The 57,671-nt window shown below is 65.1% G+C and carries 48 protein-coding genes and 1 tRNA gene (2 of these 49 only partly in view); 19 read left to right on the top strand and 30 right to left on the bottom strand.

Annotated elements, in window-relative coordinates:
- The 5 genes from ACFPPB_RS02400 to ACFPPB_RS02380 all read left to right on the top strand — a co-directional run.
- On the top strand, nt 1-317 hold the 3' portion of the coding sequence (locus tag ACFPPB_RS02400) for an Arm DNA-binding domain-containing protein (protein ID WP_377324044.1). The gene continues 235 nt to the left of window position 1, outside the view; the window shows 317 of its 552 coding nt (coding positions 236-552); its start codon lies off the left edge, out of view; the stop codon is at nt 315-317.
- Nucleotides 259-885 carry a dihydrofolate reductase family protein gene (locus ACFPPB_RS02395; RefSeq protein ID WP_377324042.1) on the top strand — a complete coding sequence of 209 codons (627 nt, stop codon included), beginning with the start codon at nt 259-261 and terminating at the stop codon, nt 883-885. The genes ACFPPB_RS02400 and ACFPPB_RS02395 overlap by 59 nt, the downstream gene beginning before the upstream one ends.
- A gap of 184 nt (nt 886-1,069) precedes the next feature.
- Nucleotides 1,070-2,701 (top strand): multicopper oxidase family protein, encoded by a 1,632-nt coding sequence (locus tag ACFPPB_RS02390; protein ID WP_377324040.1) that lies wholly within the window; start codon nt 1,070-1,072, stop codon nt 2,699-2,701.
- A 212-nt stretch (nt 2,702-2,913) separates the two neighbouring features.
- Nucleotides 2,914-4,953 (top strand): alkaline phosphatase family protein, encoded by a 2,040-nt coding sequence (locus tag ACFPPB_RS02385; RefSeq protein WP_377324038.1) that lies wholly within the window; start codon nt 2,914-2,916, stop codon nt 4,951-4,953.
- A gap of 89 nt (nt 4,954-5,042) precedes the next feature.
- Nucleotides 5,043-5,513 (top strand): DUF3617 domain-containing protein, encoded by a 471-nt coding sequence (locus ACFPPB_RS02380; RefSeq protein WP_377324036.1) that lies wholly within the window; start codon nt 5,043-5,045, stop codon nt 5,511-5,513.
- 50 nt (nt 5,514-5,563) lie between these two features.
- Here the strand turns inward: ACFPPB_RS02380 and ACFPPB_RS02375 are convergent, their stop codons facing one another.
- A complete protein-coding gene (locus ACFPPB_RS02375; protein WP_377324034.1) occupies nt 5,564-5,767 on the bottom strand; it encodes a hypothetical protein in 204 nt (67 codons plus the stop codon).
- 203 nt (nt 5,768-5,970) lie between these two features.
- Here ACFPPB_RS02375 and ACFPPB_RS02370 point away from each other — a divergent pair, with 203 nt between their 5' ends.
- Nucleotides 5,971-7,977 carry a S9 family peptidase gene (locus ACFPPB_RS02370; RefSeq protein ID WP_377324032.1) on the top strand — a complete coding sequence of 669 codons (2,007 nt, stop codon included), beginning with the start codon at nt 5,971-5,973 and terminating at the stop codon, nt 7,975-7,977.
- A 29-nt stretch (nt 7,978-8,006) separates the two neighbouring features.
- Here ACFPPB_RS02370 and ppk1 read toward each other — a convergent pair whose 3' ends face one another.
- Entirely contained in the window at nt 8,007-10,172 is a 2,166-nt protein-coding gene (gene ppk1, locus ACFPPB_RS02365) for a polyphosphate kinase 1 (RefSeq protein ID WP_377324030.1), read from the bottom strand.
- Nucleotides 10,173-10,519: 347 nt separating this feature from the next.
- Here ppk1 and ACFPPB_RS02360 point away from each other — a divergent pair, with 347 nt between their 5' ends.
- On the top strand, nt 10,520-11,776 hold the full coding sequence (locus tag ACFPPB_RS02360; RefSeq protein ID WP_377324029.1) for an MFS transporter: 1,257 nt from the start codon (nt 10,520-10,522) through the stop codon (nt 11,774-11,776).
- A 408-nt stretch (nt 11,777-12,184) separates the two neighbouring features.
- Here the strand turns inward: ACFPPB_RS02360 and murB are convergent, their stop codons facing one another.
- From murB to amaB, 6 genes are all read right to left on the bottom strand, one after another.
- On the bottom strand, nt 12,185-13,213 hold the full coding sequence (murB, locus tag ACFPPB_RS02355; RefSeq protein ID WP_377324480.1) for a UDP-N-acetylmuramate dehydrogenase: 1,029 nt from the start codon (nt 13,211-13,213) through the stop codon (nt 12,185-12,187).
- Nucleotides 13,214-13,223: 10 nt separating this feature from the next.
- Nucleotides 13,224-14,261, bottom strand: coding sequence for a quinone-dependent dihydroorotate dehydrogenase (locus ACFPPB_RS02350; RefSeq protein WP_377324027.1), 1,038 nt, complete (start codon nt 14,259-14,261; stop codon nt 13,224-13,226).
- A gap of 3 nt (nt 14,262-14,264) precedes the next feature.
- Nucleotides 14,265-15,032, bottom strand: coding sequence for a class I SAM-dependent methyltransferase (locus ACFPPB_RS02345; protein ID WP_377324025.1), 768 nt, complete (start codon nt 15,030-15,032; stop codon nt 14,265-14,267).
- 23 nt (nt 15,033-15,055) lie between these two features.
- Nucleotides 15,056-15,832: an SDR family NAD(P)-dependent oxidoreductase gene (locus ACFPPB_RS02340; protein WP_377324023.1), complete on the bottom strand. Its 777-nt coding sequence runs from the start codon at nt 15,830-15,832 to the stop codon at nt 15,056-15,058.
- A 7-nt stretch (nt 15,833-15,839) separates the two neighbouring features.
- Nucleotides 15,840-16,142 (bottom strand): DUF4190 domain-containing protein, encoded by a 303-nt coding sequence (locus tag ACFPPB_RS02335; protein ID WP_377324021.1) that lies wholly within the window; start codon nt 16,140-16,142, stop codon nt 15,840-15,842.
- A gap of 105 nt (nt 16,143-16,247) precedes the next feature.
- Nucleotides 16,248-17,783 (bottom strand): L-piperidine-6-carboxylate dehydrogenase, encoded by a 1,536-nt coding sequence (gene amaB, locus ACFPPB_RS02330; RefSeq protein ID WP_377324019.1) that lies wholly within the window; start codon nt 17,781-17,783, stop codon nt 16,248-16,250.
- Between the two features lie 145 nt (nt 17,784-17,928).
- Between amaB and ACFPPB_RS02325 the strand changes: the two genes are divergently transcribed.
- Nucleotides 17,929-18,005 (top strand) — tRNA-Arg (locus tag ACFPPB_RS02325).
- A 293-nt stretch (nt 18,006-18,298) separates the two neighbouring features.
- Here the strand turns inward: ACFPPB_RS02325 and ACFPPB_RS02320 are convergent.
- Together ACFPPB_RS02320 and ACFPPB_RS02315 are read right to left on the bottom strand one after the other, a co-directional pair.
- Nucleotides 18,299-19,858 carry a protein adenylyltransferase SelO gene (locus tag ACFPPB_RS02320; RefSeq protein ID WP_377324478.1) on the bottom strand — a complete coding sequence of 520 codons (1,560 nt, stop codon included), beginning with the start codon at nt 19,856-19,858 and terminating at the stop codon, nt 18,299-18,301.
- A gap of 82 nt (nt 19,859-19,940) precedes the next feature.
- The gene (locus tag ACFPPB_RS02315; protein ID WP_377324017.1) at nt 19,941-20,795 is read right to left on the bottom strand and encodes a lysozyme family protein; all 855 of its coding nucleotides are present in this window, start codon (nt 20,793-20,795) and stop codon (nt 19,941-19,943) included.
- Nucleotides 20,796-21,552: 757 nt separating this feature from the next.
- Here ACFPPB_RS02315 and ACFPPB_RS02310 point away from each other — a divergent pair.
- Nucleotides 21,553-22,146 carry a DUF1415 domain-containing protein gene (locus ACFPPB_RS02310; RefSeq protein WP_377324015.1) on the top strand — a complete coding sequence of 198 codons (594 nt, stop codon included), beginning with the start codon at nt 21,553-21,555 and terminating at the stop codon, nt 22,144-22,146.
- 59 nt (nt 22,147-22,205) lie between these two features.
- Nucleotides 22,206-22,538 (top strand): YkgJ family cysteine cluster protein, encoded by a 333-nt coding sequence (locus ACFPPB_RS02305; protein WP_377324013.1) that lies wholly within the window; start codon nt 22,206-22,208, stop codon nt 22,536-22,538.
- Between the two features lie 156 nt (nt 22,539-22,694).
- On the opposite strand, the gene ACFPPB_RS02300 is transcribed toward ACFPPB_RS02305, so the two are convergent.
- The 6 genes from ACFPPB_RS02300 to ACFPPB_RS02275 all read right to left on the bottom strand — a co-directional run bounded on the left by ACFPPB_RS02300 (nt 22,695) and on the right by ACFPPB_RS02275 (nt 31,309).
- A complete protein-coding gene (locus tag ACFPPB_RS02300) occupies nt 22,695-23,396 on the bottom strand; it encodes a pseudouridine synthase (protein WP_377324011.1) in 702 nt (233 codons plus the stop codon).
- A 13-nt stretch (nt 23,397-23,409) separates the two neighbouring features.
- Complete coding sequence (locus ACFPPB_RS02295) at nt 23,410-24,480, bottom strand: class I SAM-dependent methyltransferase (RefSeq protein ID WP_377324009.1); 1,071 nt, start codon at nt 24,478-24,480, stop codon at nt 23,410-23,412.
- A 256-nt stretch (nt 24,481-24,736) separates the two neighbouring features.
- Nucleotides 24,737-25,534: an AcvB/VirJ family lysyl-phosphatidylglycerol hydrolase gene (locus ACFPPB_RS02290; RefSeq protein ID WP_377324007.1), complete on the bottom strand. Its 798-nt coding sequence runs from the start codon at nt 25,532-25,534 to the stop codon at nt 24,737-24,739.
- Between the two features lie 17 nt (nt 25,535-25,551).
- The gene (gene mprF, locus ACFPPB_RS02285; RefSeq protein WP_377324005.1) at nt 25,552-28,158 is read right to left on the bottom strand and encodes a bifunctional lysylphosphatidylglycerol flippase/synthetase MprF; all 2,607 of its coding nucleotides are present in this window, start codon (nt 28,156-28,158) and stop codon (nt 25,552-25,554) included.
- A gap of 141 nt (nt 28,159-28,299) precedes the next feature.
- Nucleotides 28,300-30,309, bottom strand: coding sequence for an OPT family oligopeptide transporter (locus ACFPPB_RS02280; protein WP_377324476.1), 2,010 nt, complete (start codon nt 30,307-30,309; stop codon nt 28,300-28,302).
- 112 nt (nt 30,310-30,421) lie between these two features.
- Nucleotides 30,422-31,309: a pseudouridine synthase gene (locus ACFPPB_RS02275; protein WP_377324003.1), complete on the bottom strand. Its 888-nt coding sequence runs from the start codon at nt 31,307-31,309 to the stop codon at nt 30,422-30,424.
- Between the two features lie 421 nt (nt 31,310-31,730).
- On the opposite strand from ACFPPB_RS02275, the gene ACFPPB_RS02270 reads away from it, so the two are divergent.
- The 3 genes from ACFPPB_RS02270 to ACFPPB_RS02260 all read left to right on the top strand — a co-directional run bounded on the left by ACFPPB_RS02270 (nt 31,731) and on the right by ACFPPB_RS02260 (nt 33,409).
- Nucleotides 31,731-32,288, top strand: coding sequence for a YaeQ family protein (locus tag ACFPPB_RS02270; RefSeq protein ID WP_377324001.1), 558 nt, complete (start codon nt 31,731-31,733; stop codon nt 32,286-32,288).
- Between the two features lie 12 nt (nt 32,289-32,300).
- On the top strand, nt 32,301-32,900 hold the full coding sequence (locus tag ACFPPB_RS02265; RefSeq protein ID WP_377323999.1) for a cation efflux transmembrane domain-containing protein: 600 nt from the start codon (nt 32,301-32,303) through the stop codon (nt 32,898-32,900).
- Between the two features lie 74 nt (nt 32,901-32,974).
- Nucleotides 32,975-33,409: an FKBP-type peptidyl-prolyl cis-trans isomerase gene (locus tag ACFPPB_RS02260; protein WP_377323997.1), complete on the top strand. Its 435-nt coding sequence runs from the start codon at nt 32,975-32,977 to the stop codon at nt 33,407-33,409.
- 126 nt (nt 33,410-33,535) lie between these two features.
- Here ACFPPB_RS02260 and ACFPPB_RS02255 read toward each other — a convergent pair whose 3' ends face one another.
- Nucleotides 33,536-34,393, bottom strand: coding sequence for a PA4780 family RIO1-like protein kinase (locus tag ACFPPB_RS02255; RefSeq protein ID WP_377323995.1), 858 nt, complete (start codon nt 34,391-34,393; stop codon nt 33,536-33,538).
- An 83-nt stretch (nt 34,394-34,476) separates the two neighbouring features.
- Nucleotides 34,477-35,475 (bottom strand): LLM class flavin-dependent oxidoreductase, encoded by a 999-nt coding sequence (locus tag ACFPPB_RS02250; RefSeq protein ID WP_377323993.1) that lies wholly within the window; start codon nt 35,473-35,475, stop codon nt 34,477-34,479.
- 523 nt (nt 35,476-35,998) lie between these two features.
- Here ACFPPB_RS02250 and ACFPPB_RS02245 point away from each other — a divergent pair.
- Nucleotides 35,999-36,721 (top strand): rRNA pseudouridine synthase, encoded by a 723-nt coding sequence (locus ACFPPB_RS02245; RefSeq protein ID WP_377323991.1) that lies wholly within the window; start codon nt 35,999-36,001, stop codon nt 36,719-36,721.
- Nucleotides 36,722-37,282: 561 nt separating this feature from the next.
- Nucleotides 37,283-38,227 carry an HDOD domain-containing protein gene (locus ACFPPB_RS02240; RefSeq protein ID WP_377323989.1) on the top strand — a complete coding sequence of 315 codons (945 nt, stop codon included), beginning with the start codon at nt 37,283-37,285 and terminating at the stop codon, nt 38,225-38,227.
- 5 nt (nt 38,228-38,232) lie between these two features.
- On the opposite strand, the gene ACFPPB_RS02235 is transcribed toward ACFPPB_RS02240, so the two are convergent.
- From ACFPPB_RS02235 to ACFPPB_RS02215, 5 genes are all read right to left on the bottom strand, one after another.
- Nucleotides 38,233-38,742: a DUF1993 domain-containing protein gene (locus ACFPPB_RS02235; RefSeq protein ID WP_377323987.1), complete on the bottom strand. Its 510-nt coding sequence runs from the start codon at nt 38,740-38,742 to the stop codon at nt 38,233-38,235.
- 94 nt (nt 38,743-38,836) lie between these two features.
- A complete protein-coding gene (locus ACFPPB_RS02230) occupies nt 38,837-39,307 on the bottom strand; it encodes a GNAT family N-acetyltransferase (RefSeq protein ID WP_377323985.1) in 471 nt (156 codons plus the stop codon).
- A gap of 5 nt (nt 39,308-39,312) precedes the next feature.
- Nucleotides 39,313-40,083 (bottom strand): dimethylarginine dimethylaminohydrolase family protein, encoded by a 771-nt coding sequence (locus ACFPPB_RS02225; RefSeq protein WP_377323983.1) that lies wholly within the window; start codon nt 40,081-40,083, stop codon nt 39,313-39,315.
- Nucleotides 40,084-40,107: 24 nt separating this feature from the next.
- A complete protein-coding gene (locus ACFPPB_RS02220) occupies nt 40,108-40,239 on the bottom strand; it encodes an oxidoreductase-like domain-containing protein (protein ID WP_377323981.1) in 132 nt (43 codons plus the stop codon).
- A 180-nt stretch (nt 40,240-40,419) separates the two neighbouring features.
- Nucleotides 40,420-41,196, bottom strand: coding sequence for a class I SAM-dependent methyltransferase (locus ACFPPB_RS02215; protein WP_377323979.1), 777 nt, complete (start codon nt 41,194-41,196; stop codon nt 40,420-40,422).
- Between the two features lie 203 nt (nt 41,197-41,399).
- Between ACFPPB_RS02215 and ACFPPB_RS02210 the strand changes: the two genes are divergently transcribed.
- The 4 genes from ACFPPB_RS02210 (at nt 41,400) to ACFPPB_RS02195 (ending at nt 49,925) form a co-directional block, all read left to right on the top strand.
- Nucleotides 41,400-42,821, top strand: a complete 1,422-nt coding sequence (locus ACFPPB_RS02210; protein ID WP_377323977.1) for a hypothetical protein — start codon at nt 41,400-41,402, stop codon at nt 42,819-42,821.
- A 187-nt stretch (nt 42,822-43,008) separates the two neighbouring features.
- Complete coding sequence (locus tag ACFPPB_RS02205; RefSeq protein WP_377323976.1) at nt 43,009-45,309, top strand: transferrin receptor-like dimerization domain-containing protein; 2,301 nt, start codon at nt 43,009-43,011, stop codon at nt 45,307-45,309.
- A gap of 233 nt (nt 45,310-45,542) precedes the next feature.
- The gene (locus ACFPPB_RS02200) at nt 45,543-46,874 is read left to right on the top strand and encodes a hypothetical protein (protein ID WP_377323974.1); all 1,332 of its coding nucleotides are present in this window, start codon (nt 45,543-45,545) and stop codon (nt 46,872-46,874) included.
- A gap of 276 nt (nt 46,875-47,150) precedes the next feature.
- The gene (locus ACFPPB_RS02195; protein ID WP_377323972.1) at nt 47,151-49,925 is read left to right on the top strand and encodes a M14 family zinc carboxypeptidase; all 2,775 of its coding nucleotides are present in this window, start codon (nt 47,151-47,153) and stop codon (nt 49,923-49,925) included.
- Nucleotides 49,926-50,090: 165 nt separating this feature from the next.
- Here ACFPPB_RS02195 and ACFPPB_RS02190 read toward each other — a convergent pair whose 3' ends face one another.
- The 7 genes from ACFPPB_RS02190 to ACFPPB_RS02160 form a co-directional block, all read right to left on the bottom strand.
- Nucleotides 50,091-51,833, bottom strand: coding sequence for a GGDEF domain-containing protein (locus ACFPPB_RS02190; RefSeq protein WP_377323970.1), 1,743 nt, complete (start codon nt 51,831-51,833; stop codon nt 50,091-50,093).
- A gap of 70 nt (nt 51,834-51,903) precedes the next feature.
- The gene (locus tag ACFPPB_RS02185) at nt 51,904-52,206 is read right to left on the bottom strand and encodes a hypothetical protein (protein WP_377323968.1); all 303 of its coding nucleotides are present in this window, start codon (nt 52,204-52,206) and stop codon (nt 51,904-51,906) included.
- Nucleotides 52,207-52,562: 356 nt separating this feature from the next.
- Entirely contained in the window at nt 52,563-54,263 is a 1,701-nt protein-coding gene (locus tag ACFPPB_RS02180; protein ID WP_417715087.1) for a M28 family metallopeptidase, read from the bottom strand.
- A 96-nt stretch (nt 54,264-54,359) separates the two neighbouring features.
- On the bottom strand, nt 54,360-56,156 hold the full coding sequence (locus ACFPPB_RS02175) for a tetratricopeptide repeat-containing diguanylate cyclase (protein WP_377323964.1): 1,797 nt from the start codon (nt 56,154-56,156) through the stop codon (nt 54,360-54,362).
- A 44-nt stretch (nt 56,157-56,200) separates the two neighbouring features.
- Nucleotides 56,201-56,515: a hypothetical protein gene (locus ACFPPB_RS02170; protein ID WP_377323962.1), complete on the bottom strand. Its 315-nt coding sequence runs from the start codon at nt 56,513-56,515 to the stop codon at nt 56,201-56,203.
- 218 nt (nt 56,516-56,733) lie between these two features.
- Nucleotides 56,734-57,555 carry an SAM-dependent methyltransferase gene (locus tag ACFPPB_RS02165; protein ID WP_377323960.1) on the bottom strand — a complete coding sequence of 274 codons (822 nt, stop codon included), beginning with the start codon at nt 57,553-57,555 and terminating at the stop codon, nt 56,734-56,736.
- Nucleotides 57,556-57,621: 66 nt separating this feature from the next.
- A protein-coding gene (locus ACFPPB_RS02160; RefSeq protein ID WP_377323959.1) for a slipin family protein crosses the window boundary here: on the bottom strand, nt 57,622-57,671 show its end. The gene runs 727 nt beyond the window's last position; only the last 50 of its 777 coding nucleotides appear in the window; the start codon falls outside the window, past its right edge — the gene reads right to left on this strand; its stop codon occupies nt 57,622-57,624.

The following is a 57,671-nucleotide window of genomic DNA, read 5'->3' as shown; positions in this document are numbered from 1 at the left end:
CCCGCAAGGCTCCCCGGACTCCTCCGGACATCTCTGGTCGCGACGTCAGAAGCCGTTGTGGATATCCGGATCTCGACCCCGCGTCGGATCCACCGCCGGTTCTTCGAGCCCGTACCTCGGATCGTGTCGAAACGTGCTCCCCCCGTTCGTCGTCACACCATGAAGAGGCCAAAACGAACCTCGGCATCCTGGTTGTACGAACCATCGCAAGACCAACGAGGAGTTCTGGCTACCTCAACGGCAACAAACAGAAAGCTCGTGTTGAAGATGTCCGTCTCCCTGGACGGCTTTGTCGCCGGACCGAACGGCGAGATTGACTGGATATTTCGGACATCGGGAGACGACGACTCCACGGAGTGGATTCTCGATACGCTTCGCGAAGCCGGCGTGCACATCATGGGGAGCCGCAGCTATGACGACATGGCAGCGTTCTGGCCCTTTTCGGACATGCCGCTCGCACCGCCGATGAACGACATCCCCAAGGTCATCTTTTCGAGGAAAGGGATCAAGGAAACGCAGGCTGATACGACGCCGGCGCTTGCCGAAGCAAAGGCGCGCCATGCGCAGCGGCATGGCATCACGCCGACGGCGGCGGTCCTGCAGTCCTGGGCCGAACCCATGGTGGCACGCGGCGATCTCGCGAAAGAAGTTCTCCGGCTGAAGGAACAGCCGGGCAATTTCATCCTTGCGCATGGCGGTGCCCGGTTCGCCCGAAGCCTCGTTGCCTCCGGCCTCATCGACGAATATCGACTGGGCATTCATCCGGTTGTATTGGGCCAGGGCCAGCCGCTGTTCTCCGGACTGCACGGCCCCGTTGATCTGCGCCTGATCAGCGTGACCCCTTTCCGCTCGGGCGCCGTGGGAGCCGTCTACCAGCCGGCATGAACGGTCACGCCACCATCGAATAAAAAACCTTCGGTTCGGCCCAGGGCTTTTTTTCCAGCTGCCACATTTCCGTCACGGGCACCGCCTACGGTTGCCGGATGAGATGCGCAGTTCGTTCCGGCTGGCGACATGCCGCCCGTTGCGGTATCCACACGGTGGATCGCGCCGGCACGGGTGCTGGCCGGTGACGCTCTCGCGCCGTCGCTTTCTGTGCGGAGCCGGCCGCCTGCTCGGTGGCTATGCACTGGCCGATGTGCTGCGCGCTGCGTCGGCAGGCACGATGCCGATGCGCATGGCGATGCCGACGCTGGCGTCGCCGAAGGTGCCGCTGGTGAATCCGGCCACGCTGGCGCGTTTCGTCGATCCGCTGCCGGTGCCGCCCATCGCGCGTCCGGCGGGCCAGCGCACGCATCCGGCTTATCCCGGTCGCCGCCTGCCGTATTACCGGATGGAGATGCGTGCGTTCAGCACGCGCGTGCATCGCGATCTGCCGCCCACGCCGATGTGGGGTTACGACGGCCGTTCGCCCGGCCCCACCTTCGAGACCGTGCGTGGCGAGCCGCTGCTGATCGAATGGATCAACGCGCTGCCGACGACACACTTCCTCCCGATCGATCACAACATCCACGGTGCGGAGCACACGAAACCCGCCGTGCGCACGGTGACGCATGTGCACGGCGGGCGCGTGCCGGCCGGCAGCGATGGCTGGCCGGAGGACTGGTTCGTGCCGGGCCGGTCGGCGCTGCTTCATTATCCGGGCGTGCAGGACGCGGCAAGCCTGTGGTACCACGACCATGCGATGGGCATCACCCGGCTCAACATCTACGCCGGATTGTTCGGCGCGTTCAATGTGCGCGATGCACACGAGCAGGCGCTTGGCCTGCCCTCCGGAGACTGCGATCTGCCGCTGATCCTGTGCGACCGCCTGATCGGGCAGGACGGCCGGCTGTACTACCCGGTCTCGGACGATCCATCCGCGCCGTGGGTCCCGGAATGCCGCGGCAACGGCGTGCTGTGCAACGGCAAGCTCTATCCGTACTTCGACGTGGAACCGCGACGTTACCGCCTGCGCCTGATCAATGTGGCAAACACCCGCTTCTTCGATCTGTCGCTGTCGCAGGGACAGGTGTTCCAGCAGATCGGCAGCGACCAGGGGTTGCTGGCCGCACCGCTGCGGCGCCTGCGCATCGAGCTCTATCCGGCCGAGCGCGGGGACGTGGTGGTGGATTTCGCCGGTATGGCCGGGCATACCGTACACCTGAATCAGCAGTCCGAGGCCATCCTGGAATTTCGCGTGCGCGACCGCGGGCGGCGCGACCCGTCGGTCCTGCCGGCGACGCTGCGGTCGGTGCCGCGCATCGACCCTGCAACGGCGGCGCGCCATCGCGTGCTGACCGTGGGCGAACGGGACGACGCTAGCGGCAACCCGATGATGATGTTGCTGGATGGCCGGATGTGGTCCGATCCGGTGACCGAAAGCCCGAAGCGGAACACGATCGAAACCTGGAGCTTCGTCAACGTCACCGGCGACGCGCATCCGATCCATCTGCACCTGGTGCGCTTCCAGATCATCGACCGGCGTCCGTTCGACTTGTTCGCATGGAACGCCGGCCGCGTCGTCAAGTACACCGGGCCGGCGCAATTGCCTCCGCCGCACGAGGCCGGCTGGAAAGATACCGTGCGCGCCGACCCCGGCATGGTCACGCGCATCGCCATGCGCTTCGAGGGCGAACCCGGCCGCTACGTGTGGCATTGCCACTACCTCGAGCACGAGGACAACGAAATGATGCGGCCCTACCAGCTGCTGCCGGCATGAATCGCGGCCGGATCGCCGCGCCTGGGTCGGCGACCGTGCGCGGTAGCCGCACTGTCATGTTGAGCCGGCTCGCTGTCGCGGCAGCGCCAACGTAGCGTCATATGCGCGGACCAAACTGCGCCCGGCCTGCGGAGCTCACCACGCACGCAAACCAGCAATCAGGGGGATTACTCGAAGGCAGCCTTTGCCGGTCGCCAGCAGGAGATCCTGTCATGCATACAGTGTTTGGCCGCAAGCGGTTGAAGCCGCTACTCATCGGTGTATTCGCCGCCGGCCTTGCCGGCGCCGTCAGCGCACAATCCACGCCACCGGACAAGGACGCGACGTTTCGTCAACATGTGCCGGCATCCGGCACACTTCATCAACCCGGGTTGCCCGGTGGCATCGTCACCTTGCATCGCCCCCGCCGCGGCGGCGATCGCAGCGACCTCACGCGGACGCCGATCAAGCACGTCATCCTGCTGATCGGCGAAAACCGTACCTTCGACCACGTCTACGCCACCTACCAGCCGCCTCGCGGCCAGAGCGTGCGCAACCTGCTGTCCGAAGGCATCGTCAACGCGGATGGCACGCCGGGACCGAACGTCGCCGCCGCTCTCCAGTGGCAGGCATCGAACCCCGGCACATACTCGCTCGCACCGACGCATACCGCACCCTATGCGCTGCTGCCGGCGATGAACACCGGCGGTGCCCCGACCCAGGCACCGTTCGCGTCGGCGGCGCAGGCGCAGTCCATCGAGCCGGCGCTGCCGCAGGAAGACTACGTCGAGCTTGCCGAAGGCGGCACCGGCCTGCCGAATCACGTCATCGACACGCGCTTTCCGACCCAGTTGCCGAACGCTCCGGTCGACATGCATGCGTCGATCAGCGCCAACGACTACACGAACAGCCCGGTCCACCGCTTTTTCCAGATGTGGCAGCAGCTCGACTGCAATGTGCAGACCGCCGCGCTGCACAACCCGAGCGGCTGCCGCAACGATCTGTTCCCCTGGGTCGAGACCACCGTCGGTGCCGGCAGCAACGGTAGGGCACAACCGGCCGGCTTCACCGACCAGAGCACCGGCGAAGGCTCCACCGCCATGCAGTTCCTCAACATCGCGCAAGGCGATGCGCCGTATTTCGCCGAGCTGGCGCGCAACTACACGCTGAGCGACAACTTCCATCAGGCGGCGATGGGCGGCACCGGCGCCAACCACATCATGCTCGGCTTCGGCAGCCTGATTTACTACGCCGATCCGCAAGGCCGTCCGGCCGTGCCGCCGGCGAACCAGATCGAGAATCCCGACGCGCAGCCCGGCACCAACAACTGGTACGTGCAGGACGGTTACGGCGGCGGTTCCTACGTCAACTGCGCCGACGACGCGCAGCCGGGCGTGGGACCGGTCAAGTCCTATCTGCGCTCGCTGCCTTACCGTACCTTCCGCGGCACCGACTGCAGCCCGGGCGCGTACTACCTGGTGAACAACTACAACCCGGGCTACCTCGGCGACGGCACGCCTGCGCCGCTGGGCAGCAAGCAGTTCACCATACCGCCCACCACGCAGGACAACCTCGCGCTGCTGCTGGAGCGTCATCGCGTCAGCTGGAAGTACTACGGCGAAGGCTGGGGCGACGGCAAGGAAAACGGCGAGGCCGGCACGTTCTGCAACATCTGTGATCCGTTCCTGTACTCCACCCAGGTAATGACCAACCCCGAGCTGCGCGACAACAACCAGGACATCAACGACCTCTACACCGATATCCAGAACGATACGCTGCCAGCCGTGTCGATCGCCAAGCCCGACGGCATTCTGGACGGCCATCCGGCCTCCTCCAAGCTGGAACTCTTCGCCGGCTACGTGAAGAAGATCGTCGACATGGCCAAGGCGAATCCGAAGGTGTGGAACGACACCGTGATCATGGTGACGTTCGACGAAGGCGGCGGCTACTACGACTCGGGCTATGTGCAGCCGATCGACTTCTTCGGCGACGGCACACGCGTCCCGCTGCTGGTGATCTCGCGCTACTCCGAGGGCGGACGCGTGGTGCACACGTACTACGACCATGTGTCCTTCGACAAATTCGTCGAGGCGAACTGGGGCCTGCACGAAGCGATCTCGCCGCGCAGCCGCGACAACCTGCCCAACCCGATCGCGCGGCGCAGCGACCCCTATGTACCGGTCAATGCCCCGGCGATCGGCAACCTGATGGACATGTTCGACTTCGACGATGTCCACTCCTCCGATGCGACCGTCGCCGCCATCAAGGACTGAGCATCGACTGAGCATCCTGCGAATCGCGCCCTGCCTGAGCGACAGGCAGGGCGTTCGCCCGCTCCCACGCTACGGAAACTGTTCCTGCCATGGCCGATTCCATTCCATCCGTATGGCACCGCCGCCCTGCCCTCGCCGGCCGCGGTCTCGTCCTCGTGCTGCTGGTCGCCGGCGGCCTCTGCAGTTGGCCCTGCCGCGCGGACCCGGGCGATTTCGCGGCGATGCCCGGGCTGTGGAAAATCGTGATCACGCCGGTCGATCATGGCGGCCGCGGCAAGCCGGCGATCGAATGGCGCTGCGTGGACGAAGGGGCCGATCCCTGGGCCGCCTTCGCGGTCATTCCTCTGCCCGCGCTCGCCTCATGTCAACGCAGCAACCAGCATCGAAGCAGCACGGGGCTGACCTGGGCGGTGAACTGCGGCGGAAACTCGCAAGGGCGCGGCCGCGTGGGCTTCGATTCGGCGGAGCACTACAGCGCCGGGATCGTGCTGCGGGACCGTGGCGAAATCGTGCGCGTCGAAGGCCGGCGCCGTGCCGCGTGCACAAGCCCCAGCGACTGAGAGCGGGAAGGTGGTCGGGCCGAGGCTGCAGGTGGGAGCGCGTTCAGCCCTCACAGCTTGACGAAATAGGGAACCGCCATCAGCGCGATGCCGATGGCCATCAGCGGTAACGTGCCCGAGACAAAATACGGAAACACCATCAGCGCCAGTCCGCATGCCAGCGGAACGACCGCCTGCTGTTTCCTGCCGTACAGGAAGAAACCGAAGCCGATCGACCCGAACAGGACGCCCCAGAGTAGTGTCGATGCGTTCAAGGCGACCTCCGCGGCAATGATCCGGATCGCCGAATCCTACCCCACGGGACGCCGCGTGATACGGACATGTGCCGCCCTGCACTTTTGCGGGAGCCGCGGAACGTGCCAGTCTCCCCCCAATTTCCTGTGGCGCGACGGCGCGCGTGGCGGCCCGTCACGCCAGTCGTGGTCACACCGGTCGCCTGTTGAGATTGGGAGCGTTCATGAAGTCCACTTGGTATTTTGCGTACGCGGCATGCTGCGCGTTCGCGCTGCCGGCACATGCCGCCTCGACGGCATCGGCATTTCAGTTGAGCGACCTGCGGAAGATCGTGAACCTGGGCGAGCCCAGGATTTCGCCGGACGGCAAGCACATCGCAGTGATCGTGTCGACACCGGACTGGAAGTCCGACAAGAGCCAGCAGGAGCTCGACCTGGTGGATGTCGCCAGCGGTGCGCGACGCGCGCTGACCTGGAAGCGCGAGGAAATTTCGTCGCCGCGCTGGTCGCCGGACGGCATGCGGCTCGCGTTCATTGCCAAGGATGCCGAGACGAAACATGGGCAGTTGTACGTGATGCCGATGGACGGCGGCGACGCGTTGCGCGTCACCGCGATCAAGCGCGGCGTGGATGCCTACAGCTGGAGCCCGGATGGCAAGCAGATCGCGTTCGTCAGCGAGGATGAGCCAGCCAATGCGAAAGCCATCAAGGAACACGACGACGCCTTCCAGGTCACCGACAACCACTTCCTCACCCGTGCCGCCCTCACCCCATGGCACCTGTGGCTGGTGCCCAGCGCCGGCGGCGCGGCGAAACGGCTCACCCACGGCGACTACAGCCTGCAGACCGACCAGCAGGATAACGCGCCGATACCGGTCTGGAGCCGCGACGGCCGCAGCATCGCGTTCACGCGTTTTCCCGGCGCGTACTGGGGACCGTCGTTCCACTCGGTGATTGCCACGATGGACGCCGGCGGCGGCGAACCACGCACGCTGGTACCGGCGGAAGGCGCGATGAATGCCGCCTATGCGCCGGACGGTGACGGCTTCGCCTTCATGCGCCCGCGCGGCGGCGACCAGAACAACGGCAACGCGGTCTACGTGACGGCGAACGGCAAAAGCCGCGACGTCACCGGGACGCTGGCACGCAACGTCGACAGCTACGTCTGGCTGCCGCACCGCAAGTCGCTTCTGCTGGCGGGTGGCGAAGGCACCCGTTCGGTGCTGTGGGAACAGCCGCTGTCCGGGGCGGCGAAGAAGCTCGATCTCGGCGAAGTGGAAGCCGGCACCGACGTGAGCGTGTCGAAAACCGGCGCCCTGGCCTTCGTCGGCAGCACGCCGACGCATCCGGGCGAGCTGTACGCGATGGACTCGCCGGATGCGAAGCCACGCCGGCTCACCGACCTCAACACGTTCGTCGACAGTCTCGCGCTGGGCCGCACCGAATCGATCGAGTGGCCAGGGCCTGACGGGTTCCGCGAAGACGGCGTGCTCACTTATCCGGTCGGCTATCGGCGCGGGCAAACCTATCCGCTGGTACTGGTGATCCACGGCGGCCCGGAAGAATCGTCCACGGTGAAATTCGCGCCCCTGCCGCAGCTGCTGGCCGCCGCGGGCTTCGTGGTGTTCCAGCCGAATTACCGGGGCAGCAACAATCTCGGCGACGCCTACCAGCACGCGATACTGCGCGATACCGGCGCCGGTCCCGGCAAGGACGTGATGGCCGGAGTCGACGCGGTGGAGAAACTCGGCATCGTCGACACGCAGCGCATCGGCGTCAGCGGCTGGTCGTACGGCGGCTACATGACCACCTGGCTCACCGGCCATTATCCGGTGTGGAAGGCCGCGGTGTCCGGTGCGGCGCTGACCGACTGGGTGATGGATTACACCGTGTCGTACTACCAGACCGGCGACACCTACTTCTTCGGCGGCTCGCCGTGGGTGGCGAAATACCGGGACATCTGGCGCCAGCAGTCACCGATCACCTATGCGCACAACGTCACCGCACCGACCCTGATCATGGGCGACGTGGGCGACCCCAACGTGCCGCTGCTGAACAGTTACGAGTGGTACCACGCGCTGCGCGACAACGGCGTGCCGGTGGAGTTCTATGCCTACCCGGTGGACACGCATTTCCCCAAGGACATCGTGCGCACCACCGACGTATACCGCCGTTGGGTGGGCTGGATGAGCCAGCATCTGCAGCGCGCGCCCGGAGCAAACCCAGGCTAGGCTCGTAGCCTGTCGGCCACTCTCTCCAGCTAGTGGCTGCCGCCGGCCGCCGGCCCGCACAGTTTTTCCATCAGCTGGGCCTGCACATCGCGGGCCGGTTCAGTGCCGGCCGTCGGCGGCCGCAGGTATTGGCCATCCGAATGCAGCAGCAGCGCGCTGGTGTTGTCGGTGAGGTAGAGCTCCAGCGCGTTGCGCACGCGTTGCTGCAGTTTTTTGCCTTCGATCGGAAACGCCGTCTCGACACGGCGATCCAGGTTGCGCTCCATCAGGTCGGCGCTGGACAGGTACAGCCGCGGCTCGCCGTCGTCGGCAAACCAGTACGCGCGGCTGTGTTCGAGGAAACGGCCGATGATCGAGCGCACCCGGATATTCTCCGATACGCCTTGCACGCCGGGGCGCAGGCAGCATATGCCGCGCACGATCAGGTCGATCTGCACACCGGCGATGCTGGCCTTGTACAGCGCACGGATGATCTTCGGTTCGGTCAGCGCATTGACCTTGAAGATGATGCGCGCCGGCTTGCCGGCGGCGGCGTGCGCGGTTTCCCGCGCAATCAGTTCGAGCAAGGTCTTCTTCAGCGTGAACGGCGCATGCAGCAGCTTTTTCATGTGCAGCAACTTGCCCATGCCGGTGAGCTGGCTGAACAGCTTGTGCACGTCCTCGCACAACGCCGCGTCGGAGGTGAGCAGGCTGTAGTCGGTGTACAGCCGCGCGTTGCCGGTGTGATAGTTGCCGGTGCCCATGTGGGCGTAGCGCACCAGTTCGTTGCCTTCGCGGCGCTGGATCAGCATCAGCTTGGCGTGCGTCTTGATGCCGACCACGCCGTAGATCACCATCGCGCCGGCCTGCTGCAGGCGCGAAGCGAGCGTGAGGTTGGACTCCTCGTCGAAGCGCGCGCGCAGCTCGACCACCGCGGTCACTTCCTTGCCCGCGCGCGCCGCGTCGACCAGCGCATCGACGATTTCCGAATTCGCGTTGGTACGGTACAGCGTCTGCTTGATCGCCAGCACCTGCGGATCGCTGGCCGCCTGGCGCAGCAGGTCGACCACCGGCGAGAACGATTCGAACGGATGCAACAGCAGTACGTCCTGCTTGCCGATGACCTGGAACAGATCCTCGGCGTGCTTGAGCGCCTTCGGCAGCGCCGGAATGAATGGCGGATATTGCAATTGCGGATAGCCCGCCTCGCTGGCGATGCGGAACAGCCGCGCCAGATTCACCGGCCCGTTCACCTCGTACAGTTCCGACTCGGCCAGGCCGAACTGCTTGAGCAGATAGTCGGCCAGGTCCTTCGGACAGTTGTCGGCAACCTCCAGCCGCACCGCGTCGCCGAATCGCCGCGAGTACAGCTCGCCGCGCAGCGCCATGGCCAGATCCTCGACGTCCTCCGGATCCAGCGTGAGGTCGGCGTTGCGGGTCAGCCGGAACTGGTAGCAGCCAAGCACCTGCATGCCGGGAAACAGTTCCTCCGCGTGCGCATGGATCATCGAAGACAGCAGCACGTAATTGTCGCCGTCCTCGCAGATCTCCAGCGGCAGGCGGATCAGTCGCGGCAGCACGCGTGGCGCCGGCACGATCGCCAGGCCGGAGTCGCGTCCGAACGCGTCGACACCGTCCAGCCGCACGATGAAGTTGAGGCTCTTGTTGACCAGCAACGGGAATGGATGGGTCGGATCGAGCCCGATCGGGGTGATCAGCGGCGCCACCTCGTCGCGGAAATAACGGCGCACCCACAGCTTCTGCTTGTGCGTCCACTGCGTGCGGCGGACGATGCGGATGCCGTGCGCCACCAGCTCCGGCAGGATCCGCTCGTTGAGGATCGCGTACTGCCGCTCGATCTGCTTGTGCGCGATCTCGCTGATCTCGGCCATCGCGCGCTTCGGCGGAATGCCGTCCGGGCCGATCAGCTCGTGATCCAGCGCGATCTGGCCCTTCAGTCCGGCCACCCGGATCTCGAAGAACTCGTCCATGTTGCGCGAAAAAATCAGCAGGAACTTCAGCCGCTCCAGCAGCGGCGTGCGTTCGTCCAGCGCCTGGTCCAGCACCCGGATGTTGAACTGCAGCTGCGACAGCTCGCGGTGGATATACAGCCGGTTGTCGGTGAGATCCACCGATGCCGCCGCTGGCGAGGCATCGTTGGCGGCCGGCACCGAAGTATCGGTCGGCGGATTTTCGCGAATCAGGTGGCTCTTCATCGATGCACCGGGTCCGGTAAAGATGGGCTCAGGATTCTGGCATGTTACCGCGTCGCCGGTGATGACTCGGTCAGCAGCGCGACGACCGTGCAGCAGCCAGTCTGCGAGACTTTCCTGACCGGTGGATGACACCACCACGCACACCTGTGTAGGAGCCCGCTCGCGGGCGATGCCTTTGCTTTGATGGTTGGTCGGAGAAATCAAAGCAACAGCATCGCCCGCGAGCGGGCTCCTACACGGATCTGCAGCAGGACGGCTGGCACATGCGGGCTGCCGGCGATTGGCTTATCGTTGCCATCCCCGGCGGCGCGTGGCGCCGTGCCTCATTCCCCAGCCCGAACCTCCCCATGCAGACCCGCGTCGAAAGCGCCCCGCTGTCCCCTGCTGCCATTCCCGTGTCGACCGATACACCGGCCAGTTCGCCATCCAGCGAAGGCACCGCCTTCGGCGTGCTTGGCGGCATCAGCTTCGCGCACATGCTCAACGACATGATCCAGTCGCTGATCCTGGCGATCTATCCGATCCTGAAAAGCGATTTCCGCCTGAGCTTCGCCCAGGTCGGCCTGATCACGCTGACCTACCAGCTCACCGCTTCGATGCTGCAGCCGCTGGTCGGCATGGCCACCGACCGCCAGCCGATGCCGTACTCGCTGCCGGTGGGCATGGGCTTCACCTTGTGCGGCCTGTTGTTGCTCGCGGTGGCGCCGAACTTCCCGATCCTGCTGCTGGCTGCCGCGCTGGTCGGCACCGGCTCGTCGGTGTTCCATCCGGAATCCTCGCGGGTGGCGCGGATGGCTTCCGGCGGACGGCATGGCCTGGCGCAGTCGCTGTTCCAGGTGGGCGGCAATACCGGTTCGTCGCTGGGACCGCTGCTGGCGGCGTGGATCATCGTGCCGCACGGGCGCGCCAGCGTGGCGTGGTTCTCGCTGGCGGCCCTGCTGGCGATCGTGGTGCTGCTGCAGATCGGGCGCTGGTACGGGCAGCATCACGTCGCGCGCAGCAAGTCGGCGGCGCGGCATCTGACTGTCGTGGCGCTGTCGCGCAACCAGATCGTCGGCGCGCTGACCACCCTCGGCCTGCTGATCTTCTCCAAGTATTTCTACCTGGCCAGCCTCAGCAGCTATTACACCTTCTACCTGATTCACAAGTTCGGCGTGTCGGTGCAGAGCGCGCAGGTGCATTTGTTCGTATTCCTGTTCGCCGTGGCCGCCGGTTCGCTGATCGGCGGCCCGATCGGCGATCGGATCGGGCGCAAGTGGGTGATCTGGGCGTCGATCCTCGGCGTCGCGCCGTTCACCCTGCTGCTGCCGCACGCAAACCTGATGTGGACCGGCGTACTCACCGTGATCATCGGCCTGATCCTGGCCTCGGCGTTCTCGGCGATCCTGGTCTACGCGCACGAGCTGATCCCCGGCCGAGTGGGCATGATCTCGGGACTGTTCTTCGGCTTCGCCTTCGGCATGGGCGGCATCGGCGCCGCCGTGCTGGGCAGTCTGGCCGATGCGCACGGCATCGAATACGTCTATCGGCTGTGCGCGTATCTGCCGTTGATGGGGTTGATCACGGTGTTTCTGCCGAATATCGAGAAGCGCGCTCACGCTTGATGTTTTTGTGGGAGCGACTTCAGTCGCGATGGCTTTTGCCGCTTCTTTGTCGGACCAAGTCGCCCACCCGGCGCTTCCCGTAGGAGCCCGCGAGCGGGCGATGCCCTTGCTTGTTGTTTCCGCATTCGAAGCGAAGAGCTTCCACCCTCCTGTGGAGGGCGAATTACTTCTCTTTTGCTTGTCCACACAAGAGAAAAGTGACTCGCGCGCCAGAGGCGCGCGAAAGCTCTTCGCTTCGAATCACCTGCCGAAGAACAAGAGCAAGGGCATCGCCCGCGAGCGGGCTCCTACAAGACCTCACAGCGTGGAGTGGCTTGCTCTCCGTAGGAGGACGAAGGCTCTTTGCTTCACCAACCACTGAGAGCAAGGGCATCGCCCGCGAGCGGGCTCCTACGACGACGAGGTAGTTCAGAATGGATCGATCACCACGGGCTCCGGCTCCAGCGCGATGCCGAACTTCTCGTGTACACCCAGCATCACTCGCTGCGCCAGCGCCCATAGTTGCGGTCCTGTCGCCTTGCCGTGATTGACCAGCACCAGCGCATGCCGGTTGGAAATACCCGCGTCGCCTTCGCGGACACCTTTGAAACCGGCGGCCTCGATCATCCAGGCGGCGGAGACCTTGCAGCGCCCGTCGGGCTGCGGCCAGGCAGGAAGCCCGGGATGTTCGCGCTGCAGCGCATCGGCCAGCGCGGCATCGACGATCGGGTTCTTGAAGAAGCTGCCGGCGTTGCCGATCACCGCCGGATCGGGCAGCTTGCTGGTGCGCAGGTGCACCACCGCCTCGGCGACGTGGAACGGCGCGGGCTTGTCCACGCCCATTCGCGCCAGCTGCTCGTTGATGCCCGCGTAATCGGTGCGCAGCGGACGGCTGCGCGGCAGCACGAAGCGCACAGCGGTGACGATGTAACGGCCGGGCTCGTGCTTGAACAGCGAGTCGCGGTAGGCAAATGCACAGACCGCGTGATCCAATGTCACCACGCGGCGCTCGCGGGTGTCCCACGCTTCCACACTCTCGACGAACTCGGCCACCTCGCAACCATAGGCGCCGATATTCTGGATCGGCGCCGCGCCCACGGTGCCGGGTATCAGGATCAGGTTTTCCAGGCCGGCGTAACCGTGGCCCAGTGTCCAGCGCACGAAGTCGTCCCAGCGCTCGCCCGCGGCTACCGCGATGCGTGCGCTGTCGCCGTCGCTCTCCACCTGTACGCCGCGGGTTTCCATCGCCAGCACGGTGCCGTCGAAATCGCCGGTGAACAGCACGTTGCTGCCTTCGCCCAGCACCAGCAGACGTCCGTTGCGCACGGCCGGGAAGTCGAGCAGCTCGGGCAGCTTGCCGGCGTCGCGGATCTCCGCCAGCAGCGCCGCCCGCGCATCCACGCGCAGCGTGTTGCGATTGGTCAGCGAGGCGTTCTCGATCAGCGTGTAACCGCCCATGTCCGTACGTTCAGACAGCATGGGCGGCCTCGCGCTGGCGGCGGATCTCGTTGACGCATTCGCCGACCAGATGCGGCCCGCGATAAATAAGACCGGTATAGACCTGCACCAGCGAAGCGCCGGCGTCGATCTTTTCGGCGGCGTCGCTGCCTTCGAGGATGCCGCCCACGCCGATCAGCGGGATGCGTCCCTGCAGACGCCGATGCATGCCGGCGAGCACCGCGGTGGAACGCTCGAACAGCGGTTTGCCCGACACCCCTCCGGTTTCGCCGCCATGCGGATCGCCCGCCACCGCCGCGTGATCGATTGTGGTGTTGGTGCAGATCACGCCGTCGATGCCGGTGCGCAGCAGCACTTCCGCGATCGCATCGAGCTCGGTTTCGCTCAGATCCGGCGCGATCTTCAGCAGCATCGGCTTGCGTCGGCCATGCTGCGAGCCGAGCCGCTCCTGCGCCGCACGCAGCAGCGAGATGAACTTGTACAGCGTGGCTTCCTGCTGCAAGTCGCGCAGCCCCTGGGTGTTCGGCGAGGAGATGTTCACCGTGACGTAGCTGGCGTATTCGTAGACCTTGTGCAGGCAGGTCAGGTAGTCGTTGACCGCCTTCTCGTTCGGCGTGTCCTTGTTCTTGCCGATGTTGATCCCGAGCACGCTGTGGTAGCTGGACTGCCGCACGTTGCGCACCAGCGCATCGACGCCGCCGTTGTTGAAGCCGAGCCGGTTGATGATCGCCTCGTGCTGCGGCAGCCGGAACATGCGCGGCTTGTCGTTGCCGGGCTGCGCCAGCGGCGTCACCGTGCCGACTTCGATGAAGCCGAAGCCGAGCGCATTCAACGCATCGAGATGTTCGGCATTCTTGTCCAGCCCGGCGGCCAGGCCCACCGGATTCGGAAAGGTGATGCCGAACACGGTGACTGGCAGATCCGTCGGCGGCCTGGCGATCCAGTGCGCGAAGTTGCTGCGCTGGGCCACGCCCAATCCGTACAAGGTGGCGCGATGCGCGGTTTCGGGATCGAGCTTGAACAGCAGCGGGCGCAGGTAGTCGTACATGGATCAGGCCATATGTCCGGCGAAGATGCGGGTATCGTAATCGAAGCTTACCGTGCCGCGTTCGGCGCAGCTGTCGAATAGCTCGCCCAGCGCGTGCAACATCGGTTCGTGCTGCGGGTGCCCGGCCTGCGGTGCATACGACGACGACATCAGTCGCCCCCGCAGCGCCTCGAAGTCCAGCCGCTGGGCGTGCTCGAAACGGGCGCTGCCGCGGAAGCCGGCACCGAACCACTCGCGCATCCGTGCGTCATCGGTGTAGCGCTCGGCCACGCTGGCATAGTCGGTGCCGAACTTTTGCAGCAGCGCCTCGTAACCCTCCAGAAAACGCGTGCCGGTGAGCCGGCGCGAATTCCACCAGATTGCCGCCAGTCCGCGCGGACGCAGGATACGCGCGAACTCGCGTCGGGTGGTTTCTTGGTCGAACCAGTGGAACGCCTGCGCCACGGTGATCAAATCCACGCTGGCATCGGGCAAGCCGGTGGCGTCGGCGCTGCCATCGATCGCATCGAAATTTTCGTACCCCTGCAGCCAGCGTTCGGCGGCGGCGCGCATCGGCGCATTCGGCTCCACCGCGGTCACGCGATAGCCCGCATCGAGAAACATCTTCGACGAGATGCCGGTGCCGGCACCGACATCCGCCACCCGCCAACCCGCGTCGACGCCCTGCTCGCGCTGCAGCCATTCGATCAGTGCCGGCGGATAGTCCGGCCGGTAGCGCACGTAGTCGTCGACGCGGTCGCTGAAGCGCGCGGTGGAGTGCAGGTCGCTCATGTCATCGATCCCGTCTTGTCCCGTCAACCGTTGAGCATCTGGCCGCCATCCACGACCAGCGTTTGTCCCGTGACCCAGCCCGCGAACGGCGAAGCGAGGAACAGCGCGGCATGGGCGATTTCCTCGGGCCTGCCGAAACGGCCGAACGGAATCTTCGCCAGCGTGGCGCGATAAAGCTCCGGCTGTTCGAGTTTGCGGCGCTCCCACAAGCCATCGGCGAACGCGATCGAACCCGGCGCGATCGCGTTGACGCGGATGCGATGCTCGGCCAGGGCCAGCGCCTGCGAGGAGGTGTACTGGCTCAGTGCCGCCTTCACCGCCGCATACGGCGCGCCGCTGGCGCGCGGACGGAATGCGGCAATCGAGCTGGTATGCAGGATGCACGGCTGCGGCGAGCTCTTGAGATACGGCAACGCAGCCCTCGACGCGCGCACGGCCGCCATCAGGTCGACGTTGAAGCCGGCCAGCCAACCCTCGTCGGTGTCGTCGAAACCGTAGCCGCTGGCGTTGTTGACCAGCACGTCGATACCGCCCAGCGCGGCGGCGGCGTTCGTCACATAGGCATCGATCGCCGCCGCGTCGGCCAGGTCGCAGCTTTGTGCGTGTGCGGTGACGCCTTGCACGGCGACCGCCTGGCGGGTTTCTTCCAGCGCCGCGGCGTCGCGCGCGCAGATCGACACTGCGGCGCCGGCCTGGGCGAAGGCCAGCGCCATGCTGCGGCCGATGCCGCGGCTGCCGCCGGCGACGACGACGCGATAACCGTTGAAGTCGAAAGGAGCAGGAGGTCGTTCGGCGCTCATTCGTGGGTCAATGCCAGTTCGACAGCGCAAAACCGAAGATCAGCGCGGCGATGACCACGAAGACCGCCAGCACGCACAGCGCCAGCTGCAGATAGCCGAGCACCAGCCCGGCGACCGCCAGGCCGTCGCCCTCGACAGGGCGGTCGGCAGCCGCACGACGGATCTCGCCGCGGGCCAGATGGCCGCAGACGATCGCCACGATCGCGCCGATGAACGGCAGCACGCACCAGGCAAGGATGCCGAAGATCAGGCTCACGATGGCCAGCGAATTGGTGCCGGACGCCGGTCGATAAGGCGGTTGATAGCTCATCGGATCGCTCACTCGTGTCGGGAGGAAACTTGTCGAAGCGGTTCAGCGCCGTCGTGTCTCGCCGCAGGTCACGGACGGCGAACCGCCCGCGACCCGCTCACATGGTTACAGGTCGAACTTGATTCCCTGGGCCAGCGGCAGCGAACTCGAATAGTTGATCGTGTTGGTCTGGCGGCGCATGTAGACCTTCCACGCATCCGAACCCGACTCGCGGCCACCGCCGGTTTCCTTCTCGCCGCCGAACGCGCCGCCGATCTCCGCACCGGACGTGCCGATGTTGACGTTGGCGATGCCGCAGTCCGAACCGGCCGCCGACAGGAACTGCTCGGCACCGCGCAGGTTGTTGGTGAAGATCGAGGAGGACAGGCCCTGCGGCACGTCGTTCTGCATGTCGATCGCCTCGTCCAGCGTCCTGAACGGCATCACGTAGAGGATCGGCGCGAACGTCTCGGTCTGCACGACTTCGTGCGAATTGGCGATGCCGGTGACGATCGTCGGCAGCACGAAGTTGCCCTTGCGATCGGTCAGCGCCGCGCCGCCGGTGGCGATCGTGCCGCCCGCGGCCTTGGCCTTTTCGACCGCCGTGAGATAACCCTGTACCGCTTCGCGGCTATTGAGCGGGCCCATCAGCGTGGTGGAAAGGTTGGGATCGCCGATCTTGCCCTCGACCTGCTTGTACGCCTTGACCAGGGTCTCCAGCACGTTGTCGTAGATCGACTCGTGCACGAACAGGCGGCGCGTGGTGGTGCAGCGCTGCCCGGCAGTGCCGACGGCTCCGAACACGATGCCCGGGATCGCCAGCTTCAGGTCCGCGCTTTCATCGAGGATGATGGCGTTGTTGCCGCCCAGCTCCAGCAGCGAACGGCCCATGCGCTGCGCCACGCGCTCGCCGACCATGCGGCCGACCTTGGTCGAGCCGGTGAAGCTGATCAGCGGGATGCGCTTGTCGTCGACGAAACCCTGCGACAGCTCGGTGCCGGCATCGTTGAACAGGAAGAACAGGTCCGGGAAACCGCCGGCCTTCAGCGCCTCGTTGCAGATGCGGATGGTGGCGACCGCCGATAGCGGCGTCTTCGGCGACGGCTTCCAGATGCAGATGTCGCCGGCGATGGTGGCCAGCATCGCGTTCCACGCCCATACCGCGACCGGGAAGTTGAACGCGCTGATGATGCCGACCAGGCCCAGCGGGTGGTACTGGTCGTACATGCGATGGCCGGGGCGCTCCGAGTGCATGGTGGCGCCGTACATCATTCGGCTCTGGCCCACCGCGAAATCGGCGATGTCGATCATCTCCTGCACTTCGCCGTCGCCCTCGGGCTTGATCTTGCCCATCTCCAGCGCCACCAGCGAGCCCAGCGCATCCTTGTGCCTGCGCAGCGCTTCTCCGCACAGGCGCACCGCTTCGCCACGCTGCGGCGCCGGCGTGGCGCGCCAGACCTTGAACGCGGCCTGCGCGCGCTTGACGATCACTTCGTAATCGGCGGCACTGGACGCATGCACGGTGCCGAGCACCTCACCGGTAGCCGGATTCACCGGCTGCAGCGCGCCGGCGTCGGCGGTCCTGGACCATTCGCCCTGGCCGAGGTAGCTGCCGGACTGCTCGCCGTCGAGGCCAAGCGCGGTGAGGATTGCGTGGGACATGGATGTCTCCTGAACTTGCGTGGCGCCTGCCGGCACCGTGAAATGAAGGCTTATCAAACGGCCATTCTAGCAGGCCACCCGCCCATGCCTCAGCAAAGCCGGCCGGATCGCACCAGCGCGGGATCCATGCGAAAATCCCGCCGCTGCCCTCGTAGCTCAGTTGGATAGAGCGGTCCCCTCCTAAGGGACAGGTCGGACGTTCGAATCGTCTCGAGGGCACCAATTATTTGAACCCAGCGGCCGGCCATGCCGGCCTTTGGCATTTAAGGATGCTCTGAATAAGCCCGGACGCAAAGTCTGGGAGCCTTTTATCCCGACGACTTGCGGTAGCAGGCGTTGCGCATCGGCTGCTGCTCAACTTTGTGGGAGCGACTTCAGTCGCGACGGTGTGGCAGCGCGCCGCGCCGCCCGGTTGTATACCGAACAGTTGCGACGCTGCGGGCCGCGGCCGCGGCCATCGCGACTGAAGTCGCTCCCACAGGCGAGCGGAAGCTTGTCCAGATGTTGCTCCAGGCTCAGGAACTGCACGACAGCATCGAGCAGCCGGCCTTGTGCCGCGCCCAGTCCGGGCGCTTCTGCGCGAATGCCTCGCGGCCGGGCTGGTCGTCGTACGGGTGGCGCATCACGTCGAGCAGTTCGGCGATGCCGCTGGCGTCGCCCTGCTCGGCGCGGTCGATCGCCTGCTGGGCCAGATAGTTGCGCAGCACATAGCGTGGATTCGCCGCGCGCATGCGTTCGCGGCGTTGCTGTGGCGACAGCGGGTCCTGCGCAAGTCTGGCGACGTAGCGGGCCAGCCAGTCGTCGAGCGCCGGCTCCGCCTCGCGCCGTTTCGCCTCGTCGTAGAACGCCTCGTGCATCGGCTTCAGCGTCGGCGCCTGCGGGTCGATATCGGCCAGCGCGCGAAACCACAGCGTCATGTCGACCTCGGCCTGCTGCATCAGCGCCTGCAGCGCCTGCATCAGCGCCACGTCTTCGTCGCGGCATTCGGCCAGACCCAGCTTGGCGGCGATGTTGCCGCGATCGGCGGCGGCATAGGTCGCCGCATAGCGATCCAGTCCCTCCTGCAGCGGCTCGATGCCGTCGAACAGCGGGGCCAGCGCGCCGGCGAGACGGCTGAGGTTCCACCACGCCACGTCCGGCTGCTGGCCGTAGCGATAACGGCGGCGCTGCGCGTCGGTGGTGTTCGGCGTCCATTCCGCATCGAAATTGTCGACCCAGCCGTACGGACCGTAATCGATGGTGAGGCCCAGGATCGACATGTTGTCGGTGTTCATCACCCCATGCACGAAGCCCACGCGCATCCAGTGCGCGATCATCGTGGCGGTTCGTTCGCATACCTTCGCGAACCATGCCGCATGCAGCGCTTCGCCCCGGCCCTGCAGTTCCGGGAAGTCGCGGCGGATGGTGAAGTCGACCAGCTGCCGCAGCAGCGCGGTGTCGCCGCGCGACGCAGGCAATTCGATTGTGCCGAAGCGGATGAACGAAGGCGCCACGCGGCAGACGATCGCGCCTGGCTCCGGTTTCGCGTGGCCGTCGTAGAACATGTCGCGCACCACCGCCTCGCCGGTGTCGACCAGGCTCAAAGCACGCGTGGTCGGCACGCCCAGGTGATGCATCGCTTCGCTGCACAGGAACTCGCGCACGGACGAGCGCAGCACCGCGCGGCCGTCGGCACCGCGCGAATACGGTGTCAGTCCCGCCCCCTTCAGCTGCAGCTCCCAGCGTTCGCCGGCCGCGTTGACCACCTCGCCCAGGGCGATCGCGCGGCCGTCGCCCAACTGCCCCGCCCATTGGCCGAACTGGTGTCCGCCGTAGTTCGCCGCATACGGTTGCATGCCGTCGAGCAGCGCGTTGCCGCCGAACAGCTGCGCGAACTCCGGCGTGGCGACTTCCGCTTCGCTGAACCCGAGTGTCGCGGCCATCTCCGCCGAATGCGCCAGCAGGCACGGGGCCGCCACCGGCGTGGGCTCGATGAAGGAATACAGCGCACCTTCGACCTGGCGCAGGCGCGCGCCCTGCTCCGTGTCGCCGGGCAGCTCATGCACGAACGCGTTGTCGAACTGCAAGGTGAACATGAGGTCGCGCAAGCCGGAATGATGCAGCCTATATCCGGGCGCCGCGGTGCCGATGCAAGGCCACCGCAGTAGGCATTGCCGGCTAGCGCGCCACCGCCTGCGTGTGTCCCGGCGGACGATGGAGCGCCTTCAGCCGCTGGTAAACGGTCAGCACCGCGGTGCCGTAATCCCTGGCCAGGGCCGGCGTGTGGCTGTGGTAGTAGCCCACGCCGAGCACCCGATCGCGGGTCTCGTGCATGCCGTCGCGCAGGATTTTCGCGGCCACGGTGATGTTGGTGCGCGGATTCAGCAAGGCCAGCGGATCGCGTACGGCGTCGCGGTGCATCGGGTAGTAGACCTGCATGATGCCGACGTCCTGCACGGCCGAGCCAAACTGGCTCGCCGCCGCCATCGCCAGCTGCACGTCGTGCCGGTCGCCGCGCACCAGATGATCGTTGACGCGGAACAGCCATGGCGTGGGCGCGACCTTGCCATCCGGATACAGCGCCTTCGATTCCACCAGGGCCACGCTGTACAGCAGCAGCGGATCGACCCCCGAAGCCTTGCCGATCTCAGACCACAGGCTGCGGCGGGAGGTGATGTCCAGGTCGGGCTCCTCGACCGGCATCATCAGATCCATCGTGCTGGCGTCGGACAACAGGCTGTGACCCGTTTCGGCCGGCATGGGACGGACACTCGACGAGTCCGCCGACCCGCTTGCCGGGATCGGCGCGGTGATGGCCGACACGGGTGCCGGCTCGACCGGCAAGGACGACGGGAAAGCGGCTGGCACAGGTGTTGCCGGCGCGATCGCCAGCGTCCCGAGAGGTGCTGTCCGAGTATCGGGATGCGGCACGCCGATGTGCAGCCACATGAGCGCGATGCCCGCAACCGCGCCGATGGCGAAGCCTGCCGCGAGCCTGTACCGGTAGGCGCCGGCCCATGCCGACCACGACATCGTTCGTGTCCGCGCCCAAGGCACGATCCTGACGCCGCGGACCCGGCGCAAACCGGCCAAGGCCGTCACGCCCCATCCATCCAGCGGCCACATGGGAGGCAATAGCCACTCCCGCGCCGATAGCGACGGCATGCCGGGTGTCGAACGGCCATGCACGGCCCGCGAACGCTTCCACTGGGCAGGTGCCGGCATGGGAACGGCCTGCTCGATGCGTGCCGCCACGTCACCGGCTTTCCACCGTGCCGGCGCCATCAGATGCACGCGGTCCGATGCTTGAGGGGCGCCTCGCCCAGCGATGGAATCCGGGACCGAAGGCTTGCCCGTGCCCGTTCCGCGGCATGCGTCGACAGCCGGACGATGCCGGGTACGACGCGCGACCGACAGCCGCTCCTGTCCACGCACCGGCAAATCGCACAAGCCGCCAGACGTGGCCGCGCGATGCGCATGGGCGCGACCGTGCCTGGCCGGAACGGGCTCGCGCTCGATCGACGGGTGAAAAGTCGCCGGGAAACCGCCGACCCTCCGGTGCTCGCGGCTCTCGTCGTGCAAGGCATCGGTGGCCGTTGGGATCAAACCATCCACGGGTGCATCCTGATCAGAAGCGGGCAGATGACACGGCCGCGTCGGGGGTCGCCATTAAAACAGCTTTTTGCAACGCAGGTTCCTGCGCGCGGCTGGCAGTCAGCCCGCTGGCCTGGTCGGGCCTCTTGTGCGGCAACCGTTATAGTCGGCGCCGCCCCCGCCTCGCGAGAAACGCATGCACGACACGCCGCCGCCCACCAGCCTCAACACCGATGCGCTGCCCGGGGACGCACCGTACATCGCCGCCACCACGCGCTGGCTGGAACGCGCGGTGATCGGCCTCAACCTGTGCCCGTTCGCCCGCGCGCCGCATGTGCAGGGCAAGCTGCGCTTTCGGGTAAGCCATGCGCGCGACACCGACGCGTTGCTCGACGACTTGTGCGGCGAACTGCAGTCGCTGAACGCGCTGACGCCGGAGGAATGCGAAACCGGCCTGCTGATCCATCCGTTCGTGCTCACCGACTTCCTCGACTACAACGACTTCCTCGACGTGGCCGATGCGGCCGTGCAGACGCTGGGGCTGGAAGGCGAGTGGCAGGTAGCCAGCTTCCATCCCGACTACCGGTTTGCCGACTGCGCGCCGGACGCGATCGAGAACTTCAGCAACCGCTCGCCCTATCCCACGCTTCATCTGCTGCGCGAATCGAGCATCGAACGCGCGATGGACGCGATGAGCGATACCGACAGCATCTACCGGCGCAATATCGAGACGCTGCAGCGGTTGGGCACGACTGGCTGGCAGGCATTGTGGCGCGACACGGAGGATTGATCGCCCCGCTCGCAACATGCGATTCACATTCGCGCCGGATGAAGCTGTCATGCTGACGGGTGAACAATCTCCCCGATCCCTACGCGGAAAGCGTCGACCCCGGCGTGCAATGCACGACCTGCGAAGCCGTGTGCTGTCGTCTCACCGTGGTGCTGATGCCCGAAGATCACGTGCCGGCCTGGCTGATCGCCCGCGACGAACACGGCATGGAAACCCTGGCCAAGGGTGAGGACGGCTGGTGCGCCGCGGTCAATCCGAACACCTCCGGCTGCACCATCTACGAGGATCGCCCCAGCATCTGCCGCAAGTACGCGATGGGCAGCCCCAGCTGCCGCGACGAACGGCACAAGTGGTTCGGCGCAGCGATTCCTACCGCAGTGCACATGTTGTAACCCCGCTTTTGCGCGAGCGCACCCTGTGCGTGATGCTTTTGTGTGGGAGCGACTTCAGTCGCGATGCTCTCGGCTCAAGATGGGAAAAGCATCGCGACTGAAGTCGCTCCCACAAAATCGCGCACAGGGTGCGCTCCTACAGATGGCGTCGTTGTTTCACGACGCGAAAATTTGCGCGACCTCGTCGGCGGCAAGCGCACGCCATTCGCCCGGCGGCAACTCACCCAGGGTGAGCCCGCCGACCGAAATGCGCTGCAGCGTCTCGACATGATTGCCCGCGGCAGCGAACATGCGGCGCACCTGATGGTAGCGGCCCTCGGTGACGGTGAGCCGAGCATGCCGCGGCCCCCATACGTCGAGCACCGCCGGCGCCAGCGGCTCCTTCTCCGTTTCCAGCATCAGCGTGCCGCTGGCGAACAGCGCGCCTTCGTCGCCGCGCAGATCCTGCGCCAAGGTGGCCTCGTAGACCTTGGTCACCTGCGCCTTCGGCGAGATGATCCGATGAAGCAGCGCGCCGTCGTCGGTGAACAGCAGCAGACCGCTGGTATCGCGATCGAGCCGGCCCACGCTGGACAGCACCGGCGAGCGCACGTTGTAGCGCGGCGGCAACAGGTCGTAGACGACCCGGCCCGGATCCTTGCGTGAACAGGTGACGCCCAGCGGCTTGTTCATCATCAGCACCAGGCCCGGCGGCGGATCGAGCGGTTCGTCGTCGACGCGGATGGTTTCGTACGCCACCACGTCGTCGGCATACAGCACCTCGCCATCCGCGTCGGTGATGCGGCCGGAGCGGAACAACTGCGTCACGTCCTTGCGGCTGCCGTAGCCCAGGTTCGCGATTAATTTGACCAGCTTCATGGCTTGACCCGTTTCACCCACGCACTCCCGTCGCTTCGATCACCTTGAAACCCTCTTGCGTCGCCAGCGTGCGCACGTCGCGAAAATGCGCCGCCAGTATCGCCTCATACGGCAGATGCCGGTTCGCCACGATCAACAGGCGGCCATCCGGCAGCAGCGCCTCGGCCGCGCTGGTGATGAACGCGCGGCCCAGCTCCGGCAGATCGGCCCGGCCTTGATGAAAAGGCGGATTGCTGACGATGGCGTCGTAGTGCTGTGGCAGGCCGCGCGTGACGTCGTTCCAGTGCACCGCCACCGCCAGTTCGCGGCCGCAGTCGCGTTGCGCCCGGGCCAGATTGAGCCGCGCCGGCTCCAGCGCGCGCGCTTCCGCTTCGTACAGGTCGATCGCGCCCACGCCAGGGCAACGGGCGACGACCTGGCTGGCGAGATAGCCATAACCGGCACCGAGATCCGCCACGCGGCCATGCAGGTCGTGCGGCAACTGCGCGGCCAGCAGCGCCGAGGCGCGATCGATGCGATCCCAAGCGAACAGGCCGGGACGGCTGAAGTAGCCGTCGACGATGGCGCGCGGCGCATCCAGCGCCAGCCATTCGGCCAACAGGATTTGATCGATGCCGGCCGCATCCGGCGTGCTCCAGAACACCCGGCACTTGTGCTTGGACTGATGCTGCACGGTGCCGGCCACTCTCGCCAGATCCGCCTCGCCCGACTTCGCGCCCTCGGCGTTCGACATGCTGGCCAGCACGGTGCCGCCCGGCGCCGTGTGCAGCAACGCGCGGGCGAACAGCGCACGCGCCTCGTCGCGCTGGCGCGGCGGCAGCACCAGCACCAGCGGGAATACTTCACCGTCGGCCGGCTCTCCCACGCGCAGTCCGTTGCGAGCCAGCTCATCGGCAAACGGCATGAAGCCTTGCTCGCACAACCAGCCGGGCTGCGCCATCTCGCGCAGCCGCACACCGGCGCGCGCGCGCAGGAACAGCGCCCGGCCATCCGCCGGCAAGCGCAGCTCGGCCGATTCGAACGGCACAAACAAGGCCGCCAGCGCCGCATCCGGCGCGGCGGCGAAAAATCCGGCAGCAGTCACGTCATCTCTTCAGCGGTGAAACGGTGGCGGCATTGTAGGGCAATGCGAATAATCCCGATTTGTAGGAGCGCACCCTGTGCGCGAAAGCACGGTGCGATGCGGTGACGGGGTTCGCGCACAGGGTGCGCTCCTACAAGTGCCAGGGATGCTCGTTTGCTTCTGGGAGCGATGTGTAGGAGCGGCTTCAGCCGCGATGCTTTTCTGCATATCGCAAGAGCAGGAGCATCGCGGCTGAAGCCGCTCCCACAGACCGCTCCTACAAGCCGCTCCTACCTGCGGCGCTGGAATTCGGCGCGCTTGCCGGCAATTCCTCCAGCATCTGCCTGACCAGCGGCGGATAGCCGCCGTCGAAATGGTGACTGCCCTTCTTGGCGTGAACCGTCACCCAGGCCGGCAGGTTCGGCTCGTCGCAGAGGCTGTCGTCGCTGTCGTCCAGTCCGTAGTAGCAGACCACCGGCGGCCGGTTCTGCAAGGCCTGCAGCGGCGGCATGGTGTCGTAGTGCCGGATCGGGTTGACGTGCTGCAGCAGTCTCTTGACGTGCTCCTTGAACCAGCCCTGCTTGATCATGTAGCCCTCGAGTTCGATCTCGAAGGTGGCATCCCGGCTTGGCGACAGCAGCACCAGCTGGGCGATGCGCGCGCGGTTTTCCGGACTGAGCTTGTCGATGATCGTCGGCAATACATCGGCACCGAAGGAAAAGCCCACCAGCCAGACACGCCGCCTGCCCCACACGCCGACGTATTTCGTCATCAGCGCATCGAGCTGCCGCGCCGACTCCTCCGGCGTGCGTTCGCGCCAGTAGTACTTGAAGGTGTTGACGCCCAGCACCGGAATGCCGCGGTCGATGAAGGCGATGCCCAGCCGCCGGTCCAGGTCGGCCCAGCCGCCATCGCCGGAGTAGATGATCGCCATGACATCGCCCTTGCCGGCCGGTGGCGCCACGCTGATGCTGCTGACCGGCAGCACCAGGGTGGCCTGCTCCAGGCTGACCCGCGCCCACGGGCTCCAGATCAGTGCGATACCCATCAGGCCTGCGCCCACCGCTGCCAGCATGACCCAGCTCCTGCGTTTCATCGGCGTACCACGCCGGAAAGTCCGCCGGAGATCAGGCTGGCGACGTTGGCCAGGATCATCGGCAACGCGATGCCGCCAGGCACCGCCATGTAGCGCGGCTCCCATTCCGGATCGAATTTGTCTTTGTAGCGCTGCAGCCCGCGGAAGTTGTAGAAGCGCTCGCCGCGGCCGAACACCAGCGCGCCGAAGCGGTTCCACAGCGGCGCCTGGCGCCGGTTCTGCAAGCCGGCCAGCGGCGCCATGCCGAGGTTGAACCAGCGGTAACCCTCGGCCTGCGCCCACAGCATCAGTTCCACGAACAGGTAATCCATGATCCCGGTCGGGCCGTCGGGCAGGAATCGCATCAGATCCACCGACGCCTCCTCATGGGTGTCGGTGAGAAACAGGTTGGCGAACGCCACCAGGCGGTCGTTCTGCCATACCAGCGCCATCGGCGTGCGCACCAGATAGTGCGGATCGAATGCGCCAAGCGAGAAGCTTTTTTCGCGCACGTTCTTGTCGCGCAACCATGCGTCGGAGATCTCTTTCAGGCGCGGCAGCAACGGCGCCACCGCCTCGGCCGGCACGATCTCCAGCCACAAGCCATCGCGAGTCAGCTTGTTCACCGTATTGCGCAGCACCTTCTTCGATTTGCCGTCCAGATTGAACGTGTCCAGCCGCACGCGCGCCTCCTCGCCGATCTTCAGCAGGTTCATGCCCACTTCCAGATACAGATCCAGATCGGCCGGACTCACCTGATAGAACACCGGCCAGCCGCCGGCGCGCTCGCACTGCTCGAGAAACGCCCAGACCAGTTCGTGCCGCGCGTCCTCGTTGCTGCCCACCGGATCGCCCATGGTCACCCAGCTGCGGCCCTCGACGCCATACATCACGAACGCCTCGTGGGCGGCATCGAACAGCAGGCTCTTGTCGCCCATCAAGGCCAGATGCGCCTGCGCGGAGGGAAACTGCTTGATCAGTGGCAGCGCGCGGCTCAGATCCGCTTCACTGGGCGGTTCGCGATGCAGCCGCACCGGCCGGATCAGGCTGGCCAGCGCGAACAGCATGCCGGCTGCCGCCGCGGCCACCAGCGCGCGCAGGGCACGCGGCGCACCGCCCTGGTAGAAGCTGAATTCCCACCACAGGTCGGCGCCGTAATCGACGTGCTTGTAGCTGAACAGCACCAGCCAGGTGGCGCAACCGAGTATCGCCAGGATCGCCACGATCCAGCCGATCGAGAAGGTCGTGCTGAACAGCGAGGCGCGCCGGTAGAACAGCCGGCGCGCCGGCGCCAGCGCCATCGCCAGCAAGGCAAGCAGGGTCGCTTCCTCGTAGTCGATGCCTTTCAGCAGCGAGAACACCGCACCGGCCAGCAGCAGCACCAGGGTCAGCCAATAAGCCGCGTCCAGCCGGCGCTGCAGGCCGCGGGCAAGGATCAGCAACAACATGCCGATCACGCTGGCCAGCAGGTGCGAGACTTCCAGCACCGACAGCGGCAGCACGTCGCGCAGGATGGCCATGCGCACAGGCAGCGCACGGGTCGCGCCGGAAAACAGCAGCACCGCGCCCGAAACCAGGGTCAAGCCCGCGAAGAACGACGGCAGCAGGCCGGTGAACCACGGCGACAACAGGGATTTCTCGCGCAGGCCGCGCGCCTCGCGCTGCAGCACCAGCACGGTGGCCGTACACAGCGGCAGGAGGTAGTAGATGACCCGGAACGCAGCCAGCGCACCGAGAATGGGCGCGGCCAGGGCCTGGTTTCCGGTGGCGCCGAAGCCGGCCAGCATCACCGCTTCGAACACACCGAGGCCGCCGGGCACGTGACTGATCAGGCCGATGATCTGGGCGATCACGAAGATCGCCAGGAAGTGCCCGAAGCCGTTGTTCAGCGCATCGGGCATCAGCACGTAGAGCACGGCCGCGGCCAGTCCCCAGTCCAGCGCGCCGACCAGGATCTGGCGCAAGCCGGTGGCCACCGACGGCATGGTCAAGCGCCAGCGCCACACGCGCAGCGGCCTGCGAATCAGGCCGCCCGCCAGCCACGCCAGCGGCAACGAGGTCAGCAGCAAGCCCAGTGGCAAGCGGTACTCCGCCAGCATCAACCCGGACGGCAGCGGCACCCACAGCAGGGTCACTCCGGTCAGCGCCAGCAGGCCCAGCCAGAAACTGGTGGTGCAGAACAGCACCACCTTGGCCACCTCGCCGGTGGACAGGCCATTCTGGATGTAAAAGCGATAGCGGATCGAACCGGATACCAGCAGCGACATGCCCACCGCGTTGCTGAAGGCGTAGCTGATGAACGAGATCAAGGTGACCCGGGGCCATGCCAGCCGCCGCCCGATCGAGGCCAGCGCGAAGCGGTCGTACAACGTCATCACCGCATAGCCGGACAAGGTGAACAACGCAGCCAGCAGCAGGCGTGCATGCGAAATGCTCTGCACGTACTGGCGCACCTGGTGGTAGTTCACCTGCCTGGCCAGCAGATGCAGCGCCCACAGCGCCAGACACAGCATGGCCACCGAAAGCAGTGGCCCGGCGAGCCGGCGCAGCAGCACCGTGCGCTGGCTCGGCGGCGTCAGGACCTCCCCGGCGCCTTGAACCTGCTCGACTTTTTCCTGCTCCACGCGACCCGACGCCCCTTGTAAAGACCCACTAGATTGCCACACCGAAACTGACTGGCATTCTGCGGCGAACCCGGCAACCATCCGCTCCGGTCGCCACGCCATTCGGAAAGCCGCCGTACGGCGGCCGGCTCCGAACATCCGCTACGCGTTCGTCGAACCCTGTCCCAGTCGGCCCACCCAGCGGTACAGCAACAGCATCACGACGATGAATGCCGCGCCGCCGATCCACAGCGCCGGACCGTGCGCGAACGTGTCGCCGACCAGGGCGAGCGGGTAATCCTTGCCGGAAAACGCGACGAAGGCGGCGATCACCACACCGAGCAAGCCCTCGCCCACGATCATGCCCGAGGCCAGCAGCACGCCGAGTTGCTTGGTCGCCTCGGGATTCTTCGCGCTGCGGTCGGCGCGGCGGTCGAACCACCAGCCGGCGACTGCACCGACCACCACCATCAGCGTGCTCTGGGTCGGCAGGTAGATGCCCAGGCCCACCGCCAGCGGCGACAGGTGCGCGGACTTGGTCGTGCGGCGCAGCACTTCGTCGATGATGATCATCACCACGCCGACCGCCGCGCCGATCTCGATCAGGCTCCAGTCGATGTTGTTCTTGATCACGCCCTGCGCCAGCGCCGAGATCAATCCGGCCTGCGGCGCGGGCAGCGCATTGACACGCTGCGGGCCGGGGGCGCCGACGAATCCGTAGGCATGGTTGAGCAGGTCCAGGATCGGCGGAATGATCGCGGCGCCGGCGATCACGCCGATCACCAGCGCCCACTGCTGCTTGGACGGCGTCGCATCGACCAGTTGTCCGGTCTTGAGATCCTGCAGGTTGTTGTTGGCGATCGCCGCGGCGGCGAACACGATCGAGGTGATGAACAGGGCGAATGCCACCAGCGCATTCTCGCTGCCGGCGGGCAGCGCCGAGCGGATACCGAACATCAGCAGCAGCGCCGCGCTGATCACCACGATGATGCCGATGCCCGACAACGGGCTGTTGGAAGAACCGATCAGGCCAGCCATGTAGCCGCACACGGCGGACACGAAAAAGCTCATCAGCACCACGAAGATCAGCCCGCTGGCCACCAGCGCCACCACGTGGTCGCCCAGTCCGTGACCGGAGGTTATCGCGAAGTTCGCGATCAGCCAGCCGATCGGCAGCAGGCATACCAGCGAGATCAGGCCGACCTGGCCGATCGGGATGTCGTGTTCCGTGCGCGGCAGCGAGGCGGCGTTGCCGGCGCCACGCACACGCGAGGCGGCCATGGCGGAAGTCAGGCCGGTGACCACCGGCTTGACCAGCTTGGCCAGGGTCCAGATGGCGGCCACACCGATGGTGCCGGCACCCACGAAGCGGACCTTGTGGCTCCAGGTGGCGCTGGCCAGCTCCGCGATCGAGCCGGTCATCGGCACCAGCGCGGAAAAATGCGGCACGCCCCAACCCCAGCCGACCAGCGCTCCCACCAGCATCGCGATGCCGACCCACAATCCGACCAGATGGCCGATACCAAACAGCGCGAACGAGAGAAAGAAATCGAACCCGGTAACACCGCCGGTGTCGCCGCGGATGCGGAAGTAATGCACCACGTCGCCCGCGAACACCCGGGTCGCCACTACCACCGCGAACACCGCCGAGACGATCGAGCCCCACAGCACCGCGAGCAGGCCGGCGCGATTGGATTCGACGGCCGCTGCGGCGCTTACGCCCTCGCCACCGCCGGCTCCGACCTTCAGCACTTCGGCGCATGCCACGCCTTCGGGATACGGCAAATCGGAATGAGTGACCAAGGCGCGGCGCAGCGGGATCGAATACATCACGCCGAGGATGCCGCCCAGCGCGCAGATGGCGAACGAGGTCCAGTAGTTGAAGCCGGTCCACCAGCCGATCAGGATCAGGCCGGGCAGCACGAAGATGATCGACGACAAGGTGCCGGCGGCCGATGCGACCGTCTGCACGATGTTGTTCTCCTGCATCGTGGCGCCCTTGAAGTAGCGCAGCACCGCCATCGAGATCACCGCCGCCGGAATCGAGGTGGCGAAGGTCAGCCCGGCCTTGAGGCCGAAGAACACGTTGGCCGCGGTGAACACCACGGTAATCACGACGCCGATGATCACGCCGCGCAAGGTCAATTCGTTACGCGGTGTCGCGCTGGACATGGGCTGTGCACTCACGTTTGTCTCTCCCCCGGGCGGATGCTGCGGTGGAAGATAGCGTGGAATGGCAGCGGATGGTTACCCCTTGCGCCCCGGTGCTCCGGCGTGCCATGCGTCACAATGTCAGCCGGCTCTCGAAGCGCCGCGACTCGCCGGAAAGCGGATCGGCAAACGCCAGGCCCTGCGCCAGCAGCTTCAGCGGGTGCAGGTAATCGTCCTCCGACCTTTCGGCAAGCTCCGGGTACAGCGTGTCACCCGCGATCGGCGCACCCAGCGCGGCCATGTGCACGCGCAGCTGGTGCTTCCTGCCGGTGACCGGATGCAGCGCATAACGCCAGACGTCACTACCGCGCTCGACCAGCTCGATCCGCGTCTCGCTGTTCGGCGCGCCGTCGACCTCCCGCATGCGGAAGAACGGATCGCCCGCGGCGATGCGCGAGCGCCGCGACAGCGGAAATTCAAGTGCCGGCAAGGCCGCGGCCAGCGCCTCGTAACGCTTGTCGATCCGGCGCTCGCGAAACAATGCCTGATAGGCGGCCCGGCTGTCTCGGTTCGCCGAGAACAGCACCAGCCCCGCGGTCAACCGGTCGATGCGGTGCAGCGGCGCCAGTTCGGGATTGCCCAGCCGACGGATCAACCGCCGCAGCAACGTCTGCTCCACGAAGCCGCCCGCCGGCGTCACCGGCAGGAAGTGCGGCTTGTCCGCCACCACCAGATGCTCGTCCACATGCAGCACGGTTTCGGTGAACGGAATCGGCGTCTCGTCCACCACTTCGCGGTAGTAGTGGATGCGCATCCCTTCCCTATACGGCGTGTACAGCGTGATTGCGACGCCCTCCCCGTCCAGCACGCGTCCACGCGCGATGCGATCTAGCCATTGCCCGCGACTGATCGCGGCGAACTGCGCGCACAGGCCGTCGAGCGCGGTCGGCCACGCACCGCCATGCAGGTGCACGGTGCTGGCGTGGGGATCGCGGGTGAAGCATGGGACGGGCGGATTCATGGTCACCGCCAGTCTAATGCGGTCCTGCCGAACCGGCAGCCAAGTCGCCTCGCGTGCATCTCCTTAGTTGTAGGAGCCCGCTCGCGGGCGATGTTCTTGCTCTGGTTGCTTTTGAAGCGAAGAGCTTTCAGCCTCCTGCGGAGAGCCCGCCACTCCGCGCCATGAGTTCTTGTAGGAGCCCGCTCGCGGGCGATGCTCTTGCTTGTTTTCGCCCGAGAGAAAGTGACTCGGGCGCCAACGGCGCACGAAAGCTCTTTGCTTCAAATCAAACTGCAAACCAAGAGCCAAGGCTTCGCCCGCCAGCGGGCTCCTACAGGAAGAAGCCAGCATTGCGGAGATCCACTCCATCCATTCCGGCTGCAAAGGGTGAGTTGACCGCCTCACCGCGTAGAATGGTCGATTGTCGTCCCGAGGCACTCCCATGGCACTCAACTCCACCATCTACAAAGTCGAACTGCAGATCAGCGACATGGATCGGCATTACTACGCCACCCATGCGTTGACTTTGGCGCGGCATCCGTCGGAAACCGAGGAGCGTCTGATGGTGCGGCTGCTCGCGTTCGCCCTGTATGCGGACGAGCGGCTGGAGTTCGGCAAGGGCATCAGCGACGAGGACGAACCGGCGCTGTGGCGCAAGGCGTACACGGATGAGATCGAGCTGTGGATCGAGGTCGGCCAGCCGGACGAGACGCGCATCCGCAAGGCCTGCGGCCGTTCGCGCCAGGTGGTGGTTATCAACTACGGCGGCAACGCGGCGGAGATCTGGTGGAACAAGGCCGGCGCAGCGCTGGGTCGCATCAGGAACCTCACCGTGCTCGACATTCCCGCCGGCACTGTGGCTGAACTGGTCGCGCTGCTGCAGCGTGGCATGCGCCTGCAGTGCCTGATCCAGGACGGCCAACTGCAGATGATGAATGATGCCGATGCGGTCGCCGTCGATCCGCTGCGCCGCATGGCTCCCACCGAAACAGTGAGCTGAGTGACCGTGCCGATGACGGTGCATGACACAGCGCTACGCCGCGTCGTGAGCCTTGTGGCCTTGCTCAACCTGGCCTACTTCGGCGTCGAATTCACGGTGGCGCTGGCGATCGGCTCGGTCTCGCTGTTTGCCGACAGCGTCGATTTTCTGGAAGACGCCTCGGTGAATCTGCTGATCCTGCTCGCACTCGGCTGGAGTCTGAAGGCTCGAGCGCGCGTGGGCATGGGGCTGGCCGGCATCCTGCTGGTGCCCGCGCTCGCCACGCTGTGGGCGCTGTGGAGCAAGTTTCAGCTGCCCGCACCGCCGGCACCGCTGCCGCTGACGATCACCGGCTTGGGCGCGATGTTCGTCAACTTCGGCTGCGCGATGCTGCTGATGCGCTACCGCCATCGCGGCGGCAGCCTGACCCGCGCGGCGTTTCTGTCGGCGCGCAACGACGTGTTCGCGAATATCGCCATCGTGCTCGCCGGCGCAGCCACCGCGATGACGCACTCGGTCTGGCCCGACATGGTCGTCGGCGCGGGCATCATGCTGATCAACGCCGATGCGGCGCGCGAAGTCTGGCAGGCCGCTCGCAGCGAGCACCGGGACGCGACCGATCCGCATGCCTGAGCCGGGGCAAACGGGACGCCGCGCCCCGTTTGCCGGATAATCGCCGCCTCGTCCACGTTTCCATGGAGTCACCCATGCGCTGGTTGCTGTCTCTGCTCGCCGTCTTCGGCCTCGCCGCCTGCACCGCCGCGCCACCTGCCCATGCCACCGGCAGCGTGGACAAGCTCACCACGATCGACCAGAAGGTCGGCACCGGTGCTGAAGCGAAGGACGGCATGTCGGTGACCGTGCACTACACCGGCTGGCTGTACGACGACAGCGCCAAGGACAAGCACGGCATGAAGTTCGACAGCTCGCGCGATCACGGCGAGCCGTTCTCCTTCATGCTCGGCCAGGGCAGCGTGATCGCCGGCTGGGACCAGGGTGTGGCCGGCATGCGCGAAGGCGGCAAGCGCATCCTGCTGATCCCGGCAGCGCTCGGCTACGGCGCCCGCGGCGCCGGCGACGACATTCCGCCGAACGCATCGCTGGTGTTCGAGGTGGAGTTGCTGAAAGTCGGCACCCCCTGACGCCCCTCATGATTGTGCGCGTGTAGGAGCCCGCTAGCGGGCGATGGTGTTGTTCTGATTTTTCCTACCCGACATCAAATCAAGGGCATCGCCCGCGAGCGGGCTCCTACAAAAAAAGGCGCACGGTCAATCTTCCTGCGCGGCTGCCTCGCGGCCTTGCTGGCGGATGATCGCTTCCTCGCGGGCGTCGATGATCGACTGCATCACGCTGTCGACGTCTGCAATGCTTTCGTCGAACTCGAAGTGGCCGGTGAGCTCGCTGTCCGGATGCAGCTCGCCCAGCTCGTACAGCGCCCACATCTCCTCGCCGTAATACGTGTCCAGCAGTTCCGGCGCGAAGCGCGACAGGCTGATCGTGATGTTGCCCACGTCGCGCCGCAGCATCGCTCGCGCCGCGTTGTTGCCGGAGGCGCTGACCGCCTGCGGCAGATCGATGATCACCGGGCCGTCCGGCCCCACCAGCACGTTGTACTCGGACAGGTCGCCGTGGATCAGTCCCACGCACAGCATCCGCGCCACCTGTTGCATCAGGAAGCGGTGGTAGTCGCGGGCGGTGTCCGCTGACAGTTCCACTTCGCCAAGCCGCGGCGCCGAGTAGCCGTCCGCATCGGTGACCAGTTCCATCACCAGCACGCCGTTGAAATAGCCGTACGGCTTCGGCACCCGCACGCCGGCGGCGGTGAGCTGGTACAGCGCGTCGACCTCGGCGTTCTTCCAGGCGGCCTCGGCCTCTTTGCGGCCGAACTTGGTCGCCTTGCCCATGGCGCGCATCTGCCGGCTGCCACGTACCTTGCGGCCTTCCTGGTACTGCACGCGCGCCTGGAAGCTGCGTTGCGCCATGTCCTTGTAGACCTTGGCGCAGCGGATGTCATCGCCCGAGCGGACGACGTAGACGGAGGCTTCCTTGCCGCTCTTCAGCGGTCGCAGCACCTGATCGATCACGCCCTCTTCGATCAGCGCCTGCAGGCCCTTGGGTGTTTTCATGCGTGGGAAAGCTTCGGCAATTCGTGGAGTAATGCCCATTATGGCCGATCGGCGCCCCGCCCGTTCTTTCCAGAGCTCGCCGGTCAGCTCGCAGCCATCTGCCGTTCCCGCACGGCCGCCGCGATCTCGAAAGAGTGCCGTCGCGCCGCATGCTCGAACACGTTGGCAGTGATCAGCAATTCATCCGGCCGGTGGCGTGCGATGAACGCCTCGATGCCGTCCTTCACAGTGTCGGCGGCACCGATCACCGCACAGGCCAGCGCGCGCTCCACCATGAGCTTTTCCGCTGGCGTCCAGTACGACTCGATGTCGTCGATCGGCGGCGGAATCAGCCCCGGCCGCCCGCGGCGCAGGTTGATGAAACTCTGCTGCTGGGTGGTGAACAAACGCCGTGCCTCGGCATCGTTGTCGGCCGCGACCACGTTCAGAGCCAGCATTGCATACGGCTGCTGCAAGCGTGCCGATGGCTGGAAGTCGCGCCGATACAGCGCCAGTGCCTCGTCCATCGCATCCGGCGCGAAGTGGGAGGCGAACGCGAACGGCAGGCCCAATTGGGCCGAGAGTTTCGCGCTGAACAGGCTGGAGCCGAGCAGCCACACCGGCACCTCGATGCCGGCGCCGGGTACGGCACGAACCTGCTGGCCGGGCAGCGCCGGCTCGAAATAGGCGAGCAGTTCCAGCACGTCCTGCGGGAACGCATCGGCGCTGTCGAAATAACGGCGCAATGCCTTGGCGGTGGGCTGATCGGTACCCGGCGCCCGACCCAGGCCCAGGTCGATACGCCCCGGATACAGCGACGCCAGCGTGCCGAATGCCTCGGCCACCTGCAGCGGCGCATGGTTCGGCAACATGATGCCGCCGGCACCGACGCGGATGGTCGAGGTACCGCCGGCCACGTGCCCGATCAGCACGGCCGTCGCGGCGCTGGCGATACCCGGCATGTTGTGGTGCTCGGCCAGCCAGTAACGCCGGTAGCCGAGACGCTCGCCCAGCCGGGCCAGATCCAGCGTGTTGCGGAACGCCTGTGCGGCATCGCTGCCGACGGTGACTGGTGCCAGATCGAGGATGGAAAACGGAATCATGTCGCGCGCTCGCCAGACCGGAAGCTTCCGATCTGGGGACAATCGTGTCCATTGCCACCCTGGCACTCGTTCATTTTTTTCTTTTGTAGGAGCGACTTCAGTCGCGATGCTTTTGCGCTTGGTGGTCGGTTTGTAGCGAAGGAGCTTTTCGTCTGTCTTCCACCACCGAGTTATCAGGCCGCCCAGATCCTTGTAGGAGCCCGCTGGCGGGCGATGCTCTTGCTCTTGCTCTTGCTCTTTGGTTGGTGATTCGTGGACAAGCAAAAGAGAAGTGACTCGCCCTCCGCAGGAGGGTGAAAGCTCTTTGCTCCGAATGCGGAAACAACAAGCAAGAGCATCGCTCGCCAGCAGGCTCCTACAACCAAAGAAGGGCTGTGCAAAAGAACTCGGCCGTCGAAGGCGGATGAAAGCCAATGGCCTCTGGTCCGGCAACGGAGCGAGCCAGAGCATCGCGACTGAAGGCGCTTCTACAGGTGCTCCTGCCGACGTCTACAATGGCTCATTCTCACTTCATGGCACCTCGATGACTGAACCCGTTCGCCTGGCCAAACGTGTCGTCGCCCTGGCCCAGTGCTCGCGACGCGAGGCCGAGCAGTACATCGAGGGCGGCTGGGTGCGCGTCGACGGCGTCGTGGTGGAGGAGCCGCAGTTCATGGTCGACACGCAGACCGTCGAGCTCGATCCCGCGGCCAAGCTGATCCCCACCGAACCGGCCACCCTGGTGCTGCACAAGCCGGTCGGCTATGACGCCGGCGACGGCCCCAACCCCGCCAGCGCGCTGGTCACGCCGCAGAGGCGATCACCCGATGATGCCTCCGGCGTGCGCCCGCTGAAGCGGCACCTGCAGCGGCTGACCGCGCCGCTGCCGATGCCGGCCGGCGCCAGCGGCCTGCTGATCTTCACCCAGGACTGGCGCGTCACCCGCAAGCTCACCGAAGACATCGAGCGGGTCGAACAGGAGTTCGTCGTCGACGTCGAGGGCACGCTGATCCCCAACGGGCTGGCCCTGCTCAACCATGGCCTGCGCTTCAACAACTACGCGATGCCGCCGATCAAGGTCAGCTGGCAGAGCGAACAGCGGCTGCGCTTCGCATTCAAGGTCTTGCAGCCGACCCAGATCGAACCGATGTGCCAGGCGGTCGGGCTCAAGGTGCTGGCGATGAAGCGCCTGCGCGTGGGCCGCATACCGCTGGCGAAACTTCCGCCGGGGCAATGGCGCTACCTGGCGCCCGGCGAACGCATTTGAAGCCACTCGCGCTTCGTCACGCCACACCGTTCGCCCTGAGCGAACGGCGTGGGCTCGTTCGGGGCCCGCCCCTGCCCAACCGCCATCGGAACGGCTTAGACTTGCCTGCGCGTCGCGTATCGCAGTCATCCAACCATTACGGAGAGCAGCATGAGCAAGGGCCTTGATTCGAAGAAGAGCGAAAAGAAAAAGCCGGCCAAGACCATGAAGGAAAAGAAGGCCGCCAAGCAGGAAAAGAAGAAGAACAAGTAATCGGCTCCCACATGAAGGCCGGGCGGGATGTGGCCGATCACCGCGTCCCGCCGCTCCGGGGCGGCACGGCGGGACCACATTCCCGGGCGTGGTCCGGCCATGCCGGCGGATCGGCCGCGGCGCTTCCCGGCGGCTCAATTTCCGCGGCCCCTGGCCGATAGAAAGAGGCGATCGGGCGAAATCGGCACGCTGGAAGACAGGACACACCGTATGGGGGGCAGTATGTGGCGGCGCCTTTTTCGCGTCCGCGAGGCAACGGTCAGCCGCACGCGTCCGTCCGTCGCCACGCGGAAGGCTGCGCCCTCGCCCGTGCCCGCAAACCCCGCATCGCCGCCGACGACGTCGCTGGCGGAGATCGATGACCGCTTCCACCGTTTCGTGCTGGGCCTGCCCGAAGCACGATCCGACGAACCGAGCGGCGCCGAGCTGGCCACGCTCAGGCGGCTGGAACTGCTCAGCACACGTTTCGATATGCGCAGCCTGCCGCGCCTGCCGACCGTATTGCCGCAATTGCTACGCACCTTGAAGAGCGACAGAGCGGCTGGCGGCGAGCTGGCCAAGCTGGTCGGCCGCGATCCGCTGATGGTGGGCGAAGTCATGCGGGTCACCGGCAGCGTGTTCTACCGTTCGGCGCAGCCCATCACCAGCTTGCAGCATGCGGTGGTGCTGCTCGGTCAGGACGGGCTGCGCCGGGTGATCACCCAGCACGTCATGAAGCCGATCCTGCAGGCCAACGTGGGCACGCTGGGCCACGCCGCCGGCGAACGTTTATGGGAACACGCCGAGCGCTGTGCGCATGCATGCGCGTGGCTGGGCCGCAGCTCGGGCTGCGATGCGTTCGAGGCCTACCTGGCCGGCATCGTCTGCCACACCGGCACCGGTGCCGTGGTGCGCTTGCTGGATCAGCTGATGCCTGCCGAGACTCCGCCGCTCTCCTCCGGCTTCCTCAAGGGCTGCTCGAAGCTCGCGGCGCGGCTATCGCTGCAGGCCGCGCAACACTGGGAGCTGCCGCCGCGGGTGATCGAGGCGATGACCGAATGCCAGGGTCCGCCCACCCCGACCGGGTCGGCACTGGGCCGAACCCTCTCGGTAGCCGACACGCTGGCGATAGCCCAGTTGCTGGTCGAACACGACCGGCTCGCGGCCGATCTTGACCTCAGTCACAGCTGGCCCGATATCCTCGGGCCGAACCTGCTGGCCCGCTGCCAGCAGGACCTGCGAAGACAGTTTGCCGAAGAAGCCGGTAGGACCTGAGCGGCTCAGTACTGGCCCATGTAGTCCCGCTTGCCGATATCCACCCCGTTGTGGCGCAGCAGCGCATACGCCGTGGTGACGTGGAAGAAGAATTGCGGCAGGCCATAGCTCAGCAGATAGGCCTGTCCGTCGAACCGGCGCTCCTTCGGCGTGCCCGCGCGAACGACGATCTCGCGCCGCGCGCTGCCGTCGAACTGCGCCGGCGTGAAGCCATCGATGAAGCCCAGCGTGCGGGCGATCAGGTCGCGCAGTTCGCCGAACGTCTGCTCCTCGTCGTCGTATTTCGGCACGTCGGCGCCAGCCAGCCGCGCCGACACGCCGCGCGCGAAATCGCAGGCGATCTGCACCTGGCGGCGCAACGGGAACATGTCCGGAAACAACCGCGCCTGGGTCAACGCAGCCGGCTCGATGTTCTTCTCGGCAGCGTACGCTTCCGCCTTGGCCAGGATCGCGGCGAGACTGCCGAGCATCTGCCTGAAGACGGGGATGGAGCTGGTGTACATGGGGTCGGTCACGGGCTGCTCCTTGGATCGGTGAGGTGGGGAATCGGCATAGCCTAACCGGTCGACGGCGCAACCTGGCGGCATGCGGCCATCGCCGAGCGTGCTGTTACCGCAGATCGAGATGCATCGGCTGAGTGACCAGACCGGTATCGCTGACCCGTAGCGGGCCGCCGGGCACGAAGCCGAAGTGCAGGTATACCGGTACCGCCATGGCGGAGGCCTTCAAGGTGAAATGACGCGTACCGGCGCGGCGCACCGCGTCGCGCATCGTACGCTGCCACAGCTGGCGCGCAATGCCGTGGCCGTGCAGGCGGGTGCTGACGAAGAACTGGAACAGGTGCGCGTCATCGCGCATCGCCGCCACCCCGACCAGACGATCGCCGTCCAGCCACGCCAGATGAAAGCGCTGGCCGTCCCGGATCTTCTGACGTATCACTCTCGCGGTCATGCCGTAGAGCAATGGCACGGCCGCACTGGCCGGTTGCTCCGGCAGTATCCAGCGCCGGGTCATGCGGCGCGCCAGCAGGCCGATGGCTAGCGCATCCTGCGGGCGGCCGAGACGGTAACTTATCCTCATCGGCGTCACTCGTCCGCGCGAAACACCAGGCTGCAGCAGGTCACCGCGCCTTCCGCCTTCTGCAATTCGGACACGTCGACGGCCATCACCTGGAAGGCGGCGTCGAGCAGCCGCTGCCGCGTGCGCGGGAAACTGGCCGGCATCACCAGTGCATCGCCGATACGCAGCACGTTGGCGGCATGCGGCTCGGCGGGGTCGACCTCGATGATCTTGAAATCGGTGAACCGGTCGCGGTCCACCCACTCCGGTTGCAGCAGCAGCGTGTCATCGCCGATCTGGGTCGCGGCGGACTTCAGGTGCAGGCAGCCGCGGGTGGGCACCGCCTGCACGGCGTAGCCATGGCCGGCCAGCAGCTCGCGCAACTGCGCGATGCCCGCTGCATTGCTGCGCGCCGATTCGCCGACGTACAGCGTGCGGCCGGCGCGCAACACATCGCCGCCATCCAGCGTGCCCGGCGCCGCTATCGCCAACACCGGCCGGTGATCGCGCAGCACCTCGGCCACGCTGGCCACCTCGGGGCGGCGGGACAAGGCGCCGGGCCGGGTCAGCACGGCGACCTCGTCCAGCACGATCGCCACGTCCTCGACGAAGACCGAGTCGGGCAAGCCGGACTCGGCCGGCAAGGCCAACAGGCGGCAACCGAGTATTTCCAGCGCACGCTGATATTCGCGATGCTGCGCACTGGCACGTGCCACATCGATCGGCTCGCGCGATACATACGAGAGCTCGCAATCGCCGAGGGCGGGACTGACTTCACGGGTAACGGCGATCCACATGGTGGTTCCTTGGACAAGTACGACTCAGGGATGGCGGGCCTGCCATGCAGCGAGCGCAGCGCGGTAGCGTTCGAGGGCTTCCTCGTAGATGTCGTACACGCAACGCACGCAACCTTCGCCGCAGCAATCGGCAGCGTCCGGCTCGACGGGCGGCACGGGCGGCGGATCGGCGGGATCCGGCGCCGGCGGCGTGGATTCACCGGGACTCGCGGCGTTCCTGTCTGCATCGTGTGGGCGGCGTATATGCCATCTCGATGGCCGATGGTGCAGCTCATCGCCGCCGCAGCTCAAGCAGGCCGTGTGGTGAGCACGCACGGCCTGCCTCGGTTCCTGCGGCTACTTCGTGGCCGGCTTGCGGAAGCGGTAGATGAACTGATCGGTGTGGCCGCGTATCGACTTGTCGAACACCTTGATGGTGTGCGGATCGTGCGGGTTGCGCAGCGCGTCGCTCTCGCCGTCGAACACGAAGCCGGCCGCTTCCACCTGCTTCTTCACGATCGCCGGATCGATCCGATGCAGCGTGTCGGTGTCGGCCATGCCGGAGCCCGCCGGCGCCACGTGATCGATGATCACCCACAGGCCACCGGGCTTGAGCGCGTCGAACACCTGCTTGTTGAGCACCGCCGGGTCGACCTTGCCCATGAACTTGTCGGGGTAGTCGTGATAGTTCTGCGAAGTGAACACCAGGTCGACCGGCTCCGGCACGCTGAGCTGGTTCGCCGGCTGGGCCAGCACGCTGACGTTGGCGTAGTGCGGATCGGCGGCGAGCTTTTGCGAACCGGCCAGATCATCAGCATCCTCTTTCGCATATTCGTTCGGCCATAGCGCATAGACATGGCCTTTCGATCCCACGATCGCGCTGAACACGCGGGTGAAATAACCGCTGCCGGGAATCAGCTCCAGCACCTTCTGGCCTGGTTTGACCTCGGCGAATGTCATCACCGCCGCGATCTTGCGGCGGCCATCGTTGGACACATCCGCCTGCCGGGCCGGATCGCCGATGGCTTTGGCCACGACGGAGGAAACGGCCCCGGGATGCGGATTCGAAACCCGCGCCAGCGCCACCGAGGGAAGCGCGAGGGCAATCAATACAGCAAGAACAGTCGGACGCATGACGTACTCCGTTCATGGGCAAGGTGGCGCCGATTGTGCACCCAAATAACCTGCGCGGCCCTGTGCCGCTTGGCATGGTGCAATGCCCCGGCTCAAGACCCATGCTTGTCCGCAAGGGCTGCGTAGCCGCGCACCTGACAGCGCCCGCACACGTTGGTAAAAGCAGGTACTGTCGCTTTGCCTAACTGAAGACAGGAGCATCTATGCTGTCGCTTCGCAGAGGAATCCCGTTGGGTTGTGCGCTGCTGCTGGCTTGCACACTCGCGACCAGCCACGCGCAATCGGCCGCACAGTGGCAAGCCCGCCAGATCGAGGCCTCGCGCCAGTCCGAGCAGATCATGCAGGACGCCAACAAGCGCAAAAGTCTGCTGGCCCAATACCAAGTCATGCGCTACGCCTATGTGCAGAACAAGGACCCTGCCTTCCATATCATCTTCGGCCAGTACCTGAGCTGGTACCAGACCTTCATCGGCGACTATCCGGACGCCGCGACCAGCTTCTCGATCAGGCAGGCGGCGTTACCGGATGACCGCCCCTCGCCGCTGATCAACCCCGGTTACACCGCCCGTCCGGCGTTGGATGTCATTCCCGAATTGGCCAAAAACTATCGCGCGGTGTTTTTCAACGAAGCGCACAACATACCGCTCACTCGCACGCTGACCGTGCAGCTGCTTGGCAAATTGCGTGCAGAGGGCTTCAACTATTTTGCCGCCGAAACGCTCTACCAGACCGACACCGGATTGCAGGCGCGCGGCTACCCGATCAAGGCGAGTGGTTTCTACACTGAAGAGCCGATCTGTGCCGAAATGGTCCGTGTCGCCCTGAAGCTCGGCTTCAAGGTGATCGCCTACGAAGCACTCTCCAACGCCACCGGCGACGCCCGCGAAGCCGAACAGGCACGCAACATCTATCGGCAGATATTCAAGAAGGATCCGAATGCACGGTTGGTGCTCGATGCCGGTTATGCGCATATCCAGGAATCGGGCGTCTATCTCGGCGGATCCTCCATGGCCGAGCATCTTCACAAGCTTTCCGGCATCGACCCACTCACCGTGGAACAGACCATGCTGTTTCCGCATCAGTCTGGCGACGATGACCATCCCTATTACACCGCGGTCATGCAAAAGCTGCGGCCGAAGATGCCGATCGTGTTCATGAGCAAAGCAGGCAAACCGTGGTCGCTGCGTCAAGGGTATGACGTAAGCGTGTTCTTTCCGCCACAGGAAATGCGACATGGACGCCCTACATGGCTCAGTCTCGGCGGCCTGCGCATGCCCTATTTCGTCAGCGGCGAACGCTGTCGACGTTCATACCCGTGCCTGGTGGAGGCGCGATATGCCAATGAAGGTGACGACGCTATTCCAGCCGACCTCGTGGCGCTCGATCCAGTACCCCTGAATGCAGTGGAAGATGAACGTATTCGCTTCCATCAAGGCGCGCCTTTCAGTGACCTTTATCTTCGGCCGGGTAAATACAGATTGACTTACAGCGATCTAGACGCCCATGAGTTGTTTCAGCAGGAAATTACCGTCCCGGACGGAAATCAAGCCGAGTCATCCGGCTACTCCGATCCGCCTCAGGTACCGCCAAAAATCGGGGCTGCCACGAGCGCGGCGGGGCCGTAAGCATCGTCCGCCCCCAACGCCTTGGTCAAGGCAGACCCCGGCTAAGGCGTGCGACAGGCATGACTACTGTCCTAGGCAGGCTTTGTCACGTGCGCGTATAACGAACCGGACATGGCCATGGCGGATTGAATCCGGCCAGGTCAGACCGCGATTCACCCGACGATCAACCGATGGGGAGCGATAACAGATGACTCGATGGAAAATCCGCCCGCTGCTGACGCTGGCCGGCGTGCTTGCGACCTTCGCGGCCGCCGCCACCGACCAGGCCCGCCACGAAGATGGCGGCATGCTCGGCTTCACTCCCGCCCATGCCGCCGCCCAGCAAAGCCTGGAACAGCGCTTCGACGCGCAGCTCGACCCCGCCGACCAGCGCAGCTGGCTCAAGCAGATGTCGTCGGCGCCCAACCAGGTGGGATCGCCGCACGACAAGGCGAATGCCGAGTTCATGCTGGCGAAGTTCCGCGAATGGGGCTGGGACGCACACATCGAGACGTTCAGCGTGCTGTATCCCACCCCGAAAAAGGTGGCGCTGCAGCTGTTGGGCCCGCACCCCTACACCGCCGTGCTGAAAGAACCTGTCGTCCCCGGCGATGCCACCTCCAACGCAGCCGGCGCCCTGCCCCCGTACAACGTCTATGGCGGCGACGGCGATGTCACCGCAGCGCTGGTCTATGCCAATTACGGCATGCCCGACGACTACAAGGAGCTGGCCCGCCGCGGCATCGACGTGCGCGGCAAGATCGTCATCACCCGCTACGGGGCCGGCTGGCGTGGCCTGAAGCCCAAGCTTGCGCAGGAGCACGGTGCGGTCGGCTGCCTGATCTATTCCGATCCGCGCGACGACGGCTACGCCCAGGGCGATGCCTATCCGCAAGGCGGCTGGCGCCCGGCGCAAGGCGTGCAGCGCGGTTCGGTGGCTGACATGCAGTTGTATCCCGGCGATCCGCTGACGCCCGGCATCGGCTCCACCCCGGGCGCCAAGCGACTGGCGATCAAGGATGCGAAAACCATCCTGAAGATTCCGGTGCTGCCGATTTCCTATGCCGACGCTACCCCGCTGCTGCAGTCGCTGACCGGCCCGGTAGCGCCGTCCGGCTGGCGCGGCGCGTTGCCGCTGACGTATCACGTCGGCCCCAGCACGGCCAAGGCGCACCTCACCGTGCTGTCGGACTGGAGCCAGAAACCGATCTACGACGTGATCGCCATGCTCAAGGGCTCCACCGCGCCGGACCAGTGGATCGTGCGCGGCAACCACCACGATGGCTGGGTGTTCGGCGCCTGGGACCCGCTCGCCGGCAATGTCGCCCTGATGGCCGAGGCCAAGGCGATCGGCGGCCTGGTCAAACAGGGCTGGCGGCCGCAGCGCACCCTGGTCTACGCGAGCTGGGACGGCGAGGAGCCGGGTCTGCTCGGCTCGACCGAATGGGCCGAGACGCACGCGGCCGAACTGCAGAAGAAGGCCGTGCTGTACCTCAACTCGGACACCAACGGCCGCGGTTTCCTCGATGCCGGCGGCAGCCATTCGCTGCAGCGCCTGGTCAACCAGGTCGCCGAGGGCGTGACCGATCCGGAAACCCACGTCAGCGTGCGCGAACGCATGCGCGCGCGCATGCTGGTCGAAGGCGCCGGCAAGGATGCGAAGCCCGAGGCCAAGGCGAACGCCAAGCTGGCAGCGGCAGGCGGCGACGTGCCGATCCAGGCGCTGGGCTCCGGCTCCGACTACAGCGCGTTCCTGGAACATCTCGGCATCGCCTCGCTCGACCTCGGTTTCAGCGGCGAGGACGACGACGGCGGCATCTACCATTCGCGCTACGACTCGTTCGACCATTACGTGCGCTTCGGCGACCCCACCTTCGAGTACGGCGTCGCACTCTCCAAGGTCGCCGGCCACATCGTGCTGCGTACCGCGGATGCGAGCGTCTTGCCGATGCGCTTCGGCGATTTCAGCAGCACGCTCGACCGCTACGTGGGTGAACTGCACAAGCTGGTCGACGACACCCGCAAGGCCACCGAGCAACAGCACCAGTTGCTTGACCTGCATGCGTTCGCGCTGACCTCCGACCCGACCCGGCCGGTCGCCCCACCCGCACGCGACTCCGACATGCCGGCGATCGACCTGGCCCCGCTGGACCAGGCCGCGAAGCGGCTCGAGCTGAGCGCGCAGACGTATCAGGCGGCCTACGATAAACGCGCCGCCGCGGGCTTCGACATGCCGGCCGCGCAACAACAGCAGCTCAACCAGTGGATGGGCGGCATGGAGCAGGCCCTGACCGATCCGGCCGGCCTGCCTGGTCGCGCCTGGTTCAAGCACTTCATCTACGCCCCCGGCATGCTCACCGGCTACGACGTCAAGACCGTGCCCGGCGTGCGCGAGGCGATCGAGGCACGCCGCTGGGACGAGGCCAACCGCTACGCCGTGGTCACCGCGAAAGTGCTGGACCGCTACGGCGAGCAACTCGACCGGCTGACCGCGCTGCTGAACAAGTAATCCGTCGCCTTCTTGCGCAGTGCGGCCCGATTGGCGCCCAACCTCGGCCTGCCGTGCTTTCTTCTCGTCACTCCGGCAAAAGCCGGGGTGACGTTGCGTATGGGCGAGGTTCGGCACTGATCAGATAATGCGAAAAAGCAGTTCGGCGCACGGACTTCTGCCGCACGCGACAGCCGCCGCACAGACGAGTAAAACGGGCCTGCCACCCAACCGGAAACGGTCACCGGAAGCTCATGTCGCTGCCTCGAGCAGGAACCAGGTTTGCATGCACGTTGCTGCTTGCCGGCATGTCGGCGGCGGCTCTGGCGCAATCGGCCGACTCGTGGCAGGCCCGTCAGGCCGAGGCCTCGCGCCTGTATGGGAACATCGTGCGCGACGCCGACCAGCACAAGGGGCTGCTGGCCCGCTACCAGCTCATGCGTGCGGCGTACGCCGGCAACAGGGATCCGGCCTTCCATCAGCTTTTCGACCAGTACCTGAGCTGGTATCAGACCTTTCTCGGCGACTATCCCGGTGCTTCGGCCACCTTTTCCATCAGACAGGCGCAGCTGCCGCAGGACAGCCCGCCGCCGCTGCCCGGCTCCGGGTACACCGCCCGCCCCGCACTCGAAGCGATTCCCGAGCTGGCCAGGAACTACCGGGCGGTGTTCCTCAACGAAGCGCACAACGTGCCGCTCACCCGCACCTTGACCGTGCAGCTGCTGGCCAGCTTGCGCGCGGAAGGCTTCGACTACTTCGCCGCCGAAACGCTCTCGCAGACCGACATCGGTTTGCAGGCACGCGGCTATCCGGTCGAGGGCAGCGGCTTCTATACCGAAGAACCGATCTACGCCGACATGGTACGCACCGCGCTGAAGCTCGGCTTCAAGGTGATCGCCTACGAAGCCACTTCGGACGCCACCGGCGATGCCCGCGAAGCCGAGCAGGCCGACAACCTCTATCGCCAGGTCTTCCAGAAAGATCCGCACGCGCGCCTGGTGGTCAATGCCGGCTATGAACACATCCGGGAATCGGGAACGTTTCTCGGCGGCGCGTCCATGGCCGAACACCTGCGCAAGCTCACCGGCATCGACCCGCTCACCATCGAACAGACCGTGTTGTTTCCGCATCGATCAGCCGGCGACGATCATCCAACCTACACCGCCGTCGTGCAGAAGCTGCGGCCGAAGGTGCCTATCGTTTTTCAGGACCAGGCCGGCAGACCCTGGATACTCCGTGCGGGCTACGACGTCAGCGTGTTCTTTCCGCCTCAGGCGTTGCGGCACGGGCGTCCCACCTGGCTGATCCTGGGCGGCGAGCGCAAGCCGTACTTCGTCAGCGGCGCCAGGTGCGTACGCCGATACCCATGCCTCATCGAAGCTCGCCATGCCGATGAGAGCCCGGATGCCATACCGGCGGATCGTCTGGTCCTGGAGCCGAAGTCCCTCAGCGAGTTGCCCATGACCCAGGTACATATCGCCGAGGGCCAGCCCGGCAGCGATCTTTACCTGCGACCCGGAAAATACCGGTTGACCTATATGGATGCGAACGGGCACGTGCTGGCTCGCGACGACATCGATCTCTAAGGCGCCCGCCCCCGATTTTGTAGGAGCGCACCCTGTGCGCGATGGTTCCTCCGGGTGTACCCCGCGAGGCCATTCGCGCACAGGGTGCGCTCCTACAGAAGTTCCGGGCAGAGCTCGGGGCGTCATCGGAGCCAAAGGCCGATGACATGCGGCAGCTCGCCCCATCAGGACGAAGTCACGGCCATCGCCTTACCCAACTGATGGGCTACGCGCGGTCGATCTCCTTCTGGCAAAGTGCAGCGATCCGCTGCCTGCGGCCCGAGGGAAATCCATATCATGCGCGTGTCCGTCCGGCTCTCACTTGTCACCTTGCTGGCGCTCGGTAGCGCCGGAGTCCTCGCGGCGACCGCGCCTGACGGTTCGGTGCCGTATGCACGCGACCCCACCCAGCCGATCGATCAGGGCTATACCGAGCAGATCCTCAAGTTCACCACCGATCCCTCGTTCAACTCGCCGCTGACCGATTACCTGCCCGCCTCGTCCAGCGTGCCCACGCCGGAGAAAGTGCTGGGCCACATTTCCGGCGCACCGAACTACCTGCCCTACTCGGCCGATGTCTATCGCTACTTCCGTACGCTGGCCGCGGCCAGTCCGCGGGTGAAGGTGTTCTCGATCGGCAAGACCGAGGAAGGCCGCGAGATGATTGCGGTGGCGATCGCCGACGAAAGCCTGCTGGCCGATCTGGACGCGAACAAGGCGCGCCTGGCCAAGCTGGGCGACCCGCGCAGCATCGACATGGACGACGCCGCCGCCGACCGGCTGATCGCGCAGTCCACGCCGGTCTACTACATCACCGGCACCATCCACTCCACCGAGTCCGGAGCGCCCACCGCGCTGATGGAACTGGCCTATCGCCTCGCGGTGGACAACGCGCCGTACATCCGGCACATCCGCTCGCACGTGATCACCCTGATCACGCCGATCGTCGAGGTCGACGGCCGCGACCGCATGGTCGACCGCTACAACTGGCACCTGGCGCATCCGGGCCAGAACTATCCGCCGCTGCTGTACTGGGGCCACTACGTCGCGCACGACAACAACCGCGATGCGATGGCGATGACGCTGAACCTCACCCGCAACGTGGCGGACACTTATATCGGCTGGCATGCGCAGGTGTTGCACGACCTGCACGAGTCGGTGCCGTTCCTGTACGACAACACCGTGGGCGACGGCCCGTACAACGCGTGGATCGACCCCATCCTCACCGGCGAGTGGCAGCAGCTGGGCTGGGACAACGTGCAGCAGCTGACCAAGTTCGGCATGCCCGGCGTGTTCACCCACGGCGACTTCGATACCTGGAGCCCGGGCTACCTGATGTTCATCGCCGCCATGCACAACGGCATCAGCCGGCTGTACGAAACGTTCGGCAACGACGGTGCCGATACCGTGCAGCGCATCCTCGATCCCAGCGACTACCAGCGCACCTGGTACAAGCCCAACCCGCCGCTGCCGACCGTGCTGTGGTCGCAACGCGACAACAACAACTACGAGCAGACCGGCCTGCTCACCGCGCTGAATTATTTTTCCGGCAATGGCCCGCTGTTCCTGAAGAACTTCTACCTCAAGAGCAAGCGCTCGATCGAGAAACCGCAGCAAGCCGGTCCGGCGGCTTACGTGTTTCCGGCCGACGACCGGCGCAGCGGTTCGCAGGCGCAGCTGCTGCGCATCATGCAGCTGCAGCATGCGGAAGTCAGCCGGATTACCGCGCCGGTCACGGTGACGTTGCCGAAGGCGAAGAAAGACGACGGCAAGACTCCAAAAACCACCACCCAAACCTTCCCCGCCGGCAGTTACGTGGTGCGCATGGACCAGCCGTACTCGCGCATCGCCGATACGCTGCTGGATCGCCAGTACTGGTCGCCGAAGGATCCGCAGCAGCATCCCTACGACGACACCGCCTGGTCGATGGGCGACCTGTTCGACGTGAAGGTCGTGCGCGTCACCGACAACGCCATCCTGAAAGCACCGATGGATCTCGTCAGCCAGCCCGTCACGGTGCCGCAGGGTCTGGCTGCGATCGACATCCCGAACGGAAAATTGCCGCGCATCGCGCTGATGCACACCTGGCTGGACACCCAGACCGAGGGCTGGTGGCGCATGGCGCTGGACAAGCTGCACGTGCCGTACAGCTATATCAGCACCCAGGACGTGGCGCGCAGCAGAAACCTGCGCGCGAAGTACGACGTGATCCTGTTCGGCCCGGTCGGCGGCGTCAGCACGCAGCAGATCATCGACGGCCTGCCGATGTGGGGCAATCCGATGCCGTGGAAGACCACCAAGCTGACACCCAACCTCGGCCATATCGATGCCACCGATGACATACGTCCCGGGCTGGGCGCCAGCGGACTCGCCAACCTCAAGCAGTTCGTGAGCTCCGGCGGCCTGCTGATCACGTCCGAGGACACCGCGAAATTCGCGATCGACACCGGCATGGCGCCGGGCGTGTTCGTCACGCCAGCTACCAAGCTGAAAGTCGTCGGCAGCGTGCTGCAGGCGAAGTTCGTCGATCGCAGCAGCCCGACCGCCGCCAGCTACACCCGCGACGAGCTGGCCTTGTACAGCGCGGCCGGCCAGTCGTTCACCGTGTCCAACCTGGTCACCGGCGACAAGGGCTTGCCCACCGCGAAGGACTTCCAGCGCCCGACCGGACGCGGCGGCCCGCACGACACCGACACGCCGGAAGGACGCGCCTCGATCGAGCCGCCGGCGCTGCCCGACGTCAAGCCGTGGCAGGCGCTGCCGCTGAACGCCGAGCAGATGCGCAACAACCCGAGGGTGATTCCGGATGGGCAGCGTCCGCAGGTGATCCTGCGTTATGCGGACACTGCACACCTGCTGATTTCCGGCCTGCTCGACGGCGGCGACGAGATGGCCGAACGCGCCGCCGTAGTGGATGCCCATTACGGCAAAGGCCACGTGCTGCTGTTTTCCAGCAACCCGATCTGGCGCGGCGAGACCATCGGCAGCTATCCGCTGGTGTTCAACGCCATCGTCAACTTCGACCGGCTGGATACGCCGTCGGCAAAACCGCAGGATGCGGCGTCACATTGAGCGGCCTCGAACAAACCTCGATTTTGTAGGAGCGCACCTTGTGCGCGATGGCTATTCGTTACGTCACGGAAGAGCATCGCGCACAGGGTGCGCTCCTACACGTGTTCCGGGCCGGCTGCAGGAACGTGGTCGAGATGAAGCAAGCCGCGCAATCGATGCGCCGGCTTACGCGCGATCGGTGGCCACGCCAGCGACCCGCTGGCGCGGTTGCGTGTCGTAGCACACGCTGACCCGGTTGCGACCTTCGCGCTTGGAAAGGTACAGCCCATCGTCGGCATGGATCAGCAGCTGACGCAGCTCGTAACCGGAACGGGCAATCGTGGCCACGCCGAAACTGGCGGAGATCGGGATGCCGGGCGTGTCATCGTCATCGCCACTGGTCGCCGTGGCGATCGCCACGCGGATCTGTTCGGCCCGGTTGAGCGCCTGTTCGAGTGTGCATTCGGGCAACACGATGCCGAACTCCTCGCCGCCGAGGCGGCCGAAGATATCCGTGGAACGCAGATGCTGCTGACATGCCTCGACCGCACGTTTCAGCACACGGTCGCCCACCGCATGCCCATGCGTATCGTTGACCACCTTGAAGTGATCCAGGTCGATCAGCACCAGGCAGGCCTGCCGTTCCGACTTCCGGCAGTACCGCAGCTGCAGCTCGGCCTCATTGACGAAATGCTGCCGGTTGAAGATCCCGGTGAGGCCGTCGCGCCGGGCCAGTTTCATGAAGCGCAGCTGCGAGCGCTTGACCCGGTAAGTCCACAGGGCAATCGATGCCAGCACTATCAGCAACAGGATGATATATAGCCGGCTGGTTTCCGCCGCCTTCTTGGCGAGCGTCTGCTGCAGCGTGAGAATCTGATTCTGCTTGTTCAGCGTGTCGATCTGCAGCTTTTTCGCCAGCACCTGTTGCTTGACGGTCTGGTACGCCAGCGCCTTGGCACTGACATCGTTCAGATAGCCCTTGTCGGCCGCCATGTATTTTTCGTGATAGCTCAGTGCAGCATCCAGGTCGCCCTGCTTCTTTTCTATCAGATACAGTAACGCATAGGCGTTGGTCAGCGACTTCGTGAACTCGTGTTTGACGCCGCCGTCAACGGCGGCTTTTGCATACTGTTTCGCCAGCGCGATACCTCCTTCGTTCCAATACGCCTGCGCCAGGGACGCATCAAAATCCGAAGTCAGTTCAGGGTAACCGATACGCTGGACATCCGCGTAGTTCTTCTGCAAAAGCTCGATCGCCGCAGCTGATTGACCATGTTCAATGTCAAAATTCGCCACATTGAAACGTATCAAATTGGCGAATAGGAACTCTGATTTCTTATTGCAGGCATCAATGGCCTCACTGGACTGCCTGTCTAGTGTCGAGAACTTGCCGCTCTCATAGAGCGACTGAACCTGGAGAAACCTACCTTTGCAGTCACCATCACCGACCGGGTTTTCCCGGAGCATCTGGTTCGCGTAGTTCAAGCCGAGATCGTATTGACCTGCGTCGTTGTAGAGCATTGAAGCGACGCCCAAAGTCTGAATGCGAGCATCCTTATCTGCAATCTGCGGCAACTGATCCAGTAACTGGCTTATCTGCGCAAACGCTTCCTCATAGTGAGATCCGATGGAAAGCATATTCACCAGGGTCGTGCCTGCGCGAAACCGCAGCGTGGCATCCGTGGATTCCGTAATGACTGCATTCAACAGCGGCGTTGCAGTTTCGTAATCACCTTGATAGCCAATGCCCCATGCCTGGAGATAGCGTAAATACATCTGCTGCTGCGGGGAAAGTCTGGTCGTCTCGCCGCCGAGCCGCTTCATCAGCTGCAGGAACTCGGGATGATCCGACGTCTTGATGCTGTCCGCATGCTTGAGCAGCCGCGAGAAATCGTCAGATGTGGGCACGGCCGCGACGGCCGTGCCCATTAGCATGGCCGCGAGCAATATCCAGCCAGCAAAGCATGCCCAGCAGTGTTTGCCCGATGGAAACATTAGATTAGGCCGCTGGGATCACGGCTCGACGACCTATGTGCTCAGGAGCCTCACCTGGTTCCCGTGACGGAGTTTCCTCGGTCTCGTCTTCTTCCTCCTCTTCCTCTTCGCCTGGGAAAAAAGCGACGCAGAGAGGAATTTGCCCGAGCAACGTCTCCAGGCGAGCCTGATCCTTGGTGAGAATTGCCGCCTGCAACTCTGGAGCAATCTCCGTACTAGTCAACGCCAGTTCCACCTCATCCTGCGATCCATGACGCAACTGCGCGTCCTGTCCCATCTGTTCCAGAAAATCGATGACATCCGTCATTAGTCTGCCCCCTGACAGTTGGTTGTTCCGATGCGCTATAGCGCTTGTTTCCCCGCAATGTCCGGTACAAGGAGAGAGCCTTGCCACGAAAAATCACTGCTTGGCTGAAAAGCTTGCCCGGTGTCCCCTTTGGGCAAGCCCGCCGCCAATTCTATGCCTGTTTCGGGCCGGAAGGCGCTATAGGCCGAATACGGCTGGTTCGTGCCTAAGTTGCACTGACCTCACGGCCGTCGCTATCGCGCACAAGGTGCGCTCCTACAGCTGCTCCGGACGGGGGTTCGAAATCTCCCATGGTCAGGCCGAAGGCTGTTCGAGAGCCCTCGTCCTTGCGACGAATCCGGCCGGCACAGCCTCCGTTATTTCGCCGCGTTCGCGCCTGGCTCCGCCGACGGCATCATCGCCTGGCGCGCGGCCCGGAACGGGCTGTCGGGATACCACTGCGGCCACACGCCGGGCTGGCTCAGCTGCCGCCCCAGTTCGTACAGCGCCTGGGTGTCCTCTAGGATGCCGGCGTAATCCCAGTGCGGATTGAACACATCGTTCGGCGTGTGATAACGGTGCGCCGTATAGTCCTCCGCCGCCTTTTCGCCGGCTGCCTTGCCGCCATCGAGCAGGTCGAGGCCCGAGCTGGCCAGCATCGCCGGCACGCCGGCCTTGGCGAAGTTGAAGTGATCGGAGCGGAAGTAGAAGCCGTTCTCCGGCGTGGTCTCCTGCGAGGTCACCCGGCCCTGTGTTTTCAGCACGTCGGCCAGCATGTCCTCCAGTTGCGACTGGCCTTTGCCGATTACCGTCATGTCGCGGGCGCGGCCGATGATAGGCAGCGCATCGACCGCGATATCGGCCACCGTCTTGTCCAGCGGGAACACCGGCTTGGCCGCGTAATACTGCGAGCCGAGCAGGCCCGATTCCTCCATCGTGGGCATGAAGAACAGCACGCTGCGCGGCGGCGGCGTCTGCTGATGCGCGAACGCGTCGGCGAGCTCCAGCAGCATGGTCAGACCGGTGCCGTTGTCGATCGCGCCGCTGAAGACCTGATGTCCCTTGCGGGTGGGATCGGTACCCAGGTGATCCCAGTGCGCGGTATAGATCACCGCTTCGTCGGGCTTCGTGCTGCCCTTTACCATCGCCACCACATTCTTCGATTCGAGGTGGCCGATCTTGTTGCGCAGGCTCAGCGACGCGGTGGCATCCAGCGGCACCGGCTTGAAGCCGGGTCTCGCCGCGGCCTTTTCCAGCTGGCCGAAGTCGAGCCCGGCGGCGGCGAACAGGCGCGTGGCGGCGTCGCGGGTCAGCCAGCCGGCCACCGGCAGGCGCGGCGCGGGATCGACCCTGGCCGGCAGGCTCAACTGCGGCCCGCTGCCGCTGTTCTGCAGCACGCTGAACGGATAGCCGGCGGCGGCATCGCTGGTATGCACGATGAAGCACGCCGCCGCGCCCTTGAGCGCCGCCTCCGCATACTTGTAGGTCCAGCGGCCGTAGTAGGTCATCGTGCGACCGCTGAACAGTTTCGGATCGCCGGTGGCGAAGCCCGGGTCGTTGACCAGCACGACCACCGTCTTGCCCTTCACGTCGACGCCCCGGTAGTCGTTCCAATGCCAGTTCGGTGCATCGACGCCATAACCCAGGAACACCACCGGCGAGTTCTTCAGGTCAACCAGGGCCTTCGCCTGCAGCGTCTGGGCCATCATGTCGGTGCGGTAGGCCAGCTTCAGCGGCTTGCCGTGTGCCGTGATATCCAGCGTCACCTTGGTATTCAGCAGCTCGGTGGAATCGGCCGGCACCGGCTGGTACCAGGAACCGTGGTTGCCCGGCTGCAGACCCATGCGCTTGAACTGCGCAACCAGCCAGTCGGTGGTGCGCTGCGCGCCTATCGTGCCGGGCTTGCGCCCGCCGAACGCATCGGAGGCGAGCGTCTTGTCGAACTGCGCAAAATCCGCGGCATTGATCTGTGGCGCCAGCGCCACCTCGGCAGTCGCCGGCCCGTTGGAGACCGCTGGCGTCGCCGCCATCAGCGAGCCCGCACCGGCAGCGAAGGCGAGCAGGAGAGCGGTGGTCATGGCACGCATCGAAGGACTCCAGCACTCGGGGACAAGCTGCTGTTTTAGCGCGACCACCCGCCGCTGTCCACGCATGTCGCCGCCGGCGCCGGGAATTCAGCCCGTCGGGAACACTTCCGGGTGGCCGACCACGCTGACCCGATTGCGGCCCTCGCGCTTGGCCCGGTACAACGCCTCGTCGGCATGGATCAGCAGCTGTCGCAGTTCGTAGCCGGAAAGAACCACGCTGGAGATGCCAAAGCTGGCTGAGATCGAAATGCCTAGCGCGTCGTCGCCACTGGCCGCCGTGGCGATAGCCACGCGGATCTGTTCGGCCCGGTTGAGTGCCTGTTCCAGCGTGCATTCGGGCAACACGATGCCGAACTCCTCGCCGCCGAGGCGGCCGAAGATATCCGTGGAGCGCAGATGCTGTTCACACGCTTCCACCGCGCGCTTGAGCACGCGGTCACCCACCGCGTGCCCATGCGTATCGTTGACCACCTTGAAGTGATCCAGATCGATCAGCACCAGGCAGGCCTGTCGCCCTGATTTTCGGCAGTACCGCAGCTGCAGCTCGGCCTCGTTGACGAAATGCTGCCGATTGAAGATACCCGTGAGGCCATCGCGCCGGGCCAGTTTCATGAAGCGCAGCTGCGAGCGCTTGACCCGGTAAGTCCACATGGCAATCGATGCCAGCACTATCAGCAACAGGATGATATACAGCCGGCTGGTTTCCGCCGCCTTCTTGGCGAGCGTCTCCTGCAGCGTGAGGATCTGGTTCTGCTTGCTCAGCGTGTCGATCTGCAGCTTTTTCGCCAGAACCTGCTGCTTGACTGTCTGGTAGGCCAGCGCCTTCGCGCTTACATCATTCAGATAACCCTTGTCGGCGATCATGTAGTTTTCGAAATAGGCAAGAGCTTCACTCAAGTTGCCTTGCTTCTTTTCGACTTGATACAAAACCTGATAAGCAGCCCTGGTCGATTCGGAATATAAGCCTCCGATTCCCTTGTTATTTTCGACAACGCGAAGTGCGTGCATTTTTGCCGACACCGCATCGCCGCTTTTCCAGTAAGCCTGTGCCAGCAGCTCGTCGAAATCGGAAATAAGCGGAGGAAAGCGCTTGCGTTGAACATCCGCGTAGTTGTCTTGCAGCAGGCCAATGGCTTCAGCGAGCTGCCCCTTCTGAATGTCAAACCTCGCGACGACCGACTTGAACATGCCGGCAATCAGGACATTTCCGGCACGATTACAGGCTCCCATGCCGCCACGGATTCGTTCACCGACGGCTTGCAGCCGCCCCTCCCGAAGAAGCGCATCGAGCATGTAGTACCAACCGATACAGGCATTCTTCGGATTATCACTTTCCTTGAGCAATTGCTCCGCATAGTTGACTGCCATGTCGTATTGCCCCGCCTCAAGATGCAATTGCGAAGCAACGCCAAGAGTTTGTATGCGAACCCTGTTTTCAGTGATCTGCGGAAGCTTCTCCAGAAGCGGGCTCAACCGTGCAAATGCCTCTTCATATCGAGATTGCGTCACCAGGAGGTCAACCTCAGTCGCACTCGCTCGAAACGAGAGAGTGGGATCTTCTGATTGATCCGCGATCGCCTTCATCAACGGAAGGGCCGCTTTAAAGTCCCCACGAAAGATAATCTGCCTTGCAACAAGATAACGCCGGTGCAATTGCTGCTGTGGGGAAAGCTTCAACTTGCCGTCATCAAGCCGCTGCATCAGCGCGGTGAACTCATTGATATCAGACGACTCGGCGCCATCAGCCAGCTTGAGGAGTTGCGCAGGATCCTCCGGCAAAGATGCGTGCTGCGGTTGGACCACGGCAGCGGCCCCAGCCAGGGGGAGCAACCCTATTGCTGCCACCGCGAGGAGCAGCCAGCTCGTCGTACGCGGTCGAGACATTCTCTGCCCTCTCCACCTCCACGCAAGAGCTGGAGTCATTGGGGTCATTCTCTGGGGTTCGTCGATGGTTCCTTCTTGACCTTGCCTCTATCACCCTCACCCTTGCCGTCTTCCTCACCTTCGTCCTTGTCGTCCTTGTCATCTTCGCCCTCGTCTTCCTTGGCGGGGTTGATATAGCAGCAGAAAGGCTCCTTCCCCAGCATCACTCCAAGCCTCTGTGCATCCTTCGCAAGAAGGGCATCGCGCAACTTCGAATCCATTGGCTGCCCCGCCAAAGTGGCGGCAATTTCTTCCGAAGAAGCGTAACGCAGCTGCGCATCCTGACCCATGCTTTCAAGAAAATCGATGACGTCGAACACTTGATGATCCCCTTATGCCGTTTCTCGACAGCAGACCGCATACTTCGTGCTGCAATCCGGCATATTTTGCAAAACTGTCGATATCCCCCGCCGAACCGGCACCTCGTGCCATCCTCTCACATCACTTTTCGCCTCTTCGGAACCCAGCCGAAGGCAGTACAGCACCTTGCCTGCTCGCACCTGCTCCGGCAGCCTGCCCAATCTCTCCACCAACGGTGTTAGCCGACATCGCGAACGGCATCAGACATCGCCCTGTCCAGCACATCCAGCCTCGCCCTCATCTCATGATCCACCTGCATGGCTCGCGCGGGCGGAATCACCACCGTATCGGCCATGCCGATATCCGCCTGCGGCAGATCGCCCAGCACCACCCGCTCGATACGTGGCGACTGGATCGGCAGCGTCGCCGTGCGATAGATGATCAGCTCGTGACCCAGCGGGTAGTCGCGCGCCAGCACGTCGACCAGCACCTGCTTGTAGGCCGGGCCGGTGGAGAAGCGGGCCAGCGACTGGTCGCCGACCAGGCCCACCTGCCACAACACCAGGTAGGCGGTCGGGTCGATCCGGCGCTGGTAGAACAGCAACTGGCTGGCCTCGAAATGCTGGCAGCCGAACCGGCCCGGATCGATGCCGAGATCCGCGTACAGGCAATCCTCGGCCGAAATGCCCGGTTCCATGCGCGCGGGATAGCCTTCGCTGCGGGCAATCTCGATGGACTTGTGCGGCGCCCAGGCGAACACGCCGGGATGGCCGTAGAACACCCCGCATACCCGTTTGCCTGCGCGCACTTCGGTCAGGATGGCATCGACCATCTGCCGATACGTCTGCATGCGCGACCTGCCCTCGCGGTAGTACGGCTGCAGGCTGCGCACATCCGTGTGCATCTTGTTCAGCCACAGCTCGACGATGCCGTCGGAGAGGCCGGCGAACACCACGTCCGCCTGCTCGATATGGCTGCGTGCCAGCGGGCCCAGATGCGAGCCCAGGGTCATGCCCAGACCCACGCAGACCAGGCTTCCGGGTGTACGTGTTGCATCCATGTGACTTGCTCGTCTGCGCCAGGGAGTGAGCGGCATTATTCACTTGCCCTGGGCAGTCGCGCCAGCTCAGCGGGTCGAAGCCGGATCCGGCTTCGGCGGAAACGCCTCCATCAACG

The sequence above is a fragment of the Rhodanobacter terrae genome, assembly GCF_042657005.1.
Taxonomy (GTDB): domain Bacteria; phylum Pseudomonadota; class Gammaproteobacteria; order Xanthomonadales; family Rhodanobacteraceae; genus Rhodanobacter; species Rhodanobacter terrae.
Note: the sequence above shows the minus strand (reverse complement) of the source record. Positions and strands in the feature narration are given on the sequence as shown.

Coding starts and splice junctions, on each gene's coding strand:
- ACFPPB_RS02340 (WP_377324023.1), bottom strand. CDS start 15,832: ATGAGCGCCGAACGACCTCCTGCTCCTTTCGACTTCAACGGTTATCGC.
- ACFPPB_RS02370 (WP_377324032.1), top strand. CDS start 5,971: ATGAAGTCCACTTGGTATTTTGCGTACGCGGCATGCTGCGCGTTCGCG.
- ACFPPB_RS02250 (WP_377323993.1), bottom strand. CDS start 35,475: ATGATTCCGTTTTCCATCCTCGATCTGGCACCAGTCACCGTCGGCAGC.
- ACFPPB_RS02345 (WP_377324025.1), bottom strand. CDS start 15,032: ATGAGCGACCTGCACTCCACCGCGCGCTTCAGCGACCGCGTCGACGAC.
- ACFPPB_RS02190 (WP_377323970.1), bottom strand. CDS start 51,833: ATGGGCACGGCCGTCGCGGCCGTGCCCACATCTGACGATTTCTCGCGG.
- ACFPPB_RS02270 (WP_377324001.1), top strand. CDS start 31,731: ATGGCACTCAACTCCACCATCTACAAAGTCGAACTGCAGATCAGCGAC.
- amaB (WP_377324019.1), bottom strand. CDS start 17,783: ATGTCCCACGCAATCCTCACCGCGCTTGGCCTCGACGGCGAGCAGTCC.
- ACFPPB_RS02260 (WP_377323997.1), top strand. CDS start 32,975: ATGCGCTGGTTGCTGTCTCTGCTCGCCGTCTTCGGCCTCGCCGCCTGC.
- ACFPPB_RS02205 (WP_377323976.1), top strand. CDS start 43,009: ATGACTCGATGGAAAATCCGCCCGCTGCTGACGCTGGCCGGCGTGCTT.
- ACFPPB_RS02185 (WP_377323968.1), bottom strand. CDS start 52,206: ATGACGGATGTCATCGATTTTCTGGAACAGATGGGACAGGACGCGCAG.
- ACFPPB_RS02180 (WP_417715087.1), bottom strand. CDS start 54,263: ATGACCACCGCTCTCCTGCTCGCCTTCGCTGCCGGTGCGGGCTCGCTG.
- ACFPPB_RS02215 (WP_377323979.1), bottom strand. CDS start 41,196: ATGCGTCCGACTGTTCTTGCTGTATTGATTGCCCTCGCGCTTCCCTCG.
- ACFPPB_RS02360 (WP_377324029.1), top strand. CDS start 10,520: ATGCAGACCCGCGTCGAAAGCGCCCCGCTGTCCCCTGCTGCCATTCCC.
- ACFPPB_RS02245 (WP_377323991.1), top strand. CDS start 35,999: ATGACTGAACCCGTTCGCCTGGCCAAACGTGTCGTCGCCCTGGCCCAG.
- ACFPPB_RS02200 (WP_377323974.1), top strand. CDS start 45,543: ATGTCGCTGCCTCGAGCAGGAACCAGGTTTGCATGCACGTTGCTGCTT.
- ACFPPB_RS02315 (WP_377324017.1), bottom strand. CDS start 20,795: ATGTCGTGGTCGGCATGGGCCGGCGCCTACCGGTACAGGCTCGCGGCA.
- murB (WP_377324480.1), bottom strand. CDS start 13,213: ATGGGCGGTTACACGCTGATCGAGAACGCCTCGCTGACCAATCGCAAC.
- ACFPPB_RS02385 (WP_377324038.1), top strand. CDS start 2,914: ATGCATACAGTGTTTGGCCGCAAGCGGTTGAAGCCGCTACTCATCGGT.
- ACFPPB_RS02265 (WP_377323999.1), top strand. CDS start 32,301: ATGACGGTGCATGACACAGCGCTACGCCGCGTCGTGAGCCTTGTGGCC.
- ACFPPB_RS02195 (WP_377323972.1), top strand. CDS start 47,151: ATGCGCGTGTCCGTCCGGCTCTCACTTGTCACCTTGCTGGCGCTCGGT.
- ACFPPB_RS02280 (WP_377324476.1), bottom strand. CDS start 30,309: ATGTCCAGCGCGACACCGCGTAACGAATTGACCTTGCGCGGCGTGATC.
- ACFPPB_RS02225 (WP_377323983.1), bottom strand. CDS start 40,083: ATGTGGATCGCCGTTACCCGTGAAGTCAGTCCCGCCCTCGGCGATTGC.
- ACFPPB_RS02255 (WP_377323995.1), bottom strand. CDS start 34,393: ATGAAAACACCCAAGGGCCTGCAGGCGCTGATCGAAGAGGGCGTGATC.
- ACFPPB_RS02310 (WP_377324015.1), top strand. CDS start 21,553: ATGCACGACACGCCGCCGCCCACCAGCCTCAACACCGATGCGCTGCCC.
- ACFPPB_RS02175 (WP_377323964.1), bottom strand. CDS start 56,156: ATGTCTCGACCGCGTACGACGAGCTGGCTGCTCCTCGCGGTGGCAGCA.
- ACFPPB_RS02275 (WP_377324003.1), bottom strand. CDS start 31,309: ATGAATCCGCCCGTCCCATGCTTCACCCGCGATCCCCACGCCAGCACC.
- ACFPPB_RS02300 (WP_377324011.1), bottom strand. CDS start 23,396: ATGAAGCTGGTCAAATTAATCGCGAACCTGGGCTACGGCAGCCGCAAG.
- ACFPPB_RS02335 (WP_377324021.1), bottom strand. CDS start 16,142: ATGAGCTATCAACCGCCTTATCGACCGGCGTCCGGCACCAATTCGCTG.
- ACFPPB_RS02165 (WP_377323960.1), bottom strand. CDS start 57,555: ATGGATGCAACACGTACACCCGGAAGCCTGGTCTGCGTGGGTCTGGGC.
- ACFPPB_RS02350 (WP_377324027.1), bottom strand. CDS start 14,261: ATGTACGACTACCTGCGCCCGCTGCTGTTCAAGCTCGATCCCGAAACC.
- ACFPPB_RS02290 (WP_377324007.1), bottom strand. CDS start 25,534: ATGCTGGCAGCGGTGGGCGCAGGCCTGATGGGTATCGCACTGATCTGG.
- ACFPPB_RS02230 (WP_377323985.1), bottom strand. CDS start 39,307: ATGAGGATAAGTTACCGTCTCGGCCGCCCGCAGGATGCGCTAGCCATC.
- ACFPPB_RS02380 (WP_377324036.1), top strand. CDS start 5,043: ATGGCCGATTCCATTCCATCCGTATGGCACCGCCGCCCTGCCCTCGCC.
- ACFPPB_RS02320 (WP_377324478.1), bottom strand. CDS start 19,858: ATGTTCACCTTGCAGTTCGACAACGCGTTCGTGCATGAGCTGCCCGGC.
- ACFPPB_RS02210 (WP_377323977.1), top strand. CDS start 41,400: ATGCTGTCGCTTCGCAGAGGAATCCCGTTGGGTTGTGCGCTGCTGCTG.
- ppk1 (WP_377324030.1), bottom strand. CDS start 10,172: ATGAAGAGCCACCTGATTCGCGAAAATCCGCCGACCGATACTTCGGTG.